This window comes from Pseudomonas sp. MDV22-iso1 (genome assembly GCF_058145095.1).
On the sequence record NZ_JBYVMF010000015.1, the window covers coordinates 111939 to 159454 of the forward strand.

Here is a 47516-nt window from a genome sequence, read left to right on the forward strand (position 1 = left end):
GCGATCCGGCTGACCGATATCGGCCTGCATCGAGCACATCGCCAGGCGGTGACCGTCCGTAGCGACAGCGCGGATGATACCGGCCGAGACTTCCAGCAGCATGCCGTTCAAGTAGTAACGTACGTCTTGCTGGGCCATGGCAAAACTGGTGCGCTCGATCAGACGACGCAGTTTGCTTTGCTCGAGGCTGCAGGTCAGCGAGCCAGGACCTTCTTCCACCGTCGGGAAGTCATTGGCCGGCAACGTCGACAGCGTGAATCGGCTACGTCCGGCTTTGACTACAAGCTTCTGCTCGTCGACCTTGATGTCGATCAGCGCGTCGTTGGGCAGGCTCTTGCAGATGTCCATGAGCTTGCGTGCCGGCACAGTGATGGAACCCGGGTCAGCAGGCTCTTCGAGTTGTACACGACCGACCAGCTCGACTTCCAGGTCGGTACCGGTCAGCGACAGTTGCTGGCCTTCGACAACCAGCAGCACGTTGGAGAGCACCGGCAAGGTCTGTCGACGTTCGACGACGCCTGCGACCAGTTGCAGGGGTTTCAACAGGGCTTCGCGTTGAATGGTGAAATGCATGGTCTAGTCCCTTGCCTTAATAAGCTGCGCTGGTGTTCATCAAGTGGTCAGTGTACGCAGCAGGTTCTTGTAGTCCTCGCGGATGTCCGCGTCGGATTCCTTAAGTTCGTTGATCTTGCGGCAAGCGTGCAAAACAGTCGTGTGGTCGCGGCCTCCAAACACGTCACCGATTTCCGGCAGACTGTGGTTGGTCAGTTCCTTGGACAATGCCATGGCAACCTGACGCGGACGGGCAACCGAACGTGAACGACGTTTGGACAGCAAGTCGGAGATCTTGATCTTGTAGTACTCGGCGACAGTGCGCTGAATGTTATCCACAGAGACCAATTTATCCTGGAGAGCCAAGAGGTCCTTCAGGGATTCGCGAATCAGCTCAATGGTGATATCGCGGCCCATAAAGTGCGAGTGGGCAATCACGCGCTTGAGCGCGCCTTCCAGTTCGCGGACGTTGGAACGAATGCGTTGGGCGATGAAGAACGCCGCATCGTGTGGCAGATCGACTTTGGCCTGGTCGGCCTTTTTCATCAGGATCGCGACACGGGTTTCCAGCTCCGGCGGCTCGACGGCAACCGTCAGGCCCCAGCCGAAGCGGGATTTCAGGCGCTCTTCGAGGCCTTCGATTTCTTTCGGATAGCGGTCACTGGTGAGAATGACCTGCTGACCACCTTCAAGCAACGCGTTAAAGGTGTGAAAAAACTCTTCCTGCGAGCGTTCCTTGCGGGCGAAGAACTGAATGTCATCGATCAGCAACGCATCTACCGAACGGTAAAAGCGCTTGAACTCGTTGATCGCGTTCAGCTGCAAGGCCTTGACCATGTCCGCTACAAAACGCTCGGAATGCAGGTAAACGACCTTCGCATTCGGATTCTTCTTTAATAGGTGGTTACCCACAGCGTGCATCAAGTGGGTTTTACCCAAGCCGACGCCGCCATAAAGAAAGAGCGGGTTGTATCCGTGCTTTGGGTTATCAGCCACTTGCCAGGCCGCAGCCCGGGCCAGTTGGTTGGACTTGCCTTCGACGAAGTTTTCGAACGTGAACGTACGGTTCAGGTAACTGGTGTGCTTGAGCGCACCTTCGACTTGCACGGTGCGCTGCTCGGCGCGAACCGGTGCCTGTTGCGAGCTCGCACCCGCCATCGGGTCAAAGCTGTCACGAGACGGCTCTTCACTGACATCAGCCATTCTTTGAGTCGAACGCTTGGTCGGCAAGGATGCAGGAGCCTGCGTTGGTGCACTGACAGGCGCTTGCGTGGCCTGGGCCTGAGAGGCCGCTGCGGCGAGCGGAGCATTTGGCGCTGCACGAGGTGCCGAACTGCGTTTGCTGCCTATTAATAAGGACAGCGCCGGCGCCATGCCATTGCCATGCTCATCAAGCAGCTCAAGGACGCGGCTCAAATACTTTTCGTTGACCCAGTCGAGAACAAAACGATTCGGTGCGTACACGCGCAACTCGTCGCCTTCGGCTTCGACCTGTAGTGGACGGATCCAAGTGTTGAATTGTTGGGCAGGCAGCTCATCGCGCAAAAGCTCCACGCACTGCTGCCAAAGTTCCACTGACACGGATATCCCCTAAGTTGAAAGCCGGTGAGGCAAAAACAAGCGGCCATTGTAGCGGCCAGACGCTGACTTATCCACACGTAGGTTGCTCAGCTTCCAAGGGGAATCAACGCTTTATGCGGGAAAAAGGCGACCAACGGTCTGTGCATAAGCTCTGTGGATAACCGACCCTAAGGTCGTTGTACAAGTAGGGGGGAAACTCGGTGGATAACCTGCCTGTGGATAACACCGCCTTTCACACACAGCTTATCCGACAGTGCAGCACAGGGTTACCACCGTTTACCACGGTAGTTGTCATTCTCTGTACATCAGGAGTTTAAAGGGCTGGTGTCAGTTATCCACAGAGAACCGCTCCCCTAGCTTTTATAAGCTTTACAAAAAAGCTTTAAATACTTTCCTTCTTTATTTCTATATCTACCGAGGCCTGGTGATCAGCAAAACGCCCAGAGATCTATTTATAAGGAAACGCTGGTTGGAAATTGACCTAGAGGCTTGCTTTCTCTAGAATCCCCGGTCTCTTAAAACGGGGGCCATTCCGGCCCGTTGTGGACGAACCAGGTAACACGACAATGAAACGTACTTTCCAACCAAGCACTATCAAACGCGCTCGTACTCACGGTTTCCGTGCTCGTATGGCTACCAAAAACGGTCGCGCCGTTCTGTCGCGTCGTCGCGCCAAAGGTCGTGCGCGTCTGGCAGTTTGATAAGCCGGCACTGGAGGTGAGTCAGGACTTCAGTCGGGAAAAGCGTCTGCTTACCCCCCGGCATTTCAAGGCAGTCTTTGACTCCCCTACCGGCAAGGTTCCGGGGAAAAATCTCCTGCTCCTTGCGCGCAACAACGATCTTGATCACCCCCGTCTCGGGCTGGTTATCGGGAAAAAGAGCGTAAAGCTCTCCGTCGAGCGCAATCGCCTCAAACGTCTGATGCGCGAATCGTTCCGTCTGCACCAGGATTCTCTGGTCGGCTGGGACATAGTTATCGTCGCGCGCAAAGGTTTGGGTGACGTAGAAAACCCCGAATTGATTCAGCATTTCGGCAAACTCTGGAAGCGTCTGGCACGCAGCACGCCGGTACCAGCAGTCAAAACCGAAACTGTAGGGGTAGACAGTACCGATGCGTAAACTGGCACTCGTTCCGATCCAGTTTTATCGCTATGCCATTAGTCCTCTGATGGCCAGTCACTGTCGTTTCTACCCCAGTTGTTCCTGCTACGCGTATGAAGCCATAGAAAATCATGGCCTTCTGCGCGGTGGCTGGCTGACCTTTCGTCGTTTAGGTCGCTGTCATCCGTGGAATCCCGGTGGTTATGACCCGGTTCCATCTATCCCTACCTCCCGTTCTTCTTCGATGGCCGAGTAATCATGGATATCAAACGCACGATCCTGATCGTCGCCCTGGCAATCGTGGCCTACGTTATGGTCCTTAAATGGAACCAGGACTACGGTCAAACTGCCCTGCCGACTCAGAATGTTGCTTCCAGTACTACCGCACCGGGCCTACCGGATACGGCGACTGGCAATAATGCTTCTGTCAGTGACGACATTCCACGCGCCACAAGCGATGCCAGTGCAACGGCACCTGCGGAAACGCCAGTAGCTGTTAGCAAAGATCTGATCCGTATCAAAACGGACGTACTTGATCTGGCAATCGATCCACAAGGTGGTGATGTTGCCCAGCTGACTCTGCCGCTGTATCCACGTCGCCAGGATCATCCGGAAATTCCGTTCCAGTTGTTCGATAACGGCAACGAACGTACTTATCTGGCTCAAAGCGGTTTGATCGGCACCAACGGCCCGGACGCAAGTCCTGCCGGTCGTCCGGTTTACGCCTCGGAGAAGAAGGTTTACCAACTGGCTGACGGACAGGACCAATTGGTCGTGGACCTGAAGTTCAGCAAGGACGGCGTCAACTACATCAAGCGTTTCACTGTGAAACGTGGCCTGTACGACGTAACCGTTTCCTACCTGATCGATAACGAAAGCGCTCAGCCTTGGTCTGGCGCGATGTTCGCTCAGCTGAAACGTGACGCGAGCGCGGATCCGTCTTCCACAACGGCCACCGGTACTGCGACTTACCTGGGGGCAGCCCTATGGACAAGTAACGAGCCGTACAAGAAAGTGTCCATGAAGGACATGGACAAGGCTCAGCTGAAAGAAACCGTCAGCGGTGGTTGGGTTGCCTGGTTGCAGCACTACTTCGTGACTGCATGGATTCCGGCCAAGGGCGAAAACAATATCGTCCAGACCCGTAAAGACAGTAAAGGCAACTACATCATTGGCTACACCGGTCCGTCGATTACCGTCGCGCCAGGTGCCAAGGCTGAAACCAGTGCCGTTCTGTATGCCGGTCCGAAAAGCCAGGCTGTACTGAAAGAGTTGTCCCCAGGTCTGGAACTGACTGTCGACTACGGCATCCTGTGGTTCATTGCCCAACCTATTTTCTGGTTGCTGCAACACATCCACGCGCTGGTAGGCAACTGGGGCTGGTCGATCATTTTCCTGACCATGCTGATCAAAGGGATTTTCTTCCCGTTGTCGGCTGCCAGCTACAAATCCATGGCCCGTATGCGCGCAGTGGCACCTAAACTGGCCGCGCTGAAAGAGCAACATGGCGACGACCGGCAGAAAATGTCGCAAGCCATGATGGAGCTGTACAAGAAAGAGAAGATCAATCCGCTGGGTGGTTGCTTGCCAATCCTCGTGCAGATGCCGGTTTTCCTCTCGCTGTACTGGGTTCTGCTGGAAAGCGTTGAAATGCGCCAAGCGCCGTTCATGCTGTGGATTACTGACCTGTCGATCAAGGATCCGTTCTTCATTCTGCCGATCATCATGGGCGCAACCATGTTCATCCAGCAGCAGTTGAACCCGACACCTCCGGATCCGATGCAGGCCAAGGTGATGAAGCTGATGCCAATCATCTTCACCTTCTTCTTCCTGTGGTTCCCGGCTGGTCTGGTGCTGTACTGGGTAGTGAACAACTGCCTGTCCATCGCCCAACAGTGGTACATCACGCGTAAAGTCGAAGCGGCTACTAAAGCAGCTGCCTGATTTACACTGTGGATAACCACTCAGAACGCCCCCTAGTGGGGCGTTTTGCTATCTGTCACTTTTGTCTGGATATCGGTTTATGAGCGTTCCTCGTGAAACCATCGCTGCTGTCGCCACTGCACAAGGTCGCGGTGGTGTGGGCATCGTCCGAATTTCGGGACCGCTGGCCAGTGTCGCGGCCAAAGCTTTCAGCGGCCGTGAACTTAAACCTCGATTCGCCCATTACGGTGCCTTTCTGGGTAATGACGAAGAAGTACTGGACCAAGGGATTGCGCTGTATTTCCCGGGTCCAAACTCATTTACCGGTGAAGATGTGCTTGAGCTTCAGGGACACGGCGGTCCCGTAGTTCTGGACATGCTGCTCAAGCGTTGCCTGGAACTGGGCTGCCGTTTGGCTCGACCGGGTGAATTCAGCGAACGTGCATTCCTCAACGACAAGCTCGACCTGGCCCAGGCCGAAGCGATCGCCGACTTGATCGAGGCCAGTTCTGCACAGGCTGCCCGGAATGCACTGCGCTCCTTGCAAGGCGCATTTTCAGAACGTGTGCATAACTTGACCGAGCAATTGATCGGCTTGAGGATCTACGTGGAGGCGGCAATCGACTTTCCAGAAGAGGAAATCGATTTCCTGGCCGATGGTCATGTCCTCAGCATGCTCGATAAAGTACGGGAAGAGTTATCCACAGTGCTGCGTGAAGCCGGCCAAGGCGCGTTGCTTCGGGACGGGATGACGGTTGTGATTGCCGGCCGACCGAACGCAGGGAAATCCAGCCTCCTTAACGCCCTGGCCGGTCGCGAAGCTGCCATCGTCACAGAGATTGCCGGGACCACCCGGGATATCCTTCGTGAACATATCCACATCGATGGCATGCCGCTGCATGTCGTGGATACTGCAGGTTTGCGCGACACCGACGATCATGTGGAAAAAATCGGTGTGGAACGGGCATTGAAAGCCATTGGTGAAGCAGATCGAGTGTTGCTGGTCGTAGATGCCACCGCACCGGAAGCGCTCGATCCTTTCGCGCTATGGCCGGAATTTCTGGAAGTTCGCCCGGATCCCGCCAAGGTCACCTTGATTCGCAACAAGGCGGACCTTACCGGTGAGCCTATTGCCCTGGAAGTCAGCGAAGATGGCCACGTCACCATTAGCTTGAGTGCCAAGTCCGCAGGGGCGGGACTGGAACTGCTGCGTGATCATCTCAAGGCTTGCATGGGCTATGAGCAGACCTCGGAAAGCAGCTTCAGCGCTCGCCGGCGTCACCTCGAGGCGTTGCGCCATGCGAGTGCATCGCTTGAGCACGGTCGCGCACAGTTGACGCTGGCGGGGGCGGGTGAGCTGTTGGCGGAAGATCTACGCCAGGCGCAACATTCCCTGGGAGAAATCACTGGTGCGTTCAGCTCCGATGATTTGCTGGGCCGGATTTTTTCCAGCTTCTGTATCGGCAAGTAACCAATACGGGAACCGGCCCTGCCAGCGAAGGCGAATTCAAATGCGCTTCGCTGGCAGATCCCGGAGGTACTGTTGGTAACTTATCCACAGCCCTCGGTTCGTTACCAGTTATAGGACACTGAGCCCAATAGCGTCCGGCTTTCACCCCAGTAGCAACGGCCTGCATCGTTACAGCCGGAAACGTACTCTTTGTCGAACAGGTTTTTCGCATTCACGTCGACCGTCCAGCTGCGATCGATCTGATAGCCGATCGCAGCATCTACCAACGTCACGTCACCCGCATCAAGCTTTCCGTAGAGTGAGGGCGAGGTGTACGCGAACGCACTGTCGAAATACCGCACACCCCCTCCGACGTAGAGCCCTTTGAGGCGGCTTTCGAGGAAGCGGTACTTCGCCCAGACAGAAGCCTGGTTACGCGGTACACCTGTCATCTGATGATCTTTGACCAATGAAGTGGCCGCGTCCTTAGTGATTCGCGCATCGGTATAGGTATAAGCCGCCGTTACGTTCAGGTTGGGAGTCAAATTGCTGTTGAGCTCCAGTTCCACACCTTTGGAACGGCTCTCGCCCACTTGGCGATAAGTCGAGGTAGTGGCATCGAAGTAGGTGTCGTCCCTTTTACGCAGGTCATACACCGAAGCAGTGATGGCGGTATCCCAACCGATAGGTTCGTACTTCAGGCCTACTTCATATTGGCTGCTGGTGATCGGGTCCAGCGGCGCTCCCGAGTTGGAAATTTGCTGCACCGGTACGAACGCCGTTGAATAGCTCACATAGGGCGTCATGCCATTGTCGAACTGGTACATCACACCGCCCTGATAGGTGAACTTCTTGTCTTCAGAGCTGATGTTGCTGGCCGAGGCGACTTTGTCGCGAAAATCACTGTCGACCCAATCCTGGCGACCGCCCAGGAGGAACAGCCAATGGTCGTACTTACTCTGGATCTGTGCGTAAACCCCTTTCATCTGCTGTTCCAGCAACGTGTTTTGCACCGCGATCGGCGTCAGCGGGTCGCGCAGGTAAACGGGATTGTAGATATCAACAGGACCCACGAAACCGGCGTTCCAGTCCTGATTGAAGGAAGTACGATCAAAGCTGCCTCCGAACAACACCGTATTTTCCACCTCACCCACCTGGAATTTCCCTTCCAACTGGTTATCCAGCGAGTACACCATCGACTTGTTGAAACGGTCATAGGCCGTCACGTTCAGTCGCGTGCCAAATCCTGCGTTGTTCAGGTTACCCGGCCAGGTTTCGTGGCGGGTGATTCGTGACTGCATATAGCGCGAGTTCTGCCGGAACTGCCAATCGTCGTTGAAGCTATGGGTAAATTCATATCCGGTGCTCCAGGTTTCCCGCTCGAACGTGTTCCAGTCCGGGTCACCGAGCATGGTGTCCTTGGATAACCTGCCGTTCGGGTTGGTAAGCAACGTCCCGGCCGCTGGCAGGCCAAGCTCCATATTAGTGTGATCCTTCTGGTAATTGGCCAGCAGGGTCAGCGTATTGAAGTCGCCGAAGTTGAGTGTCAGCGAAGGAGCGATATACATCCGATCATCCGGTACGTGATCGGTTTGCGTATCGGCGTTGCGTCCCAGCATTACGACTCGCCCGAGGATGTTTCCACTGTCGTTCAATGGTCCGGAGACATCGACGCCTAATTGACGGCGGTTATTCGAGCCGTAACTGAGCTGCACTTCGCCCTGAGGGGTCGCAGTCGGGCGTTTGCTCACGAGATTGACCAGTCCGCCAGGCGCGTTTTCGCCATACAGCAAAGAGGAGGGGCCGCGAAATATCTCGACCCGTTCCAGTCCATAAGGCTCTGTACTGGTGTCATACCGGTTGCCCTGCACCCGCAAACCATCGCGCAACAGGCCATAGCCATAGTCGGTCGCATTAAAGCCGCGGATGAAGAATAGGTCTCCGGCAAGGCTATCGCCAGCAGCAAACGGTGGCGCAAAGATCCCCGGTACGTACCCGAGTACATCCGTGAGTGTCTGGGATTTTTGATCCTTGATGCGTTGGCTTGTTACGACCGAGACAGAACGCGGAGTTTCAGACAAAGGGGTGCTGGTTTTGGTGCCAACTCGGCTGTTCTTAGCGTTGTAACCAACATCCGCCGCGTAATCCAGGTTCATCTCATTTGGTTGCGTGGCATTGATGTTTGTGGCGCCGAGTACCAGCGAATCAGCGTCGGGAACCGGCTGCAAAATGTAACTGCCCACAGCTTGGGGATCTGCCTGTAACCCGGAGCCCTGCAGCAGAATCGAGAAACCCTGTTCAATGGAATAGCTTCCCGCCAGCCCTTGCGTACGCAATTGAGCTGTTTGTTGCGGCGAGAACGACAGGATCACATTGGCTGCCGAGGCAAACTGGCTCAATGCGTTGTCCAGTGGACCGGCGGCGATCGCGTAGCGCTGAGTGGCACTGGCTGCAACTGCACTGGTGGTAGTCAGCACGCAACTCGCCGCGCTGGTCATCAACAAGCTGTAGGCAATGCAGTGGTGGGAAAAGCGCTTTCGAAAGGTAGGAAGTCGCATGGGAAATCAAGCCCTGAAGGTGGCAAAGAGCCGCGTTGATCGCGATTACCTGTAGGGCCGTGTCAGGTTAAAAAAAGATAACCCCGGCATGCATTTATTTTCTTGAGGCTTCAAGCACATCAAACGGCATGGCTGATCGAGACCCAATAGCGAGTGAAATAACGCACGCTGATAGGGAGTGAGGCCTGTAGGTTCGTCAACACTGCGTCCGTGGAATCCAGTCGAAAAGTACCGGAGACACGTAAGCTCGAGGAGCGCTGATCACATTGCAGGATCCCGGGGCGATAGCGTCCCAACTCTCGAATGACGTCGCCCAAAAAAGCATCCAGGACAATCAGTTGACCATTGATCCAGGCCGCTTCCGATAAGCGATAAGGGCGAGTCACGCCGATACTGGCGGTGTCGAAATCGACCCCTTCACCAGCTCGCAGGATGCGTGGACTCGCGATTTGATCGCCTGGTTGAATGCTGACGCGGTCCTCCAGTACACCGACACGTGTCGATCCCGACAATTGATGAACCGAAAACTGCGTTCCCAGTGCCTGTATGCGGCCGTCCTGGGTTTCGACGAAAAACGGGCGAGCATCTCCGTATTTTCCCGTGCGTACGAGAATCTCTCCCGCGCGCAATCGGATCAGTCGTTGCTGGCCATCGAACAGGACATCCACTGCCGTATGGGTGTTGAGGTACAGACTGGTCCCGTCGGCGAGCTCTATCTTTTTTCGTTGACCGACTTTAGTGGCGTAGTCGGCCCATACATTTCCCAGCGAGGTGTATTGCTGGACGTTCCAGCCAACGTATCCGGTACCGGCGAGTAGAAGTAACAGCTTGAGCACCTGGCGGCGATGATGGGTAGAGGAAAGCGCGCGCCGGGTAAGGTCTTTAGGCAAGGCGCCCAGATGTCGTTGCATTTGCTCCATCTGGTTCCAGGCCGCCAAGTGCGCCGGATTGCTCTCGACCCAATGCTGCCAAGCCTGCTGTTGGGCCTGCGAAGGCGGTTCTATTTGAAACTGCACGTACCAACTGGCCGCGGCTTCAAAGATTTTTCGATCGGGGACGACTGGCATCATGCGCTCGCCAAAATCAGAGAACATTCCGTGAGTGCGCGAATCATGTGTTTCTTTACCGTCGTCAGCGACACCTGCAACTCCAGAGCGATCTGTTGATAAGTCAGGCCATCGATCTGTGAAAGCATGAAGATACGTTTCGCTCTTGCACCTAAGCCTGTCAGGGCTTTATCCACAGCTATCAGGGTTTCGATGATAAGGACTTTATCCTCTTCACTGATCGTGGTGGCATCGGGGCGGGAAGCCACTGACTCCAGATACGCCACTTCGATGGCTCGCCGGCGGTAACGGTCGATCACCAGCCCACGCGCCACTGTCGCCAAATAGTCTCTCGGCTCGCGAATCTGTGCGGCATTTCTGGCTCCCAGGATGCGCACGAAGGTGTCGTGCGCAACATCTGCAGCATCGCAAGCGTCGTGCAACTTTCCCTTGAGCCAACCGTACAACCAGGAATGGTGCTGCTCGTAGATCTGCTGAACTGCCGCCGTATCTGAGGGTAAGGGCATAGTGGAATAGGTGAGTTAATGATAATGGCTATTATTAGCTTTTGTTTCGCCTTCTCACAATAGCGTTCCGCTACCAGGCATCGACTGCTCGGCGGCTACTTTTTCCCCTCTTTTGCACTGCCATGACACCGTCGGGCGAATTTTTCGTGCCCGAGGTTCGGCCAAATGGACGATTTCTGTGGATTAAGCCCTGTGAATAACCATCACTAAGGGCAGTTGATAACAGGGCCTGAAAACTGGATATAACCACCCCTGTGGATAACCACCTCTTTAATCCACAGGCTTAAACCGGTTATCCAACGCGCTCATTGGCACATGAACACAGGGTTTTGAATCTCTGTACACATTGATAATAAAGGCCTGTAGAGATCTATCCACAGAAACTAGCCTCAGTAGAAATAAACATAAAAACAAAGATTTAATAAATTTCTCTCTTTTTAATTTCTATTATCCCGACTTCTCCACAGCTGGTTAAATTTTGTGCAAAGGGTTCTTTAGGAAGGGCGAAGTCCCTATACTTGTCGACCAGGTCCAAAAACCTGAGCTCAAACTATTCCTGATTACCTAACTGAAGCAGGCACGAGGTGCGTGGTGGATTTCCCTTCCCGTTTTGAAGTGATCGTCATCGGCGGCGGTCATGCCGGTACCGAGGCAGCACTGGCCTCAGCACGTATGGGGGCAAAAACCCTGTTGCTGACGCATAACGTGGAAACCCTCGGCGCCATGAGTTGCAACCCCGCTATCGGTGGGATTGGCAAAAGCCATCTGGTCAAGGAAATCGATGCCCTGGGCGGCGCGATGGCCATGGCTACCGATAAAGGCGGCATCCAGTTTCGCGTTTTGAACAGCCGTAAAGGCCCAGCCGTACGAGCCACTCGCGCTCAGGCAGATCGGGTTCTCTACAAGGCAGCAGTTCGCGAAGCACTGGAAAACCAGCCCAACCTGTGGATATTTCAGCAAGCTGCCGACGACCTGATCGTTGAGCAGGAACAAGTGCGCGGCGTAGTGACCCAAATGGGTCTTCGTTTCTTCGCCGATTCAGTGGTATTGACCACCGGCACGTTCCTCGGTGGACTTATCCACATAGGGATGCAGAATTTTTCCGGCGGCCGTGCCGGTGATCCGCCCTCAATCGCTCTGGCGCACCGTTTGCGTGAATTGCCGTTGCGCGTCGGTCGTTTGAAAACCGGCACACCACCGCGTATCGACGGTCGTTCCGTGGATTTCTCGGTGATGACCGAGCAAGCGGGCGATACGCCAATCCCGGTGATGTCGTTCATGGGCTCCAAAGAGCAACACCCCAAACAGGTGAGCTGCTGGATTACCCACACCAACGCCCGTACACACGAGATCATCGCCGCCAACCTCGACCGTTCGCCGATGTATTCCGATGCAGGGCTGATCGAAGGCATTGGCCCTCGGTACTGCCCGTCGATCGAAGACAAGATTCATCGCTTTGCCGACAAGGAAAGCCACCAGGTCTTCATCGAGCCGGAAGGACTTACCACCAACGAGCTGTACCCGAACGGGATCTCCACCTCCTTGCCGTTCGACGTGCAATTGCAGATCGTGCAGTCGATCCGCGGTATGGAAAACGCGCACATCGTGCGGCCGGGCTATGCCATCGAATACGACTATTTCGATCCGCGTGACCTGAAATACAGCCTGGAAACCAAGGTGATTGGCGGTTTGTTCTTCGCTGGCCAAATCAACGGGACGACCGGTTACGAAGAAGCCGGTGCCCAGGGATTACTGGCCGGGGCTAATGCCGCGCTGCGTGCGCAGGGCAAAGACGCCTGGTGTCCGCGTCGCGACGAGGCGTACATCGGCGTGTTGGTTGACGACCTGATTACCCTCGGCACTCAAGAGCCGTACCGGATGTTCACTTCCCGTGCCGAGTACCGCCTGATCCTGCGTGAAGACAATGCGGACCTGCGGTTGACCGAAAAAGGTCGCGAGCTGGGTCTGGTCGATGACGCGCGTTGGGCTGCTTTCTGCACCAAACGTGAAAGCATCACGCTGGAAGAACAGCGTCTGAAAAGTACCTGGGTTCGTCCAGGCACCGAGCAGGGCGATGCGATTTCCGAGAAGTTCGGAACGCCGCTGACCCACGAATACAATCTGCTCAATCTGCTGAGTCGTCCGGAAATTGACTACGCTGGTCTGATCGCAGTGACAGGTGGCGGTGCGGAAGATCCACAAGTCGCAGAACAGGTCGAAATCAAGACCAAGTACGCCGGCTACATCGATCGTCAACAGGATGAAATCGCTCGCCTGCGTGCCAGTGAAGACACGAAATTGCCTGTGGATATCGATTACACGAACATTTCCGGCCTCTCGAAAGAGATCCAGAGCAAGCTCGGCGCTACGCGTCCGGAGACTCTCGGCCAGGCTTCGCGAATTCCGGGTGTTACTCCAGCAGCCATTTCGCTGTTGATGATTCATTTGAAAAAACGCGGCGCGGGCCGTCAGTTGGAGCAAAGCGCTTGAGTTCGTTGGTCACCTCGCAACACGCCGAAGAGTTATCCACAGGTGCTCGCCAGCTCGGTGTCACCCTGACAGAGGCCCAGCACGCCCAGTTGTTGGGCTATCTGGCCCTGTTGATTAAATGGAACAAGGCATACAACCTGACCGCAGTCCGGGATCCGGACGAAATGGTTTCCCGTCACTTGCTCGATAGTCTCAGCGTGATGTCGTTTGTCGAAAACGGTCGATGGCTGGACGTGGGTAGCGGCGGCGGCATGCCGGGTATTCCGTTGGCCATCCTGTTTCCGGAGTCGCAGGTGACCTGTCTGGACAGCAATGGCAAGAAAACCCGGTTCCTCACCCAGGTAAAACTCGAACTCAAACTGGATAATTTGCAAGTTATCCACAGTCGCGTGGAAGCTTTCCAGCCTGCACAGCCCTTCAACGGGATCATCTCCCGGGCATTCAGCAGCATGGAGAATTTCACCAACTGGACTCGCCACCTCGGCGATACCGATACGCGTTGGCTGGCAATGAAGGGCGTTCATCCAGCCGATGAGCTGGTAGCATTGCCGGCAGACTTCCACCTCGATAGCGAACACGCCCTGGCCGTACCTGGTTGCCAAGGCCAACGTCATCTGCTGATACTGCGCCGCACGGCATGATTGGGAACAAAAGCAAGAATGGCTAAGGTATTCGCGATTGCGAACCAAAAGGGTGGTGTGGGTAAAACCACCACCTGCATCAACCTCGCAGCATCCCTGGTTGCAACCAAGCGCCGGGTGCTGTTGATCGATCTCGATCCACAGGGCAACGCCACCATGGGTAGCGGTGTGGATAAACACGGCCTGGAAAACTCGGTCTACGACCTGTTGATCGGTGAATGCGATCTGGCTCAGGCCATGCATTACTCCGAGCACGGTGGTTACCAGCTGTTGCCGGCCAACCGCGACCTGACCGCGGCAGAAGTGGTTCTGCTGGAAATGCAGATGAAGGAAAGCCGTCTGCGCAGTGCGCTGGCGCCGATCCGTGAAAACTACGATTACATTCTGATCGATTGCCCACCGTCGCTTTCGATGCTGACACTCAACGCTCTTGTGGCTGCTGACGGGGTAATTATCCCCATGCAGTGCGAGTACTTTGCACTCGAAGGCTTGAGCGACCTTGTGGATAACATCAAGCGTATTGCTGAGCTGCTGAACCCGAATCTGAAAGTCGAAGGCCTCTTGCGGACTATGTATGATCCGCGACTGAGCCTGATGAACGATGTTTCTGCGCAGCTCAAGGAACACTTCGGCGATCAGCTTTACGACACCGTGATTCCGCGCAACATCCGCCTGGCCGAAGCGCCAAGCTACGGCATGCCTGCGCTGGCTTACGACAAGTCTTCGCGAGGCGCCATTGCCTATCTTGCATTGGCGGGCGAGATGGTTCGCCGCCAACGCAAAAACTCACGCACCGCCGCCGCTCAGGCAACTTAAGGAATCCCCATGGCCGTCAAGAAACGAGGTCTCGGACGTGGACTGGATGCACTGCTGAGTGGTCCTACTGTCAGTTCGCTGGAAGAGCAGGCGGTGCAAGCAGACCAACGTGAGCTGCAGCACCTGCCGCTGGACCTGATCCAGCGCGGGAAGTACCAGCCGCGTCGAGACATGGATCCTCAAGCGCTGGAAGAACTGGCGCAGTCGATCAAGGCCCAAGGCGTCATGCAGCCGATCGTGGTTCGCCCCATCGGCAGTGGGCGCTTCGAAATTATTGCCGGTGAACGCCGTTGGCGCGCAAGCCAGCAGGCTGGCCAGGAAACCATTCCGGCCATGGTCCGCGATGTACCGGATGAAACCGCGATCGCGATGGCGCTGATCGAGAACATCCAGCGTGAGGACCTCAATCCGATCGAGGAGGCGGTCGCCCTGCAGCGATTGCAGCACGAATTCCAGCTGACACAGCAACAGGTCGCGGAAGCGGTAGGCAAGTCCCGCGTAACCGTGGCCAACCTGCTACGCTTGATCGCGTTGCCTGAAGTTATAAAAACCATGCTGTCGCACGGTGACCTGGAAATGGGTCACGCACGTGCTTTGCTCGGTTTGCCTGAAAATCAACAGGTTGAAGGGGCGCGACATGTTGTCGCACGGGGGCTGACTGTGCGCCAGACTGAGGCACTGGTTCGCCAGTGGTTGAGTGGCAAACAAGAGCCTGCCGAACCGGTTAAACCGGACCCGGATATCGCCCGACTCGAGCAGCGCCTGGCCGAGCGCCTAGGCTCTGCGGTGCAGATTCGACACGGAAAGAAGGGGAAGGGGCAGTTGGTGATTGGTTACAACTCCCTCGATGAGCTTCAGGGTGTGCTCGCACACATTCGCTGAAACATTTCCTCATGTAGCGTGCAGTCGGAAATCACTACCTGACAGTTGAATAGGGGCAGAACCGCCCCTATACTCTGCGCGCATTTTGTCGGCACAAATTATGCCAAGTTATTGAATTCTGGCAGCCGACCATTGGAGAGCAATAGTGATGGAAAGACGCACGCCAAACCGCTTGCCGTTCCATCGCCTGGCAGTTTTTCCGGTCTTACTCGCTCAATTTGTCGTTTTGGTACTGGCCGCTTTGGCGCTTTGGTACTGGCATGGAGTCGTAGCCGGGTACTCGGGACTTTGCGGAGGCCTGATAGCCTTGCTGCCCAATGTTTATTTCGCTCACAGGGCATTTCGGTTTTCCGGCGCCCGAGCAGCCCAAGCCATCGTCCGGTCTTTTTATGCCGGTGAGGCGGGCAAACTGATTTTGACGGCAGTGCTCTTTGCATTGACGTTCGCAGGTGTGAAGCCATTGGCGCCGCTAGCTGTATTCGGCGTCTTCGTGTTGACCCAACTGGTCAGCTGGTTCGCGCCCCTGCTGATGAGAACAAGACTTTCGAGACCTTAGGGCGTTTGAGGCAACCATGGCAGAGACAACCGCTTCGGGCTATATCCAGCACCACTTGCAGAACCTGACCTTCGGTCAGCACCCAACAGGCGGGTGGGGTTTTGCCCACACCGCAGCAGAAGCCAAAGAAATGGGCTTCTGGGCTTTCCACGTCGATACACTCGGCTGGTCGGTCGCGTTGGGTCTGATTTTCGTTCTTCTTTTCCGCATGGCGGCAAAGAAAGCGACATCGGGTCAGCCTGGTGCTTTGCAAAACTTCGTTGAAGTATTGGTCGAATTCGTCGATGGCAGCGTGAAAGACAGCTTCCATGGCCGTAGCCCGGTGATTGCACCGCTGGCACTGACCATCTTCGTCTGGGTCTTCCTGATGAACGCCGTCGACCTGATCCCGGTTGACTGGATTCCTCAGCTGGCCATCCTCATCACTGGTGATGCGCACATTCCGTTCCGTGCCGTATCGACCACTGACCCGAACGCTACCCTGGGCATGGCCCTGTCGGTGTTCGCGTTGATCATTTTCTACAGCATCAAGGTCAAGGGCATCGGCGGCTTCATCGGCGAACTGACCCTGCACCCGTTCGGCAGCAAGAATATTTTCCTTCAAGCCCTGCTGATCCCGGTGAACTTCCTGCTGGAGTTCGTGACGCTGATCGCCAAGCCTATCTCCCTGGCACTGCGTCTGTTCGGCAACATGTACGCCGGCGAGCTGGTCTTCATTCTGATTGCTGTGATGTTCGGCAGCGGTCTGCTCTGGCTTAGCGGCCTGGGCGTAGTACTGCAGTGGGCGTGGGCTGTGTTCCACATCCTGATCATCACCCTGCAGGCGTTTATCTTCATGATGTTGACCATCGTCTACCTGTCGATGGCGCACGAAGAGAACCATTAAGACCAGTCTCGACTAGTCTGATGTCCCACCCGGTCAAACGGGTGGGTGCCCGAACAGGGCTATGAAACGATTTGTTTTACCGCTTTAAAATCTAAAAAACCTAAACCATACGACGTAAAAGTCGGGAGGAAAGATGGAAACTGTAGTTGGTCTAACCGCTATCGCTGTTGCACTGTTGATCGGCCTGGGCGCACTGGGTACCGCAATTGGTTTCGGCCTGTTGGGCGGCAAGTTCCTGGAAGGCGCAGCGCGTCAACCAGAAATGGTTCCAATGCTGCAAGTTAAAATGTTCATCGTCGCCGGTCTGCTCGACGCCGTGACCATGATCGGTGTTGGTATCGCTCTGTTCTTCACTTTCGCGAACCCATTCGTTGGTCAACTCGCTGGCTAATTACTCGAACCTTCGAGTAATTGGTGTGATGTGCAACGAACGAGCGAGGTGTTGGCGTGAACATTAATGCAACCCTGATTGGCCAGTCCGTTGCGTTCTTCATTTTTGTACTGTTTTGCATGAAGTTCGTGTGGCCTCCGGTCATCGCGGCTTTGCACGAACGTCAGAAGAAGATCGCGGATGGACTGGACGCTGCCGCCCGAGCAGCTCGCGACCTGGAGCTGGCCCAAGATAAAGCGGGTCAGCAACTGCGCGAAGCAAAAGCTCAGGCAGCCGAAATCATTGAGCAAGCCAAGAAACGCGGTAACCAGATTGTTGAAGAGGCTGTTGAAAAAGCCCGTATCGACGCTGACCGTGTGAAGGTTCAGGCTCAGGCCGAGATCGAGCAGGAACTGAACAGTGTCAAAGACGCGCTGCGTGCCCAATTGGGTGCACTGGCCGTTGGCGGCGCCGAGAAGATCCTGGGTGCCACAATCGATCAAAACGCGCACGCGGAGCTGGTAAACAAACTGGCTGCTGAAATTTAAGCGAGGGCGATCATGGCAGAATTGACCACGTTGGCCCGACCTTACGCTAAGGCAGCCTTCGAGCACGCCCAGGCCCACCAGCAACTGGCCTCTTGGTCAGCCATGCTCGGCCTGGCTGCAGCAGTGTCGCAAGACGGCACCATGCAGCGCGTGCTCAAGGCCCCGCGACTGACGAGCGCAGACAAGGCCGCCACGTTTATTGACGTGTGCGGCGACAAGTTTGATGCCAAGGCACAGAACTTCATTCACGTCGTTGCCGAAAACGACCGTCTCCCGCTTTTGCCGGAGATATCCGCTCTGTTCGACCTGTACAAGGCCGAACAAGAGAAATCGGTAGACGTTGAAGTGACCAGTGCTTTTGCATTGAACCAAGAACAGCAAGACAAACTCGCCAAGGTTCTCAGTGCACGACTCAACCGGGAAGTGCGCCTGCAAGTCGAGGAAGACAAATCCCTTATTGGGGGCATTGTCATCCGCGCCGGCGACCTGGTTATCGATGGCTCGGTTCGCGGCAAACTCGCGAGCCTTGCCGAAGCATTGAAATCTTGAGTTTGAAGGGGCAGCAGAGCAATGCAGCAACTCAATCCTTCCGAAATAAGTGAAATTATCAAGGGCCGCATCGACAAGCTCGATGTGACCTCCCAAGCCCGTAACGAAGGCACTGTCGTCAGCGTATCTGACGGTATCGTGCGGATTCACGGTCTGGCCGACGTTATGTACGGCGAGATGATCGAGTTTCCGGGCGGCGTCTTCGGTATGGCTCTCAACCTGGAGCAAGACTCCGTAGGTGCCGTAGTTTTGGGCTCCTACCAGTCTCTGGCTGAAGGCATGAGCGCCAAGTGCACCGGCCGCATCCTCGAAGTTCCGGTTGGTAAGGAACTGCTGGGTCGCGTAGTCGACGCACTGGGTAACCCAGTTGACGGCAAAGGTCCGCTGAACAACACCGAGACCGACGCGGTCGAGAAAGTTGCTCCAGGCGTGATCTGGCGTAAGTCGGTAGACCAGCCTGTACAGACTGGCTACAAGGCTGTCGATGCCATGATTCCTGTCGGCCGTGGCCAGCGTGAGCTGATCATCGGTGACCGTCAGATCGGTAAAACCGCTCTGGCGATCGACGCGATCATCAACCAGAAAAACAGCGGTATTTTCTGCGTCTACGTAGCCATCGGTCAGAAACAATCGACCATCGCTAACGTGGTTCGCAAGCTGGAAGAAAACGGCGCACTGGCTAACACCATCGTCGTTGCCGCGAGCGCTTCGGAATCTGCAGCACTGCAGTTCCTGGCTCCGTACTCCGGTTGCACCATGGGTGAATTCTTCCGCGACCGCGGTGAAGACGCGCTGATCGTTTATGACGATCTGTCCAAGCAAGCAGTGGCTTATCGCCAGATTTCCCTGCTGCTGCGCCGTCCACCAGGCCGTGAAGCTTACCCAGGCGACGTGTTCTATCTCCACTCCCGTCTGCTGGAGCGCGCATCCCGCGTTTCGGAAGAGTACGTAGAGAAGTTCACCAACGGCGCAGTGACCGGCAAAACCGGTTCCCTGACCGCACTGCCGATCATTGAAACCCAGGCTGGCGACGTTTCCGCGTTCGTTCCGACCAACGTGATTTCCATCACCGACGGTCAGATCTTCCTGGAATCGGCCATGTTCAACTCCGGGATCCGTCCTGCAGTGAACGCCGGTGTTTCGGTATCCCGTGTGGGTGGTGCCGCTCAGACCAAGATCATCAAGAAGCTCTCCGGTGGTATCCGTACCGCTCTGGCTCAGTACCGTGAACTGGCGGCATTCGCCCAGTTCGCTTCTGACCTGGACGAAGCGACCCGTAAGCAACTTGAGCATGGTCAGCGCGTTACCGAGCTGATGAAGCAGAAGCAATACGCACCAATGTCGATCGCTGACATGGCGCTGTCGCTGTATGCCGCTGAGCGTGGGTTCCTGACTGACGTTGAAATCGCCAAGATCGGCAGCTTCGAACAAGCGCTGATTGCTTTCTTCAACCGCGATCACGCCGATTTGATGGCGAAGATCAACGTGAAGGGTGACTTCAATGACGAAATCGACGCTGGCATGAAAGCCGGTATCGAGAAGTTCAAGGCCACCCAAACCTGGTAAGCCGCAGCGGGAGCCGCGAGGCTCCCGCTTGCTAACCTGATAGGTGTTACATGGCAGGCGCAAAAGAGATTCGCAGTAAGATTGCGAGCATCAAAAGCACGCAAAAGATTACCAGCGCCATGGAAAAAGTGGCGGTCAGTAAAATGCGCAAGGCACAAATGCGCATGGCTGCTAGCCGTCCTTACGCGGAGCGCATCCGCCAGGTTATTGGCCATCTGGCCAACGCCAACCCGGAATATCGCCACCCGTTCATGCTCGACCGTGAAGTAAAGCGCGTCGGTTATGTTGTGGTGAGCAGTGACCGTGGTCTGTGTGGTGGCTTGAACACCAACCTGTTCAAGGCTCTGGTCAAGGACATGGCGGTAAACCGCGAAAACGGCGTCGAGATCGATCTGTGTGTTGTTGGTAGCAAGGGTGCGGCTTTCTTCCGCAACTTCGGCGGTAACGTCGTAGCAGCTATCAGCCACCTGGGTGAAGAGCCGTCGATCAATGACCTGATCGGCAGCGTCAAGGTGATGCTGGATGCCTACCTGGACGGCCGTATTGACCGCCTGTCCGTGGTGTCCAACAAGTTCATCAACACCATGACGCAACAGCCTACCGTGGAGCAGTTGATTCCATTGGTGGCAACCCCGGAACAGGAACTCAAGCACCACTGGGATTATCTGTACGAACCGGACGCCAAAGAGCTGCTTGACGGCTTGATGGTCCGTTACGTGGAGTCGCAGGTCTACCAGGCGGTGGTCGAGAACAACGCGGCTGAACAAGCTGCGCGGATGATCGCGATGAAGAACGCTACCGACAACGCCGGTGATTTGATCAGCGATTTGCAGCTGGTCTACAACAAGGCGCGTCAGGCTGCGATCACCCAAGAGATCTCGGAAATCGTCGGCGGCGCTGCCGCGGTTTAACGGTTCAAATATTCAGAGGATCCAGCTATGAGTAGCGGACGTATCGTTCAAATCATCGGCGCCGTTATCGACGTGGAATTTCCACGCGACAGCGTACCGAGCATCTACAACGCTTTGAGTGTAAAAAGCGATGCAGGCACCACCCTGGAAGTTCAGCAGCAGCTGGGCGACGGCGTGGTACGTACCATTGCGATGGGTTCCACCGAGGGCTTGAAGCGCGGTCTGGAAGTCACCGACTCCGGCGCAGCCATCTCCGTACCAGTCGGTAAAGCGACTCTGGGCCGGATCATGGACGTTCTGGGCAACCCGATCGACGAAGCTGGCCCGATCGATACCGAAGAGCGCTGGGGCATTCACCGTCCTGCGCCAACCTTCGCTGAACAAGCAGGCGGCAACGACCTGCTGGAAACCGGCATCAAGGTTATCGACCTGGTATGCCCGTTCGCCAAGGGCGGTAAAGTAGGTCTGTTCGGTGGTGCCGGTGTAGGCAAAACCGTAAACATGATGGAACTGATCCGTAACATCGCCATCGAGCACAGCGGTTATTCCGTGTTCGCCGGTGTGGGTGAGCGTACTCGTGAGGGTAACGACTTCTACCACGAGATGAAGGATTCCAACGTTCTGGACAAAGTGGCACTGGTTTACGGTCAGATGAACGAGCCGCCGGGTAACCGTCTGCGCGTAGCACTGACCGGCCTGACCATGGCTGAGAAGTTCCGTGACGAAGGTAACGACGTTCTGCTGTTCGTCGACAACATCTATCGTTACACCCTGGCCGGTACTGAAGTATCCGCACTGCTGGGCCGTATGCCTTCCGCAGTAGGTTACCAGCCGACCCTGGCCGAAGAGATGGGTACTCTGCAAGAGCGTATCACTTCGACCAAAAACGGTTCGATCACCTCGATCCAAGCGGTATACGTACCTGCGGATGACTTGACTGACCCGTCGCCAGCGACCACTTTCGCCCACTTGGACGCCACCGTCGTTCTGTCCCGTGACATCGCTTCCCTGGGTATCTACCCAGCGGTCGATCCACTCGACTCGACTTCGCGCCAGCTGGATCCGAACGTAATCGGCCAGGACCACTACGACACCGCTCGCGGCGTACAGTATGTTCTGCAGCGTTACAAAGAACTGAAGGACATCATTGCGATCCTGGGTATGGACGAGCTGTCGGAAACCGACAAGCAGTTGGTAAACCGTGCTCGTAAGATCCAGCGTTTCTTGTCGCAGCCGTTCTTCGTGGCTGAAGTCTTCACCGGTGCTTCGGGTAAATACGTTTCCCTGAAAGACACCATTGCTGGCTTCAAAGGCATCCTCAACGGTGACTACGACCACCTGCCAGAACAAGCGTTCTACATGGTCGGCGGCATCGAAGAAGCGATCGAGAAAGCCAAGAAACTGTAATCCCGGCGCCCGGCAACGGGCGCTAATTTAGGTTGAGGCAATCAGATGGCTATGACAGTCCATTGCGATATCGTCAGCGCGGAAGGGGAAATCTTTTCCGGCCTGGTCGAGATGGTGATTGCGCACGGTGCACTGGGTGATCTTGGTATCGCCCTGGGTCACGCGCCGCTGATCACTAATCTCAAGCCGGGCCCGATCCGCCTGGTCAAGCAGGGCGGGGAAGAGGAGGTGTATTACATCTCCGGTGGTTTCCTCGAGGTTCAGCCGAACATGGTCAAGGTACTTGCCGATACTGTGCAACGTGCTGCCGACCTGGACGAAGCCTCCGCTCAGGAAGCCGTTAAGGCTGCCGAGAAGGCCTTGCATGAGCGGGGCGCGGAGTTCGATTACGGTTCCGCCGCCGCACGTCTGGCCGAGGCCGCAGCTCAGCTGCGCACCGTTCAGCAAATCCGCAAGAAGTTCGGCCACTAACAGGTCGATACTTTGTTGTGCGATTGATTAAAAAGGGTAGCCTCGGCTACCCTCTTTTCTTTTCCGATATTCATCACCTGGTCGCAGCCGCTGACCACCCAGGATTGGTAGCCAGTCATGTCTCTAGAAATCGTTATCCTCGCCGCAGGCCAAGGCACTCGCATGCGTTCGGCACTGCCGAAAGTACTGCACCCGATTGCCGGCAATTCCATGCTTGGCCATGTTATCCACACTGCGCGGCAGCTGGACCCACAGCGCATTCACGTGGTGATCGGTCATGGTGCCGACGCGGTACGTGAGCGTCTGGCGGCGGATGACCTGAATTTTGTCCTGCAGGACAAGCAACTGGGGACCGGTCACGCCGTTGCTCAAGCGGTGCCCTTCATCGAATCCGATACCGTGCTGATTCTGTACGGCGATGTTCCGTTGATCGAAGTTGAAACCCTGCAGCGTCTGCTGAAGAAAGTCGCGGCCAAACAGCTTGGCTTGCTCACTGTGGAACTGGACGACCCGACCGGATATGGCCGTATCGTTCGCGATGCCCAAGGTCAGGTGACAGCCATCGTTGAGCAAAAGGACGCCAACGAAACCCAGCGTGCAATCACTGAAGGCAACACCGGCATCCTGGCAATGCCTTTTGCGCAACTGAGTGGCTGGATGAGCCGGCTCTCCAATAACAACGCCCAAGGCGAGTATTACCTCACCGACGTGATTGCCATGGCGGTCAGCGATGGTTTGGTGGTAGCCACCGAACAAGCTCATGACGCCATGGAGGTGCAGGGCGCCAATGATCGCAAACAGCTGTCCGAGCTCGAGCGCCACTATCAACTTCGCGCCGGCCTTCGTTTGATGGCTCAGGGCGTAACGCTGCGCGACCCGGCACGTTTTGATGTCCGCGGTGAAGTCACCGTAGGCCGCGACGTGCTGATCGACATCAACGTGATCCTCGAAGGCAAAGTCGTCATTGAGGACGATGTGGTGATCGGCCCGAACTGCGTCATCAAGGACAGCACCCTGCGCAAAGGCGTGGTGATCAAGGCGAACAGCCACATCGATGGCGCAATCATGGGTGAAGGCAGCGATGCAGGCCCATTCGCTCGTTTGCGTCCGGGTAGCGTGCTCGAAGCTCGCGCGCATGTGGGTAACTTCGTTGAGCTCAAGAATGCTCATTTGGGCGAAGGCGCCAAAGCCGGTCACCTGTCCTATCTCGGTGATGCCGAGGTCGGGGCTCGTACCAACATCGGTGCCGGCACCATCACTTGCAACTACGATGGTGTGAATAAGTGGAAAACCGTATTGGGTGAAGACGTGTTCATCGGCTCCAACAATTCGTTGGTGGCGCCTGTGGATATCTCCGACGGCGCAACCACTGCAGCCGGCTCGACCATCACGCAGAATGTGGATAACGCACAATTGGCTGTGGGCAGAGCGCGCCAGAAAAATATCGACGGTTGGAAGCGTCCGGTAAAAATCCAGAAGAGCTGAGTTATCCACAGATCCTTTGGTGTCTGTCGATAACTATCGCGGGCAAGCTTTGCTCCTACAAATAGAAGTCGTTCATTAAAGTTATGAACAACCTGTTTCTGTAGAAGCAAGGCTGCCCGCGATGCGTTTATCCACAGATTTTTTATCGCTTCCCGCTTGACGAAGTTTCGCCGATAGGTTTTGATTGCTTCCGTTATCTTTCGAATCGAAACTTACCAGCTCATGTCGAAGCGCAATACACCACAACGCCGCCACAACATCCTCGCCTTGCTCAATGAGCAGGGCGAAGTCAGTGTGGATGAGTTGGCCAAGCGCTTCGAAACTTCGGAAGTTACGATCCGCAAGGACCTGGCAGCACTTGAAAGCAATGGTTTGCTGCTTCGCCGATACGGTGGTGCGATTACCATGCCTCAAGAACTGGTCGCCGACATCGGCCAACCGATCTCGAAATACAAACAGGCCATCGCCCGCGCTGCAGTCATGCGAATCCGCGAACATGCGCGGATCATCATCGATAGCGGCAGCACGACCGCAGCGATGATTCCAGAACTCGGGCAACAGCCCGGTCTAGTCGTGATGACCAACTCCCTGCATGTCGCCACCGCGTTAAGCGAACTGGAACATGAACCGGTGCTATTGATGACCGGTGGCACCTGGGACCCGCATTCCGAGTCCTTTCAAGGGCAGGTTGCCGAGCAGGTACTACGCTCTTACGACTTCGACCAGTTGTTCATCGGTGCCGATGGCATCGACCTGGTACGCGGTACAACCACCTTCAACGAATTGCTGGGACTCAGTCGAGTCATGGCTGATGTTGCTCGCGAAGTCGTGGTGATGGTTGAGGCCGACAAGATCGGCCGCAAGATTCCAAACCTGGAACTGCCATGGGGCAGTGTCCATACCCTTATTACCGATGATCGCCTGCCGCTAGAAGCACGCGATCAGATTCAGGCGCGCGGAATCACTTTGATCTGCGCTGCTGTCAGTCAGGAGAAATAGCATGTGTGGAATTGTCGGCGCAGTCGCAGAACGTAACATCACCGCCATCTTGCTCGAAGGCCTGAAACGCCTCGAATACCGTGGTTATGACAGCGCCGGTGTAGCGGTCTACACCAACGACGAAAAGCTGGAGCGTATGCGTCGTCCGGGCAAAGTCAGCGAGCTGGAACTGGCCTTGGAAGAAGAACCTCTGGTCGGTCGCCTTGGCATCGCCCACACCCGTTGGGCCACTCACGGCGCTCCGTGCGAACGCAATGCTCACCCGCATTTCTCTGGCGATCTGGCGGTGGTGCACAACGGCATCATTGAGAACCACGAAGCGCTGCGTGCACAACTCAAAGCGCTGGGCTATGTGTTCACGTCGGACACTGACACTGAAGTCATCGCGCACCTGCTGAACCACAAACTCAAAGACCTGCCTGACCTGACCGTTGCGCTCAAAGCCACTGTCAAAGAACTGCATGGCGCTTATGGTCTGGCCGTAATCAGCGCGAAGCAGCCGGACCGTCTGGTCGCCGCCCGCAGTGGTAGCCCATTGGTCATAGGTTTGGGCATGGGCGAGAACTTCCTCGCCTCCGACCAATTGGCCCTGCGTCAGGTCACCGACCGCTTCATGTACCTGGAAGAAGGCGATATCGCCGACATTCGCCGCGATAGCGTGCAGATCTGGGATGTAAACGGTCAGGTTGTCGAGCGTGAAAGCGTCCAGTACCGCGATGGCGCCGAAGCTGCTGACAAAGGCGAATTCCGCCACTTCATGCTCAAGGAAATCCACGAGCAACCGGCTGTGGTGCAACGTACTCTTGAAGGTCGCCTAAGCCCGAACGGTGTGCTGGTACAGGCATTCGGTCCACAGGCTGCCGAGCTGTTCGCCAAAGTTCGCAACGTGCAAATCGTCGCCTGTGGCACCAGTTACCACGCCGGCATGGTTGCCCGTTACTGGCTGGAAGAGCTGGCCGGTATCCCGTGCCAGGTCGAAGTCGCCAGCGAATTCCGTTACCGCAAAGTGGTTGTGCAGCCGGACACCCTGTTCGTGACCATCTCCCAATCCGGCGAAACCGCCGACACACTGGCAGCCCTGCGCAACGCCAAAGAACTGGGCTTCCTCGCCAGTCTGGCCATCTGCAACGTCGGCATCAGCTCGCTGGTGCGCGAGTCCGACCTGACCCTGTTGACCCAGGCCGGTCGCGAAATCGGCGTGGCCTCGACCAAAGCCTTTACCACCCAATTGGTCGGCCTGTTGTTGCTGACCCTGTCCTTGGGCCAGGTTCGCGGTACGTTGGGCGCAGGCGTCGAAGCCACCTTGGTCGAAGAGCTCCGTCGTCTGCCAACTCGCCTGGGTGAAGCCCTGGCCATGGACAGCACCGTGGAGAAAATCGCCGAATTGTTCGCCGAGAAGAACCACACACTGTTCCTGGGTCGTGGCGCGCAATTCCCGGTAGCAATGGAAGGGGCTCTCAAGCTCAAGGAAATTTCCTACATCCACGCAGAGGCCTACCCGGCCGGTGAGTTGAAACACGGCCCGTTGGCGCTTGTGGATAACGACATGCCAGTGGTGACCGTTGCACCGAACAACGAGCTGCTGGAAAAACTGAAGTCCAACCTTCAGGAAGTCCGCGCCCGTGGCGGCGAGCTGATCGTCTTCGCAGACGAGAAGGCCGGCATGACCAACGGAGAAGGCACCCACGTTGTGCACATGCCGCACATCCACGACATCCTGTCGCCAATCCTCTACACCATCCCTTTGCAGTTGCTGTCGTACTACGTCGCCGTGCTGAAAGGCACTGACGTTGACCAGCCACGTAACCTGGCGAAGTCGGTGACTGTGGAATAAGTTATCCACAATCTGGTTAACGCGCTTGGTTTCTGACAATAAAGACTGACACAAAACAATAAAGACTGACACTACACAACATAGATTGACACAAGGCCGAAACCCCCGTATTTACGGGGGTTTCCATTTCTGGGCTGAGCCATCGGTCTAGATTCTCCGCTTCGTTTCGCTCCGAGAGTAGGCTAAAGAGCGCTGTGCCATCGGCAGATGGTGGACGATTTTTTCCTATAACTATTTTCAGGGCGAGGAGAGGCGGTCCCGGCGGACGAAGGAGGTAGCATTGCGCGGTCGTAGGTTTTCGTCAGAGATAGACATTCAGCGGCACATTACGAATGGATTCGGTAGCGGAGCTGGTGCTAGTTATCTGCCGTGGCTGCGCGTCCAAGATGTGCCTTCCAGAGGACGCTCCCACAAGATCCAAGGTGTGAAGATCGATCGCCTCCATCACCTCTTTTCTGACCTAGAACGCGCCTATTTTTTGGTATGTGAATTTTCGGAAGATGTTGTGGATATACGCGAGCAGTATCCATTGCTGCCGCGAGAAAGTGCTCAAGCAATCGCTAGCTCTATCGGAGTGCGATACCCCAAGTATCCGAAGACAGTGCTTCCTTACGTTATGACCACGGATTTTTTATTAACAATAAAAAAGTCCGATGGCAGCTTTAAATCCGTAGCCCGAACAATCAAATACCGCAGCGACCTCGAAGGCAAACAAGCCAGGAGAACGTTGGAAAAACTTGAGATCGAAAAACGTTTCTGGGTTGGTCAACACGTCGATTGGGCCATTGTCACTGAAGAAAGGTTCAGTCCCGATTTGATTAAGAATTTAGGCTTGCTCAGGAAGTTTGCTCAGCTGCCGCGCGCCTTGGCTGAGCCCTCATTACATTCAGATTTTCTGGAGCACTTAACTAGCTGCCGTCCATACCCGTGGAGTACGGCTGAAAGTCTGAGAAAGATTGCCGCACGTTTATTTATCTCCTATCAAGATTCTCGTGCTTTATATCATCACCTGATATGGGCCAAGTCGATCAAGGTAGATTTGGTTGGGACTCCCATTCAAATGACTGCACCACTACCAACCTTTGAAATTATCGAAAGCCCAATAAAAATTTCACTGGCGGCGGAGGGCTTATCATGAAAGTCCAAGTCAATGATATTTTTGAACCGGTCACTGAGTTTTCCGTCGTGCCTGGCATCGTTAGAGTCTTGTATCTCAATGAGCAATACGATGCGGTAGTTTTGATCCAATTAACGGACCCGCCACGCCAACCGATTGGTTTGGGCTTGGAAGAGCTTCGCGGCTCCGTCATAGCAGGCGATACGAAGCCATCCAAGATTGTTACGCCTGAGTTTCTCTTAGTGCTAGAGGATGACCTAGATGAGAAAAAGAAGCGGGAAAGGGATGAAAAGTGGAACATCATCTCGCCCCTGATCGACTCAGATTACCCAGGTCAGATATTCGCTCCCGGTGAAATGGGGCGAATGGTGGGCGCTAGAGCTGTTGAGCTTGGCATGCAGCGCAAGAGTATCTATCGACTTCTGTACCGTTACTGGATCAATGGCCAGGTTCGAAATGCGCTCTTGAAAAACTACGCGGGCGTCGGAGTACCTGAGCGCAAGTATGATCCCGCAAAACCACCCGGCAGGAAACCACGATACCAAGGTATTGCCGTTTCGCCGACCAAGCTTATTGATGCCGTGGATAAGCGCTGTATCCGTGTCGGTTACTCGTTATTCGTGGGGGATAAGACTTCTACGATAACCAGCGCCTATGTCGAGATGCTTAGAAGGTTCTACACAGCGAAAGACCTTTCGAAAAATCCAGAATCGAGTGGTCGCCTCCTACCCGATTCGGAAATTCCTTCTTTCAGGCAGTTCGATTATTGGGGAAAGCAATATTTCGACGAAGTTGAAACTGAACGCGGGCGTAAGGGAATGCGGAAGTGGCTAAAAGATTGCCGCCCCCTTTCTGGAACCGTACGTGACTGGCTTCGCGGCCCCTGCCATCAGTTTGAGATCGATGCCACCATTGCTGACATTTATCTCGTGAACGGCTACTCCAGGCGGATGCTCATTGGACGGCCGGTGGTGTACGTCGTCATCGATAGCTTCTCCGGCATGATCGTCGGTCTCTACATCGGGTTGGAGGGGCCGAGCTGGAACGGAGCCAGGCAGGCGCTGTTCAACGCTTTCACTTCCAAGGTTCAGTTTTGCGCTACCAACGGGGTTACAATCGATCCCGAGGAATGGGCCTGTCACCACCTCCCACATCACATCTACGCTGATCGAGGCGAGATGTTGGGGAAAGCAGCTGAAGGTCTTGCCACTGGCCTGAATATCGAGCTGGGAATCGCTCCGCCTTACCGGCCGGACTGGAAGTCGATGGTGGAGAGTCGGTTCGGTATCCTGAACGATTTGACAGGCATCAGGTGGCTACCAGGTGGCGTAGCGGCTAGGGAGAAGGAGCGTGGCGAGCGAGATTACCGACTCGACGCGACGCTGAGCATGAAGGAGTTCACTAAGATCATCATCCAGTGCGTCCTTCACTATAACCGCTTTAACCGGCAGCCCGACAGGCTCACTCAAGAGATGATGAACGACGGTGTCGACCCGACGCCGGTAGGTATTTGGACTTGGGCGTTGGAAAATGGCCACGTCGAACCAAACAATCATCCCGATGAGCTGGTCTATCTCCATTTGCTTCCGCGCGAGCAAGCAACGGTGCAAAAGGGTGGTGTGCTATTCCGAGGGATGCACTATGTCTGTGATGTAGCGATCGAGAACAACTGGTTTGCGAAAGCCCGTAGCCGCGGGGTTTGGTCTATAGAGTGTTGGTATGACCCAAATTCCTCAGCACATATTTGGATCCGGGGAGACAACAAACAGTTCATCCGTTGCGATTTGCGGAAGTCTGACAGCAAGTATGCTGATTATCGATCAGATGAAATTTTCGACCTACTCGAAGCTTACCGCCAGGCTCCACCGACTCATAAACGCGCTGAGTTGGAGAGTCGGATTTCGCTTCTAGAGGAGGTTAATCAAATCGTCAGTGGTGCGATGGCTGAGCGAAAAGAAGAGCCAGCCCCTGCGACCAAGGCCGAGATGATTGGAAATATTCGTGAGAACCGCGCTGTTGAACGCCTCAAGGAGCGGGAGACCGCCCATGTGCCAGAGGGTGTGAGGATTGAGCCGCCTGGGCAGAAGGCAGAGACCGCCTCAGAACGCTCGGAGAACTTTGCCGGCCCTCGCAGCGCTCAGGTCATCGATATGCTCAAACGACTCCGCCCAGGACAAAACTAATGAAAGGCGCCCAAGTTTTCGCAAGCTACACCAAGCAGGCGATAGCGGACTACGCGGGAAATCCGCTCATCGAAGCGCTGCCACCTATCTTCTCAGAAGAGGTAGCAATGCAACTAATCTCGAACTTCCCCCGTCCTGTTGATCCAGAAGAGCTCACCCTCGACCGATCGACTCGGGTTCACTGCATCGACCGATTGAGAACGGTGGTCCAGCCTTTGTTGGTCCACATGGATCTGGAGTCCGTATTTTCATTGCTGGTCCGACGTGGGTACGTGGGACGCAACCCGACCTCTCCAGATACTGTCAGACATCTACACTCGCTTTCGGGCGCACAGCGCTACCACGATGGATTCAAGTCCACTGCCGAAACGTTCAGTCTGGTTGGCCTTAGTGGCATTGGGAAGTCCACCGCCCTTGAAGCCATTTTGAGCCTCTACCCTCAAACGATCCGACACGAGCGTTATGAAGGAAAGCAGTTCGTTCATACCCAGATCACCTGGCTCAAGCTTGACTGCCCCCGAGATGGGTCGCTGGCAGGCTTCTGTCAGCAGTTCTTCTATGCGGTTGGGCGAGCGTTAGGTGATGAGGATTACTACAAGCGGTATCGGGCTCGGAACATCAATGACTCGTTGCAACAAATGGAGCAGGTTGCGAGTACATTTTTCATCGGAGCTCTGCTTATCGACGAACTTCAGAACCTGCACCTGGCGAAAACTGGGGGTAAGGACAACATGCTGAATTTCTTCCTCCATCTAGTGAACAACATCGGCATTCCCGTGGTGTTCATCGGGACAAATTCGATGATCAGCCTATTTTCGGACGTCATGCGCAACGCAAGGCGTTGCTGCGGCGTCGGGGTACTCGAATTTAAACGCTTTGAGAAGGACGATGACGAGTGGCGAATGCTCGTTGAAAACCTCTGGAGCTATCAGTGGTACCAGCAGCCGGTGGAACTGACCGAAGAAGTGTTTGATGCGCTGTATGAGCATACACAAGGCGTCACCGACTTTTTGGTGAAGCTTTTGGTGCTCAGTCAGAGGTATGCGATCCAGAGTGGTTCAGAATGCGTTACCGCCGAGACAATCGCGTTGGTGAGCAACACCAAGATGCAGATATTGAAGCCTGCTTTGTCCGCCCTGCGAAGCCGAGATCCGAAACGGATGCGGCAGTTCGACGATTTGCTTCCGATTGAAGACCAACTTAGCGACATGATGGCGTTCGATGGTTTGGCTCGGCCGGAGCGATTGGCGTTGCTGCGCAGTGTCATCAGTCGCAGCGACAATAGTGCCCCAAAGCCTAATGCGGCGCCCGTTAACCCAGTCAAATCGCAGCCGCCTGCGGCGGTGGCGGTTGAGACGTCAGAGGCACAGGCGTTAAGTGAAAGTGAAGACTCCATTGAGGCGTTGAAGAGCGCCGGTTGGATAAACAGCGATCTATTTGAGTTCTCTCCGTTGTATCGGAAGGGGTGAATAAAAGGTGACGAAATGGGGCTTAAATTCCATTTCTTTCCGGCCGTTTTTCACGATGAGACGCTTCACAGCGTCCTTTCAAGATACGCCCGGCTCTGTGGCGTACGTAGCTGCAGAGCCGTTTTCGATGGAGCGCAGTCCGCAAACTTCTTCTCGCAGAACGTGGCATTTCCGTGTCGACTAGTTGAGCTTGCCGAGGCGCTGCCGATTGGCACAGGCCTATCGCTAGCGGAGGTGATAAAGCGCCACACGCTGCTGCCCTACTACGAACCTTTTTTGACCCAGCAACAGGTGGACGACGCCTATACCTTGATGGCGGGTAACGGCGAAGGGTTGATGCTAAGGTTGGGGTTAATTGCGAGTCGACTCGAGTTCGCTTCGAGAGTGCGATTTTGCTTCGACTGTATCGACCAGGACATGGCCTGTGTGGGAGCAGCGTACTGGCACCGTGTGCATCAGCTTCCAGGCGTTTTGATCTGTCCCCACCATGGGACCCTGCTGAGGTTCCTTGATTACCGCTGGTTGAGCCGAAATTCTCGACGAATGCACTTACCGGACGACGAAGACGTTCAGTCCCACTCCATTTCGTTAGACATCCCCCAATATCTACAACAAACACTGCACGAAATAGCGCAGCGTTCATTGCAGGTGCTTGAGAGAGATGTTGCTCCACTATGTCCACATGCGATTCGCTCAGTGCTTTTGGATAGTTCAATCGCCTTGGAACTGGCTTCCGGCTCTGGTCGGCTGCATTTGGGCAGATTGGCGCGGCACATGTCTGCGTTCTTTGAGGCTCTCCCCTCCTCAGGGGAGTACTCGATACTGAGCAAATCGTCAGCGGATATACCGGCGGCCTGGGTTGTGAAGCTTTTGCGTAAGCCGAGGGGCACCCATCATCCGCTGAAATTCATCCTGCTGGCCTGCGCGCTGAAGGTCGACATGGAAAGGATCCTGCGGCAGAGCGGGCCTGTTACTGAGGCGCTTAACCGAACAGGCAATACCGAAACTACTAGAGAGCGCGAGGCCGACGGACCTCAAATCCAGCGGACAAGCGCCAATGAGTATATGAGCGAGGCATCAGAAGCGATCTGGACGCGGGCACTCTCGGGGGCTGACGCGATGACCATAGCGTCAGAAACGGGGAACTCGGTTACGTGCGTTTACCGAATGATACGCGCGATTCCGGATGGACCAGGCCGATGGAAAGAGGCGAGGCTTTCGAAACAGCTGGGTGATAGGAGGAATCGATTTGAGGGTGATTACAGGGCTCGCCTAGCTCATGAGTGTCGAGATTATATGTGGCTTCATCGAAACGATCGGCAATGGCTGTCCGAGCGCACACAAGAGCCAGGTAAAGCCCACAAACCGTGCGGTCAGCAGATAGAGAGATTCAAAGATCTCGACCTTAACCTTGCCAACGAAGTTGTTCAATGCGCTGAAATGTTACGAACGCTTCCAGGTAAACCTGTCCGTATCTCACGGACAAAAATAGGCAGAGAGCTTCATGCGTTATCTAGGTTTGAAAAGCAGCTCAACAAGCTGCCGCACTGTGCGGCTGCACTGGCAGCCGAATGCGAAACCCTTGATGCATTCCATAGGAGGCGTTTGAGCTGGGCCGAGCGTAAGCTAAAACTGGACGGCAAACCAATTACTCAATCATCGATATATCGAACAGCATGTATCAGAAAACCGCGCACAGGGGGACTGCATTCTGATTCTAGTATGGATATTTGCTCTGTAACTCCGTCGCCAGAAGCCCCGTCAATGAGCAACGCGCGTAGATTTGCTGTGTGAGTTTTTGGCGAAGCAATACATGAAGGGTATTTATATGTGTTCGGTATTATATTGCGACACCGAATAAAAAACGGCGGATTTTTTAAAGTAGTAGATGGTGGCTGTTCGCTACTGTGTTGCGCTCATAAAAATCCTTGCCTGGGTACAGGGTGATATGTGATAAAAGTACTTCCTTCACAGGATTCGCGTCCTACCAGAACCCACGCTAAAAAGTCGGCTACTCATGTCCAGCATTCTTTTTTTTCCAATATCGATGTCAGACGAGACACTGTTATCTCGCATCACGAGGTATCATTTTTTGTCCGGGAACAAAACCGAGGCAGAAACTTTCCGTGATCTTTTTGGCGTTGCACCATTCCAACTATCGATTATACCTAAGCAATTAGAAAATCTCGCGTCTCGATTGCCGGGAATTAAAGAAAGCAACTTGGCTGAGCTGCTTGAAATTAACACTACGTTTCCAGCCTACAAACCTTTTATAGGATTATCAAAAGAACCATCTAAGGAGATGGATAGAGTTTTATCAGATGTTGCTCGAGTGCCTAGGAGAGAGGTTACTAGGAATAGCAGAGCCAAAATTTGCTTGGCCTGTGTGCAGGCCGACCTCATAGAGTCTGGTTACGCGTATTGGCACCGAGCTCATCATGTGCCGGGCGTTACAGCCTGCTGGCGGCACGGCGAGGTGCTTCTTCAATCTTGCCCGAATTGCTCTCACCCTTTCTATCGTAGAAACAAATTATTACCTAGTTTGACCGACGGTTGTGTTTGTGGGTGGAGCGCTATTAAACCTGCGAACCGCTTACTAGCCTCAAATGAAGAACGAGAATATGCAGTTTTTGTAAATGATATTCTACAACGCAATTTGCCATCCGTGGATTATAAGGTTTTGGCTGCCTGTTACCGGCGTCAGGCAAAGAAGCAAGGGTTTGTTCACGGCAATCTGATTGGCACTGCTAAATTATTCAGCAGTATTCGTGATAAGTTCGGCGATGAAATTATTTCGAAAATTGACATGGCGTACGCAGCTGGGAGACGACATCAATGGATTAGACTATCGACAACAAGAGGTCAAATCGACATGCCGTTGGCGCGGCATCTTCTAATATCTCTCCATCTTTTTGGTAGTGCAGAAAAATTTGAGAAATGCTTGGCAGAAGAGTCTCTACTTACTAGTTTGGTAAACCCGATGGTCCGTCTTAAAGAGAGAGCTTTGCCGGAAAGTAAAAAAAAGGGTTATCGAGAAAAAATCTCGATACTACTTGAAGTCAAGCCAGGTATTGGTATGGACTATCTTTGGGTCAATGCTTATCAAGTAACACGTTGGCTCAACGAAAACGATAAGGACTGGTTGTTGGGTAAAATTACAAGTGGTGTAAAGCAGAAGAATATTGTCGAGCCGGTGGTGAGCGATGAGGACGAAAGATACGCAAATATACTCAAAGAAGGCGTGGAAAACCTGTACCGCATCACCCAAAAACAGGTCCGAGTAAATATCAGTAATATGCTCGCACTTTTACCACGAAAAGTAAGTAGGGAGCGCGCGACTCGAAAGTCGTTTCCATTGGTGTCAGAACAACTTGAGCTTCATCTAGAATCTCTTTGGCACTTTAGATTACGGAGATTTATATGGACGATGTCGGAGATCGCGAGGCTTAAGTTACCCCCAAACAGCTCCAGCTTAAAATTATTGACTACGGTACCACATGTGGCTTGCCAGGCTCTTATAAATCACTTCGAGTGGGATTTAGACAACATGGTTAAGGAAGGTATTGATGGTGAAATGATGCTTAGAAATGCCGGCGTCTCGCGGCAATGGGAAGGGCCACCAGGTTACGATATGCCCATGGGCGGCAATGCATACATGGAGATGATTGCGTCCACTTCAAAGCTCTAGTAGATATTTTATGGAATGGCACAGCAATGCTCTGGATTCGGTGATCCCTGAGGCGTATTGCTGGGCGGGGGATGTCACTTTTTATACTGACCCTGCGGCACGGCGATGGGGCATTGGACGTGCACTCTATTAGAGGCTTCAGCAGAAACAAGGGCTACATGCCGCTCACGCCGGTATCGCCTCACTCAATGCCGCAGACATCGGTATTCATGAAGCCCCGAATTCACTGCCATTGGCACCTATCCCGAAGCGGGATTCAAGCATGGGCAATGGCATGACGTCGTTTACTGGCGCAAGCCACTCCAGACGGCGAGACCACCGACCGTAATTGTGGTGTTCAGTGAGGCGAGGGATACGTAGAGCTGTAGGTCTTGAAAGCGTGAGCCCGCGATCAGAGGTATCGCGGGGTGAATCAGACCGTAGCGACGGGACAAGCATCAGCTTGTGAGGATAGGAGTCAAATTTTGCGCACTGTTCATCGGCGTTGAGACCAGGCGCTTTACGGGCAGCTATGCTGACTGGAGTGATTGATTATTCGACTCGATTGTTGAAGTGGGTCGGAGGGACGAATGAATCTTGAGGGCCTAGCCGAACTGCTTTCCGGTGGCGAAAAACTACCTGGATGTGAGCTAGCTCATTCAGACGCCTTGGCACTGGTCGGATTTTACTTCCCTGGACGCGCCTATTGTCTAGTCGCTGACTGGACAGTGGTTGATATAGCGGTCTCTCCCCGTCAGTTAAAGGCCGTTGCTAGAAGAGGAGTCACTCCTACTTTGGTCAACGCTTTATGTGTTATCCACGATAGCAAAGGACGTTTCCCTCGCGGTCATTGGGTGAGAACCTCATTGGGTGTTTCCTTCACCCATGATTGTCTGTTCGAGACTAAAAACACCGTGTATGTGTTGATGGGACCCGGTCGAAGGGTACGAACAGATCTAGACGTTGCGCTGAGCCTGTACTGAAGATTCGCTGGTGCGCAATGTGGCAGCCGTCGACGTTCAGCGTTTTAGGTTTCGTTCTCCGCAGCCATCCCTATATTTTCCCGGTGCTTACCAAGACATGGCGTTGGCCACGTGTCAGCGATCGTCCCCTTAAAGGGGCAAAGGGAAAACTGGAATAAATTGTGGTCCCGCATGTTTCACTTTGATCAAAAAACGTACAATAAAACGCACTTAAGACCAATCTGGTATTAACTAATCATACCAATAATTAAGACTTAAATATCAATGACATAGCTATCTTATCGCTGGCGCCTATATCTAGATAGTAGGGCCGCTTGATATTAAAGTTTGTCCTGTAACCATTTTTCCAGAGGTTCTCAGGCATGAATCCTGTCTTGATTGTTATTGATAAAGCGCTCTCCGCTGATCCGCTGACACTGTCGTTGTGTTGTATCTTGCTGCTGAGTGCAGGCTTGCTGGCTATTGCTTTGAGGTCGAAATGAGTGAATCTGAGAAGCCGCGTTCTGTCCTGTCGGAATGGGCGAAGTTACCTGCTGACTGGATTCGCAAAGGAGGATTGGCGAAATTTGCAGACGAGTCTTATTCGGTGAATACCTTCTGGTTGAAGGAAGATAAATCAGCAAGAAACGAATGCATCTCCGCGCTTAGGCTGTACCTGGCGCTTTGCTGTCGAACAGATTTCGCGACTGGCAAAGCGACCGTTACATACGTGGAGCTAATTAGGATCACTGGCCTGTCTCGACCAACGATTGCCAAGTCGTTAACGCGACTTGAAACCGAGGGGTTGATTCAGCGGCAAGCGCAGGCCCTCAGGAAGGGGTCATCTATTTTGATCTGTGGATGGGTCGAAGCTAAAAGCTGGGCGAAGTTACCAAAACGCTGGCTTTATGACGGCTCGCTTGGTACCAAAATTTTGATGTTGGCTGAGTTCAATTTCAGTAGAGCATCGTTGTCGGCGTTGAAGGTGTACATCGCCTTGCTTGCGTATAGAGATTCGAATCGCGGCGGTATAGCTACGTTATCTTATGATCGGCTTTCACTGATCACAGGTGTCAAGAGGCACCACATCGCTGATGCAATCACTCGGCTGTACGATCTGAGAATGATCTCATTCAGACAGGGGGACTTTTCGGAGGCGTCTGATTTTTCCAGGACAAACCGTTATTTAGTCCGCGGACTGGGGATTCACTGGACGAATTTTGATGACGGCGAGATATTGCCAAATACGCGTCATAAAAAACGCCCAAATGAGGCTGATGTTGCAGCGGCAAACAGTTTTATAGCGACGCCAAAGTTAACCAGCTTATAGCGGTGTTCCGGGATCGACCTTGTATAAAATTGATTTTAGGGACGAAGGGCAAAGGGTGGAAGAGTCATCGCCTTTTTTGTTTGTACTAGGACCAGGCACTGTTTTTTTGCACGCGTGACCGCGTTGTAAAGCAGTCGTCTTTGCTGCTCGTCATCCCCACGGATTGCCGCTGGCCAAAGCACTATCACCAAGTCGAACTCTCTATTTTTTGCGCCATGAACCGTAAGTGCTCGAATGCCCGGTCCATCGCGTGAACTTAGGCGCCGCTGGTTAGAAAATAACTGCCTTATGGTGTCTTCCATCTCCTCGCGCAGAAATAAAGTCTTCCCCTTCGCCCTGCGCTGCTTTTCAAGCCATCGAATGAAGTCCTGAGCAATAGACGGAGGCTTTCCGATCATCAGGGCTGAGGCTTCGGTGTGCGTGGCTTGTTCCGGTAAAGCGAGTCCCTCAATAAAAGCGTTGGCAAGGCTGGTCTCGGACTCCTCCAGAGTTATGGTGTATGGACCGTTTCCTTTACCTGTCGTTTTAGTGGTGACCCAGGTGAGGACGTCACGGGCGAATTTCCCCATTGTTGGCGTGATGATCGCCACGCGATTGCCCCATTTATTCCAAGCAATGCCATTTGAAACGTAAGAAGCGGCGAGAGCTGGATTGGGGGTCAGGACAGTTTTGAAAAGCCCAATAGATTCTGGAGCCTGCGCAGACCGTATGGCACCGGCGGCGGCAAGAAGATTTCGATCTGACGTACGCCACGGCTGTTGTAGCAGTGCGTCGTTACCAACAGCCGTTAACCACTCGCACGCTTGGTTGGGACGTAGTTCTTCGATGAGACATTGAAACTCATCTGAGGCAATTAGTAGGTCCATGTGGGGCATCATGGATTGCACGATTCTCAGCCGATTTGGCGTGAGATCCTGTGCCTCGTCCACTACTACTACTGGATACGTCGCGGCGACCCAGCGAACAACGACCTCGTGAGACAAAAGCTCCGCAGCGACGTGGCAGACCACTTCGTAATCACTAACTTGCGGGTGCGCCATGCCAGACTGCTGGATAAGCGACTGCCATCTGCTGACGATTCGCCAGGCAAATCCATCGATCGTTGTGCACTCATACTGACGGCGTAGTGCCGCGACTCCAGCCAATCGATCGTCCAGGCGCCTGCGCGATCCATGCATGAAGGTAAGGGCTAAAACCTTTTGAGCCGCTAGTAGCAGCTGGCCTTCCAACCTCGCTGCTAGTGTTGCCATCAGTTGAAAAGTCTTTCCACAGCCGGCCGCCCCAGAGAACGATTGGATGGTCATGGATGGAACACCCAGACGCCTTGTGGGTCAGCAACGAAGTGTGCGTTGGCGGTTCCCGCGCATGCAAGTGCCAAACAGCTAAATAACTCTGCTGCTCGGGCGCGACACAGGGGTGAGTTAACGATTGCGTCGGCAACGGATTCGTAACAGATCACGTCCACTTTTTTATTTTTTAAGTGATCGACGATATCCGATACGGTTGAAGGGGCAGCCTCTGTCAACTCAGCCAGTGTTTCGATGACATAGTCCCCATCTGCCGCGAGAATCCAGCCGATGGCGTCCTCAATCATTTCGTCGTTTGCCCAGCGGATTATGGATGAGGGAGCAGTAGGCCCCTCGAGAAGGCTGGTGATATAGCGCTTTCCGTCCCTATCACCATCCACCAGGCAACAAACTTTTTGATGGGTAGCCGATAGCAGCTGGAAGATCTCGACCACTTTGGCGTCCTCCGTGGGTACCACTCCGATTTCAAGACCGAACATAGCTTGCATGTTTGTAGACCAACCTTCGGTCAACATCAGAGGTCGCAGAACAGTTTTCAGCAGCAGAAAATCAGCACGGCCTTCGGGCACCAATACACACGGGTGCATAAGCGCAGAAAGTACGTCCACGCGACTTTGTTGGAAGAACTTCCGCTTCCAGTTTTGGGCATTCGGTAGCAATGGCTCGGCCAAAAAAGGTAGCGCCGAGAGGTAGCCATCTACGTTGCGGAGGATCAAGACGGAGGTCGGATCTGACACGGCGGCTATCAATGGGGAATGCGTGGTTATAAAGGTTTGGGTCGAGAGTGCCTGTACTCGTTGTACTAGCTGTTGTTGTCCCGCAGGTGGTAGGTGAAGCTCAGGCTCCTCAAGGGCCATCAAGAATCCTTCACCGGCTGCTGCACGTCCTCGACCCAGTTCCAGGAGTAGTAACAAGCCTTGCAGAGACACTAGACCGCTACCTTGCCTGGCCGCAGGTACTCCTAATCCCCCGACGACAGCAAAATGTGCCGCTACAGAATCGAGGAGCGATCGGCTATCGGTGCTCGTCACTCGCAGTTGAACAAGAGGGGCGTTCGGTATGCATCTCGCTAACTCTGCGTTTACGTTTTGAATCAGTGGTGAAATCCGGTCATCGTTCTCGATGGGAGCTTCCGGACTTCTGAGCCGATCGCGCTCGGCTAAGATTGCCTCAGATGGCTGGGCTGCTGCTGCTTGCAGCGTGCGTCGGAATAGCTCACTTCCCCATGAGAAAACTTTGTCCCAGGTTCGGCTCGCACGTACAAGATAAAACCCGATTTCTTTGATCAATCGCGGAGGGACGCCTACAGGGGAATCCTCAGCAAAGGGATCCATCGGATTATCATGGTCGTGGAAGTACCGCACCATCTCGACTGATAGAGAGTCGCGGTCAAAATAGGCTTGAGCAGCAATTTGGCAGCAGAGCTTCGAGGCCTGGTCGGTACGAACAGTGCTGATGGTGCCGCTGGTTTCGTCTAGCCATTTTGGGACACCTCTACCATCCCTAAACCAATCCGTATTTTGATAAGGATCTTCGGAAGGAAAATCTGTAATCGTTGCAACCAGCTTTATCCTATCGGCGGGCTGGGGGTTGGAACCAAAGAAGTCATGTTCGGTGAGCTCTCGGATCATGCGCTCCCGTCCAAGAAGAAGCGTCAAGGCTTCTATCACGGTGGTTTTGCCGGTGTTATTGGCGCCGATCAGCACCGGATGGTCTTTGAAATGAACGCTTCCTTCGCGGATACCCCGAAAATTACGGATATCCAAGATCGCTACTCTCATCGCATTTCCTTTGGATGCAACAGGCGGCTAGTGAGAACTACCTTTCCAGACGCCGCGCCTTTGCCGACCCCCGGGATAGTTAATATAGGAGAGTTTTTTGCACACCTTGGCCTTTCCACGCTTTGTGCGTGATGTAGGAGGTTGCATCTAGTTTGACCATCCGGTGGCATCACCATCCGTTTCTGCCTGGTATGTTGCCTTCAGTCGCCGTTACACCGGGTTTGGGGAGCGAGCGGGCAGCCGGCCTTGGATTGCTCAGAGTTTTCCCTATTCTCAATCAGAGCCGGCAATCAGGCTCTGTAGAGGGCTGTCTGTCTACTTCAGAGGAGCCGAGCGATGTGCTTACTATAATTCAGGTTCACACCCTCAGAGCCCTTAGCTATGGCGGTGGGTTTTCTAGGGTTCAGCGCAAAATCTGGCGGAGTGGCAACACATGACCATGCCCTGCGAACGTACTCGGAGCATCATCCAAACAGGCGAGTTTTTGCGTGAACTCTCCAGCGATCAGACCCTTCCGGAATCTGTTCGCCAAGAGGCAAAACGCCTCCTGCGGCATTACCCAGAACCATGGGTGATATTTGGGATCGGTTCCTTCGAGGAGTTGCTTCAAACGAAGGATCCGAGCGACCCAACGCGAGAATTCGCGATAGTGGTCCACACCCCCCAGTTGAGCTCCAGCATTGACCGATAGGACTGGCCATGCCTCAGCGCTCTGGACGCTGGACTAGCTATTGATGACTACCCTTTCGATCGTGTGTTCCGTTCCAACGTGAACCCAATATTTCTCAGCCCGTAATGGCGTTTTTTACGCATTCGCTTCCTCTCCTAGCTGCGCGCAAACGAGCTCATGGAGCGTGCCAAGCCGCTCTCCATGATATGGGGAATATGTATTTTTGAATGAGGGGCTCGTATATGGAACTCTAGCGAGTTCTGATGCTGGTATACAGCGTGCACCGCCAAAAAATTAAATTCCTAAGAGTTGCGCTCACGAGTACAGGGGACACCTTACAAATAAGTAATATTCGCGGCAGCTTTCTGAAAGGTACCATTGGTTATCCTCTAGTCAGAAGTAAGTGAGCTCTAGGAGAAAATCATGAAAGCATTAAAAGCACTTTTCGCCGTTTCTATTTTAACCTTGTCTTCATTAGCCATGGCTGAAGGCGGCGGTGACCGCGTTTACGGTCGGATGATGAAAGAAAACCAACAGGCGATGGAGCAATATGCCTTAAAAAATGGGAAGGCCATCCCTGAAGTTGTTCACTATGAATATGGTATGAACCTCGATATTCAGAAGGTGGTCAGTGTCACACAAGCCAACAAAACCTGTAGTGTTGCGCCTTCGCGCATGACCTATGAAGACTCGGCGGGTAAGCTTAATACCGTGGAGTACAAGATTATGGGTACCAACTGCCCACATGGAAGCTAGCCCATAATGGTCATATCTATGTCAGATCATTCAATTACGCTTTTTAAGCATGCTTACTGGTCGCTGATATATAAGTAATTTTCAGGTCACGCTGGAGTTATCTTTTGTATGAAATTATGTCTGCCGGTACGTAGAGGGAATCCCTACGCGCCGATGGCTTTTTATAATGATTACTACCGCGCGGTCGACGAGGGAAAAAAAACTCCTAGGCAGCTTTGATAACAACATCTGGAGTGGCAAAGCCGGGGTCAAATTCGGCGTCCAAACGGTGACCGTTGGCTATCAGCGCAGCAACGGCAATGACGACTTTGATTACCTGCGCCAATCGGACTCGATTTTTCTGGATAACTCCATCCAGTACAGCAACTTCAACTCACCGAAAGAGCAATCCTTGCAGCTACGCTATGACCTGGATTGCAAGCTTTCGGCATTCCGGGCCTAAGCTTCATGACTCGCTACGCGAAGGGGTGGGACGCTGATTATTCCAACGCGAACAGCGTGTATATGCGTCGCGGAGCAGATGGAGCGCCCTTGCAAGACCAAAATCGGTGGGAGCGAGACATTGAGGCTAGGTACATCATCCAGTCAGGCTCTCTGAAGGACATGTCTCTGCGTGTTCGCCAAGCAACCACGCGTGCTACCGATTTCGAATCTGATTTGGATGAGGTCCGACTGATTGTCGAGTACCACTGCAACTGTTTTAACTAGCGCTAACCTGCGGCACCAATTGTTCGATTACTAGATACACCCCGTCTCCTTGTTTCTCCTTTGGTTTGGGAGGCGGCTTAGGCGCCCTAGTGGCGCCTTTTTTTTATGTGGATTGACATAAGGGCGGGACATTCAGGATTTCCATGCGCCAACGAAACTCTTACCCAAAACACTTCAAGGCCCAGGTTGTTCAGGAATGTCTGCAACCGGGCGCAACCCTATCCGGCGTTGCCATCAGCCACGGCATCAATGCCAACGTTACCGACGCAGCGTGCTAGTGAGATTGATCAACTACTGCCGCATCGGTGGATGCCGGCCTGAGTCACGCAAGGTGAGTTGGGCAGATGCTTACCGCCCTTTACACATCAAGGCTTGAGCAACATCCAGCCCCCCATCCCCACCATCACTAGGTTTTCAGTCAGTGAAACGAAGCCCAGCGGCACGTTGCTATCGCCGCCCACGCAGGCGCATTTGAGTTCGCGTTTATCGATGTACACCGCCTTGAACACCGACACCGCGCCCACCGTGCCGAACACCGCCAACACCGGGCGGTATTGATTGGCCTTAGGGTCGGCGACCGGCTTGCCGAAAAAGCGCCGAACGTCGTCGTAGCCACCGATGCGCTGGCCGTCGATGTAGGCCTGCGGGGTGGTGTCCACGCCTTCCCGACGCTTGAAGTCATCGGTTTGTTCGCGCGTGCGCAGCCAGTGGTCGTCGACGCTATAACCCTCGCGCTTGAGCAGGTCACGGGACTTGAGCCCGAAGGGGCATAGGTGTTCTGGCATGACCATGCGGTAGAGCACGGCGCGTTTGTGGGGAGCGGTCATCTTTAGCTTCTCCTTCAGGCTTGTCTAAATGACTGCTCGCGCTTGGAGAAATTCAAAGACCGCGCCGGGCGGCCTGGTTTTGTACGGAAAGTGGCTGCGCTCGGCCACGCAGGGTTTAAAACCAAGCTCGGAATGCTCATTTACACCCAATAAACTCCGCTTCCTCGCTTGGTTATGCCTAGCCTGGCCTTCGCTCGCCGGCTTTTCAAAGAACCACTTCGACTGCGTGCGCATCGTTTAGTTGAGGGCGTTATAGAGTGGGGCTGAGGGGAGCAGCAGGAGAGGCGAACAGTAGCTCATTGTCTGGGCGTGTGGCTGAGCGCGGAATGGACGGTATGTGTCCCGCTGCATGGCTATGACGCTAACCATGCAGGGGCAGGATTGAGGGGCCAGATTAGTTTCCGGGGTATTCAGCAATGACCTGGTCTGCGCCTGCTTTGGGCAAGCCGATTACCTGATAAGCATCATGTTTTCCGTTGACTTCCATGCCTGGAGATCCAGCCGGCATGCCAGGAACGGCGATCCCGAGAAGGTCGTCACGTTTGCTCATCGCAATGATTTGCTCGGCGGGCACGTGACCTTCAACAAACTTTCCATTGATCATTGCTGTGTGGCAGGACGAGAGTCGTGGAGCAACACCGAGATTCTGCTTGACCGCGCTCATGTTGGTTTCTACATGATCAACGACGGTGAAGCCGTTAGCTTCAAGGTGCTGGATCCACTTCTTGCAGCACCCACAGTTAGCGTCACGATGGACGTCGATCGTCAGCGACTCTGCTGCATGACCAGCTGAACTGATAAACAGAGCCGCGAATGCAGCAAGGCGAAGTGCCCGACCGGGACGAAGAAAGTTATTTCGCATGGGTATGCTCCTTCCCATCAGCGTGGGTATGAGTTTTTGGCTGAACGGCCGGAGTTGCAGCAGCGTCATGTGACGCCTCCACAACCGGAGGATGGGCGTGTTCGGTACTTTCAACCTGAGAAGGCGCTGCGGCCGCCTCATGGGCATGGGCGCTGTTTCTCTCGCCATGATGGTCGCCTGCTTCGGCTATCTCTTCGACTGCACCCGCATCATGATGCGCAGCGGCAGCCCCTTTTTGGCCCTCATGCTGGCCTTCATGGTTATGCATTTTGCTCTCGCCGCCACCGTGTTGATGACCACCGCTGCTGGTTGCCAGAGCGTTGTATTGCTCTGCATCCAATGAAGGCAGCTGCTGGAGAAAAGCGACCATTCCCCATATGTAGGGATCGGCCATGCTTTTACCCCAAGCGGGCATGCCTGTGGATTTGATTCCATGCTTGATGATCCAGAAAGCTGCGGCAGGGTTTCCATCAACGCCCAGTTTTGAAAGATTTGGAGGTGCAGGGTAAAGGCTATTACTTAACTCGGTTCCTGCAATACCCGGAGCCAGATGGCAACCGATGCACATAGAGTTGTAGTTGCCAGCACCTGCGCGAATGAGAGCTTCTTCGCTCAGGTCGGGGACTTTAATGTCGCGTGAGCGCACTTCGATCGAGCGATCTCGAGCGGTGGAAAGTAGGGCTAAAACGGGATCGGAATGTGGATCATCCGCCCCAACATTGATCACACCAAAATACACCACGCCGGCACCTACTATTGCGGCGACCACACCAGCAGCAGTCAATGTTTTCAATGTTCTTTTCATGTCAGGCTCTTAAAACCACATCCGAATACCGGCGACAAATCGCGCCTCGTTCGCATCCTCTCCTTCATCGCTGGCCAGGTCTGCCGTATTGCCGTAGGAGCGGCTCCAGCTAACCCCAATGTAAGGGGCAAATTGGCGAACAATCTCATAACGCAATCGGAGCCCTACTTCGGTGTTTGCCAATCCAGACCCAATGCCGCGCTGAGGATCATTTTTTCCGTAAAAATTGGCTTCGGCCGTCGGCTGCAAGATCAGGCGATTGGTCAGCAGAATGTCATAGTCGCCTTCCAATCGAGCAGCGGTTTGACCGTTCTCACCGATGTAGGCAGTCGCTTCGGCTTCAAAGTTATAGAGGGCCATACCCTGAATACCGAGCGCTCCCCAAGTTTGTGGTGACCCGGGCTTGAAGTCTTGTCGTATGCCGGTGACGACATCCCACCATGGACCGATGGAATGCCCCCAAAGTGCTGAGAGTTCAGCGTTTTCCGTTACGCCATTGGTACGTTCGCCTTCCGAGCGCAACCACAGTCGGTCAACGTCACCGCCGATCCATCCTTTTGCATCCCAGGCCAATGCACTACCGTTGTCAGCATCCTGGTACTCAAACTTATCCAGCAGCATGAAGGAGTTGAGTTTTTTGTCGTGGACACCATGACCAGCAACATCTGGAAAGCCGGCTGCACGGTCAGCGTCGGTAAGTACGGGGACTGGGGTTCGACTGGTGGTAGTCGCCCCTCCATCCATACTTTCCATTCCGTCCATTTGCCCGTCATCCATACTCATCTTGCTGTGATCCATAGTCCCCATCTTGCTGTGATCCATAGTCCCCATCTTGCTATGGTCCATAGCTCCCATTGAGCCGTGGTCCATCTTGGAGTGATCCATCTCTTCAGCGGCGTGAGCCACGACAAAGAAAGCAGGACTGGTAGAGACTGCCAGTGCCATCAATGTTGGGCGTAAAAACTTACTGGTCATGATCTCAATCTGCCTTTTTGGTTTTTTGGTCATGATCCATCGACTCATGGCTCATCTTGCTGTGGTCCATTGACCCGTGATCGGGCTTTGACTCGTTTGTCGTAGTTGCAGGCTTGCTCGTTGCTTTTGCAGGAGTAGCAGGTGAATGATCACTACTATCTTCGACTGCCCGCGCCACGGACGAGAGTCCACCCATCAAGCCGATGGCAAAGAGGCAACCGACCAGCGATTTACGATTTAGGTATGTGCTCACAGATCGTCTCCTTTACTCATCAACCCGTACTTCACGGAACATGCCCATTTCCATATGGAAAAGCAGGTGGCAGTGATAAGCCCAGCGACCTAAGGCATCAGCGGTGACTCGATAGCTGCGCTTGGTACCTGGTGGCATGTCGATTGTGTGCTTGCGCACCATGAACTTGCCGTTCTCATCCTCAAGGTCGCTCCACATGCCGTGAAGGTGGATGGGATGGGTCATCATGGTGTCGTTCACCAGGGTGATTCGAAGACGCTCCCCATACTTCAGACGAAGTGGCTCGGCGTCAGAAAATTTGATTCCGTTGAAGGACCAAGAAAATTTCTCCATGTGACCGGTCAGATGAAGCTCAATGGTGCGATTGGGTTCGCGACCGTCAGGGTCTTGGAAAGTGCTTTTCAGATCTGAGTAGGTGAGTACTCGACGACCATTGTTCCGCAAACCGATGCCTGGATCGTTTAGCTTTGGCGTTGGGTTCATGGCTTGCATGTCAACCAAGGGGTTGTTGGTTTCGGACGCTGGGTGAGTCTGCATTTCGCCCCCCATACCGCCCATCCCTGCCATCTTGCTGTGATCCATGCCGGCCATGTTGGACATGTCGCCTTTGTCCATTCCAGCCATTTTGCTGTGGTCCATACCGGCCATGTTGGACATGTCGCCTTTGTCCATTCCAGCCATTTTGCTGTGGTCCA

General features: G+C 54.2%; 44 protein-coding genes and 1 pseudogene (1 of these 45 only partly in view). 32 read left to right on the plus strand and 13 right to left on the minus strand.

The features are described from left to right. Nucleotides 1-573 carry the 5' portion of a DNA polymerase III subunit beta gene (gene dnaN / locus AC3ZVB_RS17940; protein ID WP_017341709.1) on the minus strand. It extends 531 nt beyond the left edge of the window, so 573 of the gene's 1104 nt are visible here — the first part of the coding sequence; the start codon lies at nucleotides 571-573; its stop codon lies off the left edge, out of view. A gap of 39 nt (nucleotides 574-612) precedes the next feature. Continuing rightward, nucleotides 613-2133 (minus strand): chromosomal replication initiator protein DnaA, encoded by a 1521-nt coding sequence (gene dnaA, locus AC3ZVB_RS17945; RefSeq protein WP_194690836.1) that lies wholly within the window; start codon nucleotides 2131-2133, stop codon nucleotides 613-615. Between the two features lie 566 nt (nucleotides 2134-2699). Here dnaA and rpmH point away from each other — a divergent pair. The 5 genes from rpmH to mnmE all read left to right on the plus strand — a co-directional run bounded on the left by rpmH (nucleotide 2700) and on the right by mnmE (nucleotide 6628). Continuing rightward, nucleotides 2700-2834, plus strand: coding sequence for a 50S ribosomal protein L34 (gene rpmH / locus AC3ZVB_RS17950; RefSeq protein WP_003213577.1), 135 nt, complete (start codon nucleotides 2700-2702; stop codon nucleotides 2832-2834). A 16-nt stretch (nucleotides 2835-2850) separates the two neighbouring features. Beyond that, complete coding sequence (gene rnpA, locus AC3ZVB_RS17955) at nucleotides 2851-3252, plus strand: ribonuclease P protein component (RefSeq protein ID WP_202027651.1); 402 nt, start codon at nucleotides 2851-2853, stop codon at nucleotides 3250-3252. Next, nucleotides 3245-3490, plus strand: a complete 246-nt coding sequence (gene yidD / locus AC3ZVB_RS17960) for a membrane protein insertion efficiency factor YidD (RefSeq protein WP_052966011.1) — start codon at nucleotides 3245-3247, stop codon at nucleotides 3488-3490. Before rnpA ends, yidD begins: the two co-directional genes overlap by 8 nt. Before the next feature lie 2 nt (nucleotides 3491-3492). Next, entirely contained in the window at nucleotides 3493-5178 is a 1686-nt protein-coding gene (gene yidC / locus AC3ZVB_RS17965; protein ID WP_490147302.1) for a membrane protein insertase YidC, read from the plus strand. Between the two features lie 79 nt (nucleotides 5179-5257). Next, nucleotides 5258-6628 carry a tRNA uridine-5-carboxymethylaminomethyl(34) synthesis GTPase MnmE gene (gene mnmE, locus AC3ZVB_RS17970; RefSeq protein WP_194690837.1) on the plus strand — a complete coding sequence of 457 codons (1371 nt, stop codon included), beginning with the start codon at nucleotides 5258-5260 and terminating at the stop codon, nucleotides 6626-6628. Between the two features lie 101 nt (nucleotides 6629-6729). Here mnmE and AC3ZVB_RS17975 read toward each other — a convergent pair whose 3' ends face one another. From AC3ZVB_RS17975 to AC3ZVB_RS17985, 3 genes are all read right to left on the minus strand, one after another. Further along, nucleotides 6730-9165: a TonB-dependent siderophore receptor gene (locus AC3ZVB_RS17975; RefSeq protein ID WP_490147303.1), complete on the minus strand. Its 2436-nt coding sequence runs from the start codon at nucleotides 9163-9165 to the stop codon at nucleotides 6730-6732. A 119-nt stretch (nucleotides 9166-9284) separates the two neighbouring features. Further along, a complete protein-coding gene (locus tag AC3ZVB_RS17980; RefSeq protein ID WP_490147332.1) occupies nucleotides 9285-10232 on the minus strand; it encodes a FecR domain-containing protein in 948 nt (315 codons plus the stop codon). Beyond that, nucleotides 10232-10738 (minus strand): sigma-70 family RNA polymerase sigma factor, encoded by a 507-nt coding sequence (locus AC3ZVB_RS17985; protein WP_490147304.1) that lies wholly within the window; start codon nucleotides 10736-10738, stop codon nucleotides 10232-10234. The genes AC3ZVB_RS17980 and AC3ZVB_RS17985 overlap by 1 nt, the downstream gene beginning before the upstream one ends. Before the next feature lie 591 nt (nucleotides 10739-11329). Between AC3ZVB_RS17985 and mnmG the strand changes: the two genes are divergently transcribed. From mnmG to AC3ZVB_RS18100, 23 genes are all read left to right on the plus strand, one after another. Further along, a complete protein-coding gene (mnmG, locus tag AC3ZVB_RS17990; RefSeq protein WP_490147305.1) occupies nucleotides 11330-13228 on the plus strand; it encodes a tRNA uridine-5-carboxymethylaminomethyl(34) synthesis enzyme MnmG in 1899 nt (632 codons plus the stop codon). Continuing rightward, complete coding sequence (gene rsmG / locus AC3ZVB_RS17995) at nucleotides 13225-13869, plus strand: 16S rRNA (guanine(527)-N(7))-methyltransferase RsmG (protein ID WP_162437612.1); 645 nt, start codon at nucleotides 13225-13227, stop codon at nucleotides 13867-13869. The genes mnmG and rsmG overlap by 4 nt, the downstream gene beginning before the upstream one ends. A gap of 18 nt (nucleotides 13870-13887) precedes the next feature. Continuing rightward, complete coding sequence (locus AC3ZVB_RS18000) at nucleotides 13888-14685, plus strand: ParA family protein (RefSeq protein WP_007934331.1); 798 nt, start codon at nucleotides 13888-13890, stop codon at nucleotides 14683-14685. A gap of 9 nt (nucleotides 14686-14694) precedes the next feature. Continuing rightward, nucleotides 14695-15567 carry a ParB/RepB/Spo0J family partition protein gene (locus AC3ZVB_RS18005; RefSeq protein WP_007948093.1) on the plus strand — a complete coding sequence of 291 codons (873 nt, stop codon included), beginning with the start codon at nucleotides 14695-14697 and terminating at the stop codon, nucleotides 15565-15567. A gap of 148 nt (nucleotides 15568-15715) precedes the next feature. Continuing rightward, the gene (locus AC3ZVB_RS18010; RefSeq protein ID WP_162437613.1) at nucleotides 15716-16123 is read left to right on the plus strand and encodes a F0F1 ATP synthase subunit I; all 408 of its coding nucleotides are present in this window, start codon (nucleotides 15716-15718) and stop codon (nucleotides 16121-16123) included. 16 nt (nucleotides 16124-16139) lie between these two features. After that, entirely contained in the window at nucleotides 16140-17009 is an 870-nt protein-coding gene (gene atpB, locus AC3ZVB_RS18015) for a F0F1 ATP synthase subunit A (RefSeq protein ID WP_162437614.1), read from the plus strand. Between the two features lie 133 nt (nucleotides 17010-17142). Then, nucleotides 17143-17400, plus strand: a complete 258-nt coding sequence (gene atpE / locus AC3ZVB_RS18020; protein ID WP_002555987.1) for a F0F1 ATP synthase subunit C — start codon at nucleotides 17143-17145, stop codon at nucleotides 17398-17400. Between the two features lie 56 nt (nucleotides 17401-17456). After that, on the plus strand, nucleotides 17457-17927 hold the full coding sequence (locus AC3ZVB_RS18025) for a F0F1 ATP synthase subunit B (RefSeq protein ID WP_008027535.1): 471 nt from the start codon (nucleotides 17457-17459) through the stop codon (nucleotides 17925-17927). 12 nt (nucleotides 17928-17939) lie between these two features. Next, nucleotides 17940-18476, plus strand: coding sequence for a F0F1 ATP synthase subunit delta (locus AC3ZVB_RS18030; RefSeq protein WP_490147306.1), 537 nt, complete (start codon nucleotides 17940-17942; stop codon nucleotides 18474-18476). 21 nt (nucleotides 18477-18497) lie between these two features. Continuing rightward, the gene (gene atpA / locus AC3ZVB_RS18035) at nucleotides 18498-20042 is read left to right on the plus strand and encodes a F0F1 ATP synthase subunit alpha (RefSeq protein WP_008155713.1); all 1545 of its coding nucleotides are present in this window, start codon (nucleotides 18498-18500) and stop codon (nucleotides 20040-20042) included. Nucleotides 20043-20092: 50 nt separating this feature from the next. Then, nucleotides 20093-20953 (plus strand): F0F1 ATP synthase subunit gamma, encoded by an 861-nt coding sequence (atpG, locus tag AC3ZVB_RS18040; protein ID WP_150582364.1) that lies wholly within the window; start codon nucleotides 20093-20095, stop codon nucleotides 20951-20953. Nucleotides 20954-20980: 27 nt separating this feature from the next. After that, the gene (gene atpD / locus AC3ZVB_RS18045) at nucleotides 20981-22360 is read left to right on the plus strand and encodes a F0F1 ATP synthase subunit beta (RefSeq protein WP_150630634.1); all 1380 of its coding nucleotides are present in this window, start codon (nucleotides 20981-20983) and stop codon (nucleotides 22358-22360) included. 45 nt (nucleotides 22361-22405) lie between these two features. Continuing rightward, on the plus strand, nucleotides 22406-22831 hold the full coding sequence (locus AC3ZVB_RS18050) for a F0F1 ATP synthase subunit epsilon (RefSeq protein WP_007969909.1): 426 nt from the start codon (nucleotides 22406-22408) through the stop codon (nucleotides 22829-22831). A 117-nt stretch (nucleotides 22832-22948) separates the two neighbouring features. Next, nucleotides 22949-24316: a bifunctional UDP-N-acetylglucosamine diphosphorylase/glucosamine-1-phosphate N-acetyltransferase GlmU gene (gene glmU, locus AC3ZVB_RS18055; protein ID WP_194690842.1), complete on the plus strand. Its 1368-nt coding sequence runs from the start codon at nucleotides 22949-22951 to the stop codon at nucleotides 24314-24316. A gap of 222 nt (nucleotides 24317-24538) precedes the next feature. After that, nucleotides 24539-25315 carry a DeoR/GlpR family DNA-binding transcription regulator gene (locus AC3ZVB_RS18060; protein ID WP_490147307.1) on the plus strand — a complete coding sequence of 259 codons (777 nt, stop codon included), beginning with the start codon at nucleotides 24539-24541 and terminating at the stop codon, nucleotides 25313-25315. Nucleotide 25316: 1 nt separating this feature from the next. After that, complete coding sequence (gene glmS, locus AC3ZVB_RS18065) at nucleotides 25317-27149, plus strand: glutamine--fructose-6-phosphate transaminase (isomerizing) (protein ID WP_162437617.1); 1833 nt, start codon at nucleotides 25317-25319, stop codon at nucleotides 27147-27149. Nucleotides 27150-27429: 280 nt separating this feature from the next. Next, nucleotides 27430-28287 carry a TnsA endonuclease N-terminal domain-containing protein gene (locus AC3ZVB_RS18070; RefSeq protein WP_490147308.1) on the plus strand — a complete coding sequence of 286 codons (858 nt, stop codon included), beginning with the start codon at nucleotides 27430-27432 and terminating at the stop codon, nucleotides 28285-28287. Next, nucleotides 28284-30449 (plus strand): Mu transposase C-terminal domain-containing protein, encoded by a 2166-nt coding sequence (locus tag AC3ZVB_RS18075; RefSeq protein WP_490147309.1) that lies wholly within the window; start codon nucleotides 28284-28286, stop codon nucleotides 30447-30449. Before AC3ZVB_RS18070 ends, AC3ZVB_RS18075 begins: the two co-directional genes overlap by 4 nt. Continuing rightward, nucleotides 30449-31918: an ATP-binding protein gene (locus AC3ZVB_RS18080; protein WP_490147310.1), complete on the plus strand. Its 1470-nt coding sequence runs from the start codon at nucleotides 30449-30451 to the stop codon at nucleotides 31916-31918. Before AC3ZVB_RS18075 ends, AC3ZVB_RS18080 begins: the two co-directional genes overlap by 1 nt. 15 nt (nucleotides 31919-31933) lie before the next feature. Further along, nucleotides 31934-33712, plus strand: coding sequence for a TnsD family Tn7-like transposition protein (locus AC3ZVB_RS18085; RefSeq protein WP_490147311.1), 1779 nt, complete (start codon nucleotides 31934-31936; stop codon nucleotides 33710-33712). 223 nt (nucleotides 33713-33935) lie between these two features. Continuing rightward, a complete protein-coding gene (locus tag AC3ZVB_RS18090; RefSeq protein ID WP_490147312.1) occupies nucleotides 33936-35606 on the plus strand; it encodes a TniQ family protein in 1671 nt (556 codons plus the stop codon). A 569-nt stretch (nucleotides 35607-36175) separates the two neighbouring features. Beyond that, nucleotides 36176-36568, plus strand: coding sequence for a DUF6957 family protein (locus AC3ZVB_RS18095; protein ID WP_490147313.1), 393 nt, complete (start codon nucleotides 36176-36178; stop codon nucleotides 36566-36568). 478 nt (nucleotides 36569-37046) lie between these two features. Continuing rightward, complete coding sequence (locus tag AC3ZVB_RS18100; RefSeq protein WP_490147314.1) at nucleotides 37047-37877, plus strand: MarR family transcriptional regulator; 831 nt, start codon at nucleotides 37047-37049, stop codon at nucleotides 37875-37877. A gap of 35 nt (nucleotides 37878-37912) precedes the next feature. Here AC3ZVB_RS18100 and AC3ZVB_RS18105 read toward each other — a convergent pair whose 3' ends face one another. Beyond that, nucleotides 37913-39181 carry an ATP-binding domain-containing protein gene (locus AC3ZVB_RS18105; protein ID WP_490147315.1) on the minus strand — a complete coding sequence of 423 codons (1269 nt, stop codon included), beginning with the start codon at nucleotides 39179-39181 and terminating at the stop codon, nucleotides 37913-37915. Then, nucleotides 39178-40965 carry an ATP-dependent nuclease gene (locus tag AC3ZVB_RS18110; RefSeq protein ID WP_490147316.1) on the minus strand — a complete coding sequence of 596 codons (1788 nt, stop codon included), beginning with the start codon at nucleotides 40963-40965 and terminating at the stop codon, nucleotides 39178-39180. The genes AC3ZVB_RS18105 and AC3ZVB_RS18110 overlap by 4 nt, the downstream gene beginning before the upstream one ends. A 439-nt stretch (nucleotides 40966-41404) precedes the next feature. On the opposite strand from AC3ZVB_RS18110, the gene AC3ZVB_RS18115 reads away from it, so the two are divergent. From AC3ZVB_RS18115 to AC3ZVB_RS18130, 4 genes and pseudogenes are all read left to right on the plus strand, one after another. Continuing rightward, nucleotides 41405-41656 (plus strand): BPSL0761 family protein, encoded by a 252-nt coding sequence (locus tag AC3ZVB_RS18115; protein WP_490147333.1) that lies wholly within the window; start codon nucleotides 41405-41407, stop codon nucleotides 41654-41656. Nucleotides 41657-42058: 402 nt separating this feature from the next. After that, nucleotides 42059-42391, plus strand: coding sequence for a DUF2790 domain-containing protein (locus AC3ZVB_RS18120; RefSeq protein WP_490147317.1), 333 nt, complete (start codon nucleotides 42059-42061; stop codon nucleotides 42389-42391). 168 nt (nucleotides 42392-42559) lie between these two features. Further along, a pseudogene (locus AC3ZVB_RS18125) lies at nucleotides 42560-43099 on the plus strand (OprD family outer membrane porin); the annotation flags it as partial. A 143-nt stretch (nucleotides 43100-43242) separates the two neighbouring features. Continuing rightward, the gene (locus AC3ZVB_RS18130; RefSeq protein ID WP_490147318.1) at nucleotides 43243-43377 is read left to right on the plus strand and encodes a transposase; all 135 of its coding nucleotides are present in this window, start codon (nucleotides 43243-43245) and stop codon (nucleotides 43375-43377) included. An 87-nt stretch (nucleotides 43378-43464) separates the two neighbouring features. On the opposite strand, the gene AC3ZVB_RS18135 is transcribed toward AC3ZVB_RS18130, so the two are convergent. From AC3ZVB_RS18135 to AC3ZVB_RS18160, 6 genes are all read right to left on the minus strand, one after another. Next, nucleotides 43465-43926, minus strand: coding sequence for a thioredoxin domain-containing protein (locus AC3ZVB_RS18135; RefSeq protein WP_490147319.1), 462 nt, complete (start codon nucleotides 43924-43926; stop codon nucleotides 43465-43467). Between the two features lie 394 nt (nucleotides 43927-44320). Further along, nucleotides 44321-44788 (minus strand): DUF411 domain-containing protein, encoded by a 468-nt coding sequence (locus AC3ZVB_RS18140; protein ID WP_489345190.1) that lies wholly within the window; start codon nucleotides 44786-44788, stop codon nucleotides 44321-44323. After that, on the minus strand, nucleotides 44778-45593 hold the full coding sequence (locus AC3ZVB_RS18145) for a c-type cytochrome (protein WP_490147320.1): 816 nt from the start codon (nucleotides 45591-45593) through the stop codon (nucleotides 44778-44780). The genes AC3ZVB_RS18140 and AC3ZVB_RS18145 overlap by 11 nt, the downstream gene beginning before the upstream one ends. A gap of 9 nt (nucleotides 45594-45602) precedes the next feature. Further along, nucleotides 45603-46601 (minus strand): copper resistance protein B, encoded by a 999-nt coding sequence (locus AC3ZVB_RS18150; RefSeq protein ID WP_490147321.1) that lies wholly within the window; start codon nucleotides 46599-46601, stop codon nucleotides 45603-45605. Next, nucleotides 46573-46821 carry a hypothetical protein gene (locus AC3ZVB_RS18155; RefSeq protein ID WP_490147322.1) on the minus strand — a complete coding sequence of 83 codons (249 nt, stop codon included), beginning with the start codon at nucleotides 46819-46821 and terminating at the stop codon, nucleotides 46573-46575. The genes AC3ZVB_RS18150 and AC3ZVB_RS18155 overlap by 29 nt, the downstream gene beginning before the upstream one ends. Before the next feature lie 12 nt (nucleotides 46822-46833). Then, nucleotides 46834-47516 (minus strand): multicopper oxidase domain-containing protein (locus AC3ZVB_RS18160; protein ID WP_490147323.1); only part of this gene is annotated, 683 nt, incomplete at its 5' end.

Excerpts from the sequence above, each read along its gene's own strand:
- rpmH (WP_003213577.1), top strand. The coding sequence starts at position 2,700 with ATGAAACGTACTTTCCAACCAAGCACTATCAAACGCGCTCGTACTCAC.
- yidD (WP_052966011.1), top strand. The coding sequence starts at position 3,245 with ATGCGTAAACTGGCACTCGTTCCGATCCAGTTTTATCGCTATGCCATT.
- yidC (WP_490147302.1), top strand. The coding sequence starts at position 3,493 with ATGGATATCAAACGCACGATCCTGATCGTCGCCCTGGCAATCGTGGCC.
- mnmE (WP_194690837.1), top strand. The coding sequence starts at position 5,258 with ATGAGCGTTCCTCGTGAAACCATCGCTGCTGTCGCCACTGCACAAGGT.
- AC3ZVB_RS17975 (WP_490147303.1), bottom strand. The coding sequence starts at position 9,165 with ATGCGACTTCCTACCTTTCGAAAGCGCTTTTCCCACCACTGCATTGCC.
- AC3ZVB_RS17980 (WP_490147332.1), bottom strand. The coding sequence starts at position 10,232 with ATGCCAGTCGTCCCCGATCGAAAAATCTTTGAAGCCGCGGCCAGTTGG.
- AC3ZVB_RS17985 (WP_490147304.1), bottom strand. The coding sequence starts at position 10,738 with ATGCCCTTACCCTCAGATACGGCGGCAGTTCAGCAGATCTACGAGCAG.
- AC3ZVB_RS18000 (WP_007934331.1), top strand. The coding sequence starts at position 13,888 with ATGGCTAAGGTATTCGCGATTGCGAACCAAAAGGGTGGTGTGGGTAAA.
- AC3ZVB_RS18005 (WP_007948093.1), top strand. The coding sequence starts at position 14,695 with ATGGCCGTCAAGAAACGAGGTCTCGGACGTGGACTGGATGCACTGCTG.
- AC3ZVB_RS18010 (WP_162437613.1), top strand. The coding sequence starts at position 15,716 with ATGGAAAGACGCACGCCAAACCGCTTGCCGTTCCATCGCCTGGCAGTT.
- atpB (WP_162437614.1), top strand. The coding sequence starts at position 16,140 with ATGGCAGAGACAACCGCTTCGGGCTATATCCAGCACCACTTGCAGAAC.
- atpE (WP_002555987.1), top strand. The coding sequence starts at position 17,143 with ATGGAAACTGTAGTTGGTCTAACCGCTATCGCTGTTGCACTGTTGATC.
- AC3ZVB_RS18030 (WP_490147306.1), top strand. The coding sequence starts at position 17,940 with ATGGCAGAATTGACCACGTTGGCCCGACCTTACGCTAAGGCAGCCTTC.
- atpA (WP_008155713.1), top strand. The coding sequence starts at position 18,498 with ATGCAGCAACTCAATCCTTCCGAAATAAGTGAAATTATCAAGGGCCGC.
- atpG (WP_150582364.1), top strand. The coding sequence starts at position 20,093 with ATGGCAGGCGCAAAAGAGATTCGCAGTAAGATTGCGAGCATCAAAAGC.
- atpD (WP_150630634.1), top strand. The coding sequence starts at position 20,981 with ATGAGTAGCGGACGTATCGTTCAAATCATCGGCGCCGTTATCGACGTG.
- AC3ZVB_RS18050 (WP_007969909.1), top strand. The coding sequence starts at position 22,406 with ATGGCTATGACAGTCCATTGCGATATCGTCAGCGCGGAAGGGGAAATC.
- glmU (WP_194690842.1), top strand. The coding sequence starts at position 22,949 with ATGTCTCTAGAAATCGTTATCCTCGCCGCAGGCCAAGGCACTCGCATG.
- AC3ZVB_RS18060 (WP_490147307.1), top strand. The coding sequence starts at position 24,539 with ATGTCGAAGCGCAATACACCACAACGCCGCCACAACATCCTCGCCTTG.
- glmS (WP_162437617.1), top strand. The coding sequence starts at position 25,317 with ATGTGTGGAATTGTCGGCGCAGTCGCAGAACGTAACATCACCGCCATC.
- AC3ZVB_RS18075 (WP_490147309.1), top strand. The coding sequence starts at position 28,284 with ATGAAAGTCCAAGTCAATGATATTTTTGAACCGGTCACTGAGTTTTCC.
- AC3ZVB_RS18080 (WP_490147310.1), top strand. The coding sequence starts at position 30,449 with ATGAAAGGCGCCCAAGTTTTCGCAAGCTACACCAAGCAGGCGATAGCG.
- AC3ZVB_RS18085 (WP_490147311.1), top strand. The coding sequence starts at position 31,934 with ATGGGGCTTAAATTCCATTTCTTTCCGGCCGTTTTTCACGATGAGACG.
- AC3ZVB_RS18090 (WP_490147312.1), top strand. The coding sequence starts at position 33,936 with ATGTCCAGCATTCTTTTTTTTCCAATATCGATGTCAGACGAGACACTG.
- AC3ZVB_RS18095 (WP_490147313.1), top strand. The coding sequence starts at position 36,176 with ATGAATCTTGAGGGCCTAGCCGAACTGCTTTCCGGTGGCGAAAAACTA.
- AC3ZVB_RS18100 (WP_490147314.1), top strand. The coding sequence starts at position 37,047 with ATGAGTGAATCTGAGAAGCCGCGTTCTGTCCTGTCGGAATGGGCGAAG.
- AC3ZVB_RS18105 (WP_490147315.1), bottom strand. The coding sequence starts at position 39,181 with ATGACCATCCAATCGTTCTCTGGGGCGGCCGGCTGTGGAAAGACTTTT.
- AC3ZVB_RS18110 (WP_490147316.1), bottom strand. The coding sequence starts at position 40,965 with ATGAGAGTAGCGATCTTGGATATCCGTAATTTTCGGGGTATCCGCGAA.
- AC3ZVB_RS18115 (WP_490147333.1), top strand. The coding sequence starts at position 41,405 with ATGCCCTGCGAACGTACTCGGAGCATCATCCAAACAGGCGAGTTTTTG.
- AC3ZVB_RS18120 (WP_490147317.1), top strand. The coding sequence starts at position 42,059 with ATGAAAGCATTAAAAGCACTTTTCGCCGTTTCTATTTTAACCTTGTCT.
- AC3ZVB_RS18130 (WP_490147318.1), top strand. The coding sequence starts at position 43,243 with ATGCGCCAACGAAACTCTTACCCAAAACACTTCAAGGCCCAGGTTGTT.
- AC3ZVB_RS18135 (WP_490147319.1), bottom strand. The coding sequence starts at position 43,926 with ATGACCGCTCCCCACAAACGCGCCGTGCTCTACCGCATGGTCATGCCA.
- AC3ZVB_RS18140 (WP_489345190.1), bottom strand. The coding sequence starts at position 44,788 with ATGCGAAATAACTTTCTTCGTCCCGGTCGGGCACTTCGCCTTGCTGCA.
- AC3ZVB_RS18145 (WP_490147320.1), bottom strand. The coding sequence starts at position 45,593 with ATGAAAAGAACATTGAAAACATTGACTGCTGCTGGTGTGGTCGCCGCA.
- AC3ZVB_RS18150 (WP_490147321.1), bottom strand. The coding sequence starts at position 46,601 with ATGACCAAAAAACCAAAAAGGCAGATTGAGATCATGACCAGTAAGTTT.